Here is a 50,897-nt window from a genome sequence, read left to right on the forward strand (position 1 = left end):
GCATGACGGACCAGGAGACTGCCGACACGGCCGATCTCCTGCGCGACATCGCGAAGACGCAGGCCGTCGTCGTGGTGGAGCATGACATGACCTTCGTGCGCGATCTCGATGTAAAGGTCACATGCCTTCATGAAGGCACGGTGCTCGCCGAGGGAACGCTCGATGCGGTGAGTGCGAACGAGCGCGTGGTCGAGGTTTATCTGGGGCGATGACGATGCTTTCGGTCGACAATCTCTCTCTGTATTACGGTGCCGCACAGGCGCTGCGCGGTATATCCGTCACTGCTTCGACCGGCGAGGTCACCTGCGTGCTCGGCCGGAACGGCGTTGGCAAGACGTCATTGCTGCGCGCCATCGCCGGGCACCGGCCGATCGCGGGCGGGAGCATCCACTTCGAGGGCCGTGACATCGCGCGCCTGAAGCCCTTCGAGCGCGCGGCGCTCGGAATCGCCTATGTCCCGCAAGGCCGGGAGATCTTTCCTCTCCTCACCGTCAAGGAAAACCTTGAGACGGGCTTTGCACCCCTGAAGCGCGGCGACAAGAAAATTCCCGATGAGGTCTTCGAGCTGTTTCCCGTCTTGAAATCCATGCTCGGCCGGCGCGGCGGCGATCTTTCCGGCGGGCAGCAGCAGCAACTGGCCATCGGGCGGGCGCTGGTCACCCGTCCGCGCCTGCTCGTGCTCGACGAGCCGACGGAAGGCATCCAGCCGTCGATCATCAAGGATATCGGACGGGCGATTACCTACTTGCGCGAACGGAAGGATATGGCCATCCTCCTGGTCGAGCAATATTTCGACTTCGCCCGCGACCTGGCCGACCGGTTCGTGGTGATGGAGCGCGGCGAGATCGTGCAGCATGGCGACCGCTCTGCGCTTGAGGGAGATGATGTACGTCAGCGCCTGGCCATTTGATGGTGTCTCCCAGTCCGTGTCTCCACAGCGTCAGCGTGCCGTCGGTCGTGTTGCGTTCAGCGCAGCGGGCTTGAGCGGCCGTACCCGGCCCATGCAGATCGAAGAGAGCGGATCCATGCGGATCAGGCTCCCGAAAGGCGAGGGGAGCGGGCTCGATGCCGTTCTCGTCAATACGGCGGGGGGCATTGCGTGCGGCGATCGCTTCTCAGTCGGGATCGAGGTGCGATCCGGCGCCGCTGTAACGGTTGCGACACCTGCGGCCGAGAAGGTTTATCGCTCGGACGGACCGGTTGCGGAGCTGGCGGTTGATCTCAGGCTGGAGGCCGGCACACGGCTCGACTGGCTGCCTCAGGAAACCATTTTGTTCGACAGGTCACGCCTGCGCCGAAATCTCGCTGCCGAGATGCCTGACGATGCGAGCCTGACCGTGTTCGAGGCCGTCGTGTTCGGGCGGGAAGCTCGCGCCGAGAACATCGCAGAGGGATTGTTCGAGGATTGCTGGCGCATCCGGCGTGGAGGGCGCCTCGTCTATGCCGATACGCTGCGGCTCGATGGATCGATTGCCGATCTCCTCCGGAAGCCCAGCGTCGGGAAGGGTGCCCGGGTCCTCGCCACATTCATCCATGTGTCGCCGGATGCCGAAGCGCGCCTCGAAGCGGTGCGCGAGTGCATTCCCACCGTCAATGGCTGCGATGCTGCAGCCAGTGCCTGGAACGGACTTCTCGCCGTGCGCTTCTGCGCCATGACTATCGAGTCTTTACGCAAAGCTGCCGTTCCGTTTCTTCTCGCCTTTCGTGGCGAGCCCCTGCCTCGTGTCTGGCTCAGCTAGGGTCGAACCATGCAACTCACTCCCCGTGAAAAAGACAAGCTTCTGATCGCCATGGCCGCCATGGTCGCCCGCCGGCGTCTGGAGCGTGGCGTGAAGCTCAATCATCCGGAAGCCATCGCCCTCATCACCGATACGGTCGTGGAAGGCGCGCGCGACGGACGCTCCGTCGCAGAGCTGATGGAGGCGGGCGCGCATGTCATTACCGCCGATCAGGTCATGGAAGGCATCGCCGAGATGATCCACGATGTGCAGGTGGAGGCGACCTTTCCCGATGGCACCAAGCTCGTCACCGTCCATCATCCGATCCGCGGCGCGGCATCCAAGGACGTGCCCGGCGAAGTGATGGCGCAGGAGGGCGAGATCATTTTCAACGAGGGCGCCGAGCGCGTCGTACTGACCGTCGCGAACACGGGCGACCGTCCGATCCAGGTCGGTAGTCACTACCACTTCCACGAGACGAACCCTGCTTTGTCATTCGACCGCGAGAAGGCCCGCGGCATGCGGCTCGACATCGCGCCCGGCACGGCAGTGCGTTTCGAGCCCGGCTCCACGCGCGAAGTGGTGCTCGTTCCGCTTTCCGGCAGGCGCGAGGTCTATGGGTTCCGCCAAGGCGTGATGGGAGCGCTGTGATGTCGAATGCAAGAAAGCCCGCTTCCCTCCCGCGTTCCGGCTATGCCGACATGTTCGGCCCGACCAAAGGCGACCGCATTCGTCTCGCCGATACGGCTCTCGTGATCGAGGTGGAGAAGGACTTCACCACCTATGGCGAGGAGGTGAAGTTCGGCGGCGGAAAGGTCATCCGCGACGGCATGGGTCAGGCGCAGACGACCCGGGCCGAGGGCGCGGTCGACACCGTCATCACCAATGCGGTGATCCTCGACCATTGGGGCATCGTGAAGGCCGACATCGGCATCAAAGGCGGGCTGATCGTCGCCGTCGGCAAGGCCGGCAATCCGGATGTGCAGCCCAATGTAGACATCATCATCGGGCCGGGCACGGAGATCATCGCAGGCGAGGGCAAGATCATCACGGCCGGCGGCTTCGACTCGCATATCCACTTCATCTGCCCGCAGCAGATCGAGGAGGCGCTCATGTCTGGCATCACCACGATGCTGGGCGGTGGGACGGGCCCGGCGACCGGCACCTTCGCCACCACCTGCACTCCGGGACCGTGGCACATCGCCCGCATGATCGAAGCGGCTGACGCATTCCCGATGAATCTGGCCTTCACCGGTAAGGGCAATGCCTCTAAGCCGGGTGCTTTGGAAGAGATGATCCAAGCTGGTGCCTGCGCGCTGAAGCTGCATGAAGATTGGGGCACGACACCGGCGGCCATCGACTGCTGCCTTTCCGTCGCCGATGCCTATGACGTGCAGGTGATGATCCACACCGACACGCTTAATGAGTCCGGTTTCGTCGAAGATACGATCGCAGCCTTCAAGGGCCGCACGATTCACGCTTTCCACACGGAAGGAGCGGGCGGCGGGCATGCGCCGGACATCATCAAGGTGGCGGGCCTGCCCAATGTGCTGCCGTCCTCCACCAACCCGACGCGGCCCTATACGGTGAACACCATCGACGAGCATCTCGACATGCTCATGGTCTGCCACCACCTCTCGCCCTCGATCCCGGAGGATCTCGCATTTGCCGAGAGTCGCATCCGCAAGGAGACCATTGCGGCCGAGGATATCCTGCACGACATCGGCGCACTCTCGATGATGTCTTCCGACAGCCAGGCCATGGGCCGTGTCGGCGAGGTCATCATCCGCACGTGGCAGACGGCTCACAAGATGAAGGTTCAGCGCGGCGCGCTTCCCGGCGAGACTGGCGACAACGACAACTTCCGTGTCCGTCGCTATGTGGCGAAATACACGATCAATCCGGCCATCGCCCACGGCTTGTCCAGGCATATCGGCTCGGTCGAGGTCGGTAAGCTCGCCGATCTCGTGGTCTGGACGCCGGCATTCTTTGGCGTGAAGCCCGATCTCGTGCTCAAGGGCGGCGCCATCGCGGCGGCCCTGATGGGCGATCCGAATGCCTCGATCCCGACGCCGCAGCCGGTGCATTACCGGCCGATGTTCGGCGCCTACGGGCGGGCTCTCGCCACGACTTCACTCACTTTCGTATCGAAGGCTGCGGTGGAGAATGGGTTGGCGGCGAAGCTCGGTGTCCAGAAGCGGCTCGTTGCCGTCGAGAACGTCCGCGGCGGAATCGGCAAGAAGGACATGGTGCACAACGATGCGACACCCCTGATCGAGGTCGATCCCGAAACCTACGACGTTCGTGCCGATGGTGAGCTGCTTGTCTGCGAACCCGCCACGGTCCTTCCCATGGCTCAACGCTACTTCCTGTTCTGACATGATCCGCGCCACATCCATCATCCGTCGTGAAGCCGTCGAGCAGGACCGCATCGTCGACGTCATCACCCTCGATCACGGCGACCGACACCGCCGCCGCATCATGCTCAATGCCGATGGCGGCACTGCCTTCCTGCTCGATCTCGAGAAGGCCGACGTGCTGGAGGATGGCGATGCCATCCGGCTGGAGAGCGGCTGGCTCGTCGAAGTGAGGGCTGCGCCGGAGAAGCTCGTGGAGATCAAGACGGAGGATCCGCTCGAGCTCCTGACCCTCGCCTGGCATATCGGCAACCGGCACGTGCCGGCGGAAGTCACGCGCGAGGCGATCTATATCGCGTACGATCATGTGCTGGTCGACATGTTGCTCGGGCTCGGCGCCAAGGTCGAGATAGTCGAGCGTCCCTTCCGTCCGGTCCGCGGCGCCTATCATCACCACGAGCATGGCGGGCACTCTCACCACGGACATGATCATGGATGACGCCTCCGTGAAAGCGCAGGGTTTGGGACGAGACTCGGTAATCCTGCCGCTCTTCGCCTGGCTTTCGCCGTCCTATCCTGTCGGCTGCTATGCCTATTCACATGCCCTGGAATGGGCGGTGGAGGCTGGCGATGTCAGCGATGAAACGACCCTCGTTGCATGGCTGACCGATCTGCTCACTCTCGGCCTCGGCCGCAACGATGCCATTCTTCTGAGCCACGCCTACCGGGCCGTTGAGCAGGGTCATCGCCGTGACCTTGAAACCGTCAACGAACTCGCTCTCGCCTTGTCGCCCTCTGCCGAGCTCTATCTCGAAACCAGTCAGCAGGGACGCAGCTTCCTCGACGCGACCCTTGCTGCCTGGCCGTCGCCGCATCTGCCCCCGCTCGAGGGGGATGTTGCCTTTCCTGTTGCTATCGGCATGGCCGCGGCAGCGCATGGCGTTCCGCTGCCGATTACATCGCAAGCCTACCTCTTCGGACTTGTGCAGACGCTCGTGTCCGCTGCCATTCGACTGGCACCCATCGGGCAGACGGCGGGCATCCGCGTGTCCGCCGCATTGGCCGGCACGGCTCAGGACATCGCACACCAGGGAATGTCTCTCACGCTCGACAATATCGGTGGCTCGACATTCCGGGCCGATCTCGGCTCCTTCCACCATGAAAACCAGTATACGAGGCTTTTCCGCTCATGACTTCTCATACGGGACCCCTTCGCGTCGGCATCGGCGGACCAGTCGGCTCGGGCAAGACAGCGCTGATGGAAGCGCTCTGCAAGACGTTCCGCGAACGCTACGACATCTGCGCGATCACCAACGACATCTACACCAAGGAGGACGCGCGCCTCCTGACCGTTGCCGGCGCGCTGCCGGTTGAGCGCATCATGGGCGTGGAGACCGGCGGATGTCCGCACACGGCGATCCGCGAGGACGCCTCCATCAACCTTGCGGCCATCGCCACCATGCGCAAGCGCTTTCCGGCCCTCGACATCGTGCTGGTGGAATCCGGCGGCGACAATCTAGCGGCGACGTTTTCGCCCGAGCTCGCCGATCTGACGATCTACGTGATCGACGTGGCCGGCGGAGAGAAGATCCCGCGAAAAGGGGGCCCTGGCATCACGCGTTCCGATCTTCTCGTGGTCAACAAGATCGATCTGGCGCCCTATGTCGGTGCCGATCTCGCGGTCATGGAAGAAGACACCAAGCGTATGCGCGGCCAGCGTCCATACGTGTTCAGCAATGTCCGCGACGGCATCGGGGTCGATGCCATCGCCCAGTTCATCGAACAGGCCGGTGGCCTGTCGTCCGCGGCCTAAAAGGGGGATTCCAGGATGTTCAAACGCTCGGCTCTTGCCACGATGCTAATAGCGGCAACGACACCGGCTCTGGCTCACACGGGGCAACCTGCATTCTCAGGTTTCCTGGCCGGTTTCACACACCCTCTGACAGGCCTCGATCATACGCTTGCCATGGTCGGCGTCGGTCTCTTCGCGTCTCTGCTTGGCGGACGGGCTCTCTGGGCCGTTCCCGCAAGCTTTGTCGGGATGATGCTCGTTGGCGGGATGATGGGCTTGGCCAGTATTGAGATTCCGGCTGTCGAGTTCGGAATTGCTGCCTCGGTCATTGTCCTCGGTGCGGTTGTATCGCTGGGTCGGGCATGGCCTGTCGGAGCGGCGATGACGCTTGTTGGAGTCTTCGCCATCTTCCACGGTTATGCTCACGGTGCTGAGATCCCGGCCGGAGCCGGTGCCGCGCTCTACAGCCTCGGCTTCACGCTGGCGAGCGCGGTTCTGCACGGATTGGGCATCGTGCTCGGAGCGGCCGCTGCTCGTCAGACTTATGCCGGTCGTCTAGCAGGTGCCGCCGTCGCGGTCGCGGGCGTTGTTCTCTTGATCGGTTAGACGCAAGGGCCGTTGCTCTCGAGGCGTTTTTGACGCGATAGCGGTCAGGTTGCCGTATCATGAAAGGTCCTTGGCCACGGATGCAGCCAAGAACCTTTCGGCATCGGGATCAGGCGTGGTCAGTGTTTCCCACCGCCATTTCCATTGCCATTGCCATTGCCATGGCCGCCGCCGTTCCCGGCAGGACCATCCTGATCCGTGCCGTCGCCATTGTTGGAGCCGCCGGGGTTGGACGCGTCGTTGCCGTCGTCGTCATTCCCGTGCCCGTTATTGCCATGGCCGCCGGCATTGCCATTCCCACGGCCAGAACCATTGTTGCCTTGGCTATTGCCGACACTGCCGCTTGAGCCTGTGTTGCCCGTTCCGGCAGTCCCACCGGCGCCGCTGCCATTATCAACCGACCCACCAACGCCGCCCGCGTTGCCGGCGCTGCGAGAGCCGCCGGTGCTGCCGGTTGCCGTGGTGCCGCTTTCAGCGACGGCTCCGCCGCGGCTCGCACCCACACTGCCGCTGACGGTGCCTGTGTTACCAGCAGCGGTGCTGCTCCTGACGGCACCGGCTGCGCCAAGGGCCGAGCTCTCAGAGCCTTGGAGGTCGACAGGTCGGTTGCCGATGGAGCCGGTCACGGCATCATCCGGATCTCCGATACGATCCGTTCTGCGAAGTGCTTGGGGCCGAACGGCACAGCGACAGGTTTCCAGACCTTGCACAATGTGAAGTCGGCAGTTGCGGTACATGGAGGCATCGGCGACTGCAGGCACGCATTGCTGGCCGGTCCTGACGCTCTGAGCATCAGACGGCGTTCCAAGTGCGAGGAAGAGGGCAGCGCTGGACAAAGCAAGAGCGTATGAACGCAACATGGTGTTCACCTACATAAAGCCAATTCGGATGATGAGCTACGTTGAGGCAGCTCGCTTGGCTAAAAGACGCAGGTGTAGGAATAACGTTCCGTTATATAGGCAAAAAAATCTGCCCCTAAGAATGAGAACTTTGTTGAAGCTTTGAGTCAGAGCGGCTGATCCGAGCAGCAATGCTGGGCAGTATGCTTTGGTCTGCTTTCATCAGGATTGGATAAGCTTCTCTGCTCCATAGGCTTCAGCCATGCTGCGGATCTCTGCAAGCTTGGCTTGAAAGCGTGACCAGTCATCCTCAGCGGCAATGGGAGCCCAGAGCGCCTCGACCTCGTCGATCAGCATGGTGCAGGGTGTAGGCCCTGCAAAATAGGGGTGGTCGAGTTGCAACTGGGGCGCAGGAGCGAAGGATTCGAGAGCCGCACGGACGGGTTGGAAGGACGGTTGCGCATAGAAGTTTGCAGAGGGACTTTGCTCTGCACGATGCGCACTCACAAGTCCGCCATACCAGTCGAAGAACGTTTGCTCGAACGGGGCTTTGCTCTCATGGAGAAAAGTCCATAATGCCTTGGCCAGCGCTCCGTCCTGCTCAAACCCTCTCGATTGCAGACCCAGGCGGCGCAGAATGGCACTTGGAAATTCCCGATGAAGAGCGGGCTCGAATGTTGTGAGCGCCTGCTCGAGGCTGCTCTGCTGGGCTAAGGGAAGCAGGCATTCTGCAAGACGAAACAGATTCCACAAAAGCGTGTCGGGCTGCCGACCGAAGGCATAAAGACCGGTCTCGTCGAAATAGGCAGCGGTGAAACCGGGCTCGTAGACGGGCAGGAAGCGCCACGGACCATAATCGAAGCTTTCTCCAGTGACGTTGATGTTGTCGGTGTTGAGGACGCCGTGGACGAACCCAGCTGCCATCCATTGCGCGCCCATGCGGGCCACACGTCGGCAAACTTCTTCCAGAAAGGCAGCAGCGCGGTCTGCTTCATCATCGCGCCAGATTTCCGGCATGTTGGTTTGAATGGTGTAGTCGAGAAGCTTGCGGAGATTGTCGGTCTCATCCAGGTAGAGCAACCGCTGGAACGTTCCGATGCGAATGTGGGAATGGCTGAGACGCACCAGAACGGACGAGCGCGTAGGGGAGGGTTCGTCGCCGCGCTCGAGTTCCTCGCCCGTTTCGATCAGGCTGAAAGATTTGGACGTTTCGACGCCGAGCGCCTCGAGCATTTCCGTTGCCAGAATCTCCCTCACGCCGCCCTTGAGGGTCAGGCGGCCATCCGCATGGCGAGACCACGGTGTTTGTCCGCTGCCTTTCGTAGCGAGGTCGAGAAGCCTGCTATCCTGCACATCATGGAGTTGGGCAAAAAGAAAGCCCCGCCCATCTCCCAGATGCGGATTGTAGGTTCGGAATTGATGGCCATGGTAGCGCAGCGCGAGGGGCTGTTCGAAACTGCCTGGAAGTGGCGCGAAGCGTCCGAGATGGTCGATCCACTCCTCATCGGTGAGCGACCCGAGGCCCACACGCTCGGCCCAGCGCTGGTTGCGGTAGCGGAGAATGTGTTGCGGGAATTCCGCCGGACGAACGACATCATAGAAATCCGGACCAAGTTCCTGATGGTGCGTCGAGGCGCGATAATCGGCGGAGTGGGGCATGTACGATATCCCATGAACTCGTGTTCAATTCCAACGCAACCGAAATGTTCAGAATTGCCGAGGCAGATCAAACGGACGTCAGCAAGGTTGTTGCAAGGCTTCGGTTCCCGAGGCAGGGGACGTGATCGACCGAAGTATAAATCCGTACAACATTACAATGCGGGACAGATTTGAGCCAACACGCGATCCTGCCAAAAAATAATGCACGACCGGGACAGTGACAAAAAGCTCTGCCTTTTCCTCGCGTTCTGCCGCGTTGTTCAAGCGTCGAGCCGTCATCGTCTCGACAATCTGTGCTTTGGTCTATTGGCTGCAGCCGAGAGGTCCCCTAGGATTCCTCAAACAAAGCAGACGGGAGGAAGGTTTATGGCATTCAAGGATGTGCTGAGCCTTTGCGGCCGGGTCGGTCTGATCGTGGCTGCGTTCGCGTTCGTCGCTGGGATCGTTGCAGGTCCTCTCCTTGAAAGAGTCTGGTCGGCGCGTGTGACGGTCACGCAAAACAACGATACTCCTCTTCCAATTCCGCCCAAGGTCCCCGCGGATCCTCAGGCAGGAAAGCCGGGCTAACACCTTTTTAGAACTCTTCGGTTCATACCACATCGTCCCCGGTGCAGGTCGGGATGCGGTTCCTTTTGTGGGAAGGGTGCGATGAGCAGCGAGACCATTATACGGCAAGAGATCCGTGACTCTCTGGGCTTCGTCCGCAGCATGATCGATCATTATTCGGGCCTTTATTCGGGCGAGAACCTGACCCGGGACGTGCTTCGTTTTTGCGACGAGATGACGACTTGTGAGGAACCGAACTACCGGCTGAGGGAAGCGCGGCGCATCGTCGAAGAACGCTGCCGTCAACTGGCCCAGGCAACGGACCGCTTTGCCCAACGCGACCCTGCTTCGATCGCCGCGTTGCGGGCTCAGGCCGTTGCTGCCATCGACATGTTCCAGGACGCCGCTTTCGAATGGCGCAAATCCCGCAGAGCCATCCCATCGTCCGGGCACTTGCTGCGCAGAAAAAGTCTTTAGCGCCTTGTTGATCCTACATCATTTTAAAGGCGCTTGGGCTTGATCGACGCCGTTGCAGGAACGTCCACGACTTGCGGCTCTGACAGAGGATCGCCCCTCGGCGTGTCGAGTCCATAGACATCATCGCGGAAGTGCACGGCGCCGTCTGCCGTCGCATAGCCTGTCAGATAGACCCATGCGACGGGAAGAGGCTTGTCGAGACGGATGTCCTGACGTGTCGCGCTGGCGATGGCTGTATCGATCCCTTCTCTCGTCCATGGTCCGCCCTGCCCATTGGTCCCGCGCAGCAGCCATTCGGCAAAATCGGCCACATCGGCCACGCGAACGCAGCCCGAAGAATGAAAGCGCGCATCCTGCGCGAAGAGCTGCTTCTTGGGCGTGTCGTGCATGTAAACGGCATGCTTGTTCGGCATGTCGATGCGGATCTGTCCGAGCGAATTGATCGCTCCGGGATCCTGGCGCAGCGTGTAGTTCACCGCATTCTGCGTCGACCAGTCGAGCGTCTTTGGATCGACCTCCTGTCCCTTCGCATCGAGAATGCGGATCTTCATCTTCTCCAGATAACCGGGATCCTTCCGGACATGGGGAATGATGTCCTTCTTGATCAAAGAGACAGGTACAGTCCAAGTTGGGTTGAGGTTGACGGCGGTGACGCGCGTTTCGACAACGGGCGAGGGACGATCCACCTTGCCGGCAATGGCGACAAAGCGGCGAGCCACCTGTCCGCGTTCGACCGCTTCGACGGCGGTGGATGGAATGTTGACGACCACATAGCGTTCGCCGAAAGAAAACGTGGAGCCGGCCAGCCGTTGAGCGGAAGCCGTGAGCTGGCGGTGGCGCGTGAGTGCCGGGACGTTCAGCGCTTCCAGGGTTCGCGCCCGCACAGCGCCCGATTCCGGCAGGCCGTGACGAGCCTGGAAACGCCTGACGGCATTTGCCAGTTCGGCATCGAAGCTCGTGCCTGTGCCGAGATCGGCAGAAAGATCGCCCTCCGAGGCAAGGCGTTGCCGAAGGATTTCGACGAGAGGGCCCTTGTCGCCCGTCTTCAGCACCGTGCCTGCGGGCAGGCTAGGCCATCCTCCCGTCTCGGCGATGCGCTTATAGGTCCAGGCCGCCCGCATCGTGTTGATGAAGGTGCTGGCGTCCAGAGTAGGGCGCGGGTCCTGCGAGATCGAGACCACAGGCGCGGGCGCGGCCTTCTCGACAGGCTTGACGGGTCCTATCGCTGCTGCTTTCGGTCGCAGGTTCGTTCCCCCGGTCGGAGGCGCCGGAATGCTCGGCAAAGTCTGTACCGGAGTGGCTGAGGAAATATTCTCGGCGGCTGCGAAGGCGCCCGAACTGCTCCCGAGGGAGGAGCATGAGAGCAGAGCCAATCCGAAGCAGAGACGTTTTGCATTCCCATAGGTCATGCCCGGATTATGAGCGACGTTGGTTTACAAAATGCTGTCGAGGGGCTGCCGTCGAGTGCTTGCAACTGCGGCAGCGCCTGAACGTTGTCCTCGGTCCCGAGCCCCGTCACACGAGTTCCCCATGCGCGCCAAGCCTGCCCCCTCCCAGGATATCAGGCGGATCGACCTTACCTTGCCGCCTTCCTTGGGGCTCCATGCCGTGCGGCTGCTCGAACAGGTGAAGGAGGCCGGGCCGGCAGGAATCATCTATGTTGCAGGAGGGGAACGCTGGGCTGAGCAGTTGGTGCAGGCATTGAAGGGGTTGGCCCCCGAACTCGCCGTTTACCTCCTGCCTCCATGGGATTGTCTTCCATACGACAGTGCTTCGCCCTCGCGGGAGGCTATGGGGCGACGCATTGCGGTTCTCCGGCGCATGAGCGGAGCAAGCACGACTCCGCGGCTCCTGGTAACGAGCGCTGCAGCGATCCTTCAGCGCGTGCCGCCGCGCACCGTCGCGAGGAACGCCGTCTTCAGCCTCCGAACAGGCGAAGAATTCTCTCCGGATGCTCTGAGACGCTACCTCCATCATGCCGGCTACATCCTCGATGAGAGAGTGGATGAGCCCGGCGAGGCCGCTATCCGAGGGCAGGTGATCGATCTCTTCCCAGCCGACAGCCCCTTGCCCTATCGGGTCGAGCACGACGGGCGAACCGTCGCGGCCATCCGTTCCTATGATCCGATCTCCCAATTGAGCGAAACCGAGGTTGACCATCTCCTGATCGGACCCGCTTCGGAGGTCATCCTGCACGAGGCCGGAGACAGCGATGCATCCATCGAGCGGTTCGACGGAATGGAGCATCAATTGCCGGATTACTGCGCGCATCTGGAGACCGTCTTCGATTACTGGCCGGATGCGGCAGTCGTTGTGGATACAAAAGCCGAGGAGAGGCGGCAGCTTGTGATGGAGCAGATCGCGGACGCCTATGGAAGTCGGGCGAATTTGCGCACGCAAGGCAGCGCCAAGATATCTGCCGTGTCGCCCGAGCGGCTTTTCATCCAGGACGACGAGTGGGCCGACGTCCTGTCGAAGCGCCGTCTTACCTTCATTCATGCCGCATCGAAGGATGATTCTCCACTCAGCGCGGTGCCGAATTTCGCGATCGCCTCAAAGCCTTCGAAGGCCCTTGCAGATTTTCTTCGCCCTCAGTCGGGTGCCGGTCGAAAGATCGTTCTGGCAGCGGCAGCCCGATCGGATCTGAACAGGCTCAAGCGCCGGGTTCAATCCATCGGGCGCCCTGACAATGTCGGTAGCTGGAGCGATGTCGTCGACGGCCCATCCGGGGGATGGTTTGCGTTGCAGGCCGATCTCAAGAAGGGCTTCATTGATGAGCGCGATGGCATCGCGCTGATCACTGCCACCGACGTCCTGGGTAGCCGCGTCAGCGCTGGCGCCGAGAAGGAGGTGAGTCCTGCCGCTCCGAATTTTACGGATACTGGATTCCAGATCGGCGACGCCATCGTCCATGTCGATCACGGCATCGGAGTGCTCGAGGGCATGGAGACCATAGATGCCGGCGATGCCGGCGTAGGCGATGCCATTAGACTCGGTTATGCGGCCGGCACGACGCTCCTGATTCCCGCAACCGAGATGGACCGCGTCTGGCGCTATGGTGCGATGTCGGACTCCATTTCCCTGGATAAGCTGAAAGGCGATGCATGGTCCGTCCGACGTGAGAAGATCGAAACGGAAATCGAGGAAACAGCCAAACACCTGATCGGCCTGGTCGAGGCTCGCAAGGCGGTGAAGCTGGAGCCGCTTGTCCCACCGAGCCGCGAGTATGAACGCTTCGTCGCTCGGTTTCCTTTTTCTGAGACAGCGGACCAGATTCGCGCCATCGAGGATGTTCTCGAGGATCTCTCATCGGGACGGCCCATGGACCGCCTGATCTGCGGCGATGTCGGCTTCGGCAAGACGGAGGTCGCCTTGCGTGCAGCCGCCGCGGCTGCGCTCTCCGGCAAGCAAGTGGCCGTTGTCGCTCCGACGACCGTTCTGGCACGCCAGCATGTACGAAGCTTTCAGAGACGTTTTGCCGGTCTCGGCATCGAGATTGCGCATCTCTCCCGTCTCGTGACACCGGCCGAAGCTCGAGCCGTGAAGAAGGGTCTGGCCGATGGCACGATCCGCATCGTCATCGGCACTCATGCGCTCGCCGCAAAAGGCGTGACCTTCAAGGATCTCGGACTTGTCGTCATTGACGAGGAGCAGCGGTTTGGTGCGGCGCATAAGGCCAGACTCAGGAACTTGGCCGCTGGGGGCCATGTACTGACCCTGACTGCCACGCCGATCCCACGGACGCTGCAATCGGCATTGGTCGGCTTGCAGGAATTGAGCATCATCGCGACGCCTCCGGCGCGCCGGCAGCCGATCCGCACGTTCCTGACGCCATTCGATCCGGCAAGTGTCCGCGATGCGCTCATGCGCGAGCGGCGCCGCGGCGGCCAAAGCTTCGTCGTCTGCTCCCGTGTCGAGGACATCGAGCCGATGCGTGACCGGCTGACAAAGCTCGCCCCGGAACTGGACATCATGGTTGCTCACGGGCAGATGCCTCCTGCCGAGACGGACGATGTGATGGTGCGCTTTGCCGACGGTGAGGGAGATGTCCTTCTGGCGACCAACATCATCGAGAGCGGTCTGGACGTTCCCCGTGCCAACACCATGCTGGTCTGGCGAGCCGACCGTTTCGGACTATCGCAACTGCACCAACTTCGCGGGCGCGTCGGGCGCGGGCGCATCAGGGGAACCGCCTATCTGCTGACGGAGCCCGGCCAGGAACTTCCGAACGCGACGGAAAAGCGCTTGCGGACCTTGACGGCTCTCGATCGGCTTGGAGCAGGATTTGCCATCAGCGCGCAGGATCTCGATCAGCGCGGGGCAGGTGCGCTGCTGGGCGAGGAGCAGACCGGCCACGTCAAGCTGATCGGCACCGACCTCTACCAGCATATGCTCAAACATGCCTTGCGTGGCGAGACCCTCGGCGATGACTGGACACCCGAGCTCAATATCGGACTGGCCGGCACAATTCCGGAAGAGTATATGAACGAGCCCGAGATGAGGATCAACCTCTATGCCCGCCTGGCTCGTTTCGACTCCTATGAAACAATCGACGAGCTGGAGGCGGAAATCGAGGATCGCTTCGGGTCCATACCCGAGCCTGTTCAAAATCTTCTGAGGCTCGCAAACCTGCGGCAACTCTGCCGACGTCTCGGAATAGCCCGCATCGATGCAGGGCCGCAGGCGATCGCTCTGACGTTTCGACCCGGCTCAGCGGAGAAGCTCTCTCTGCAAAAGAAGATCGACGCTTCGGAAGGAATGCTGCACTGGAGCAAGGAACGTCTCGTCTTCTCGGTATCCAGTGAGCAGGCAGAGGAGCGTCAGAAGCGGATCTTGGAATTGCTGGATTCTCTCGAACCATGAATCGGCCACGTAGCAGTCATGATCTCCTTGGAGAGAATGAGCTCTGAACGGATTTGGCCCAACGGACTTAATACTGAAATCGTCTTGATCGTGAGGAGCCTATGACGTCCGAGGAAATCAAGGAACTGAACGCTGCACGCGAAAACCTTGTGAAGCGACGCAGGGAGATGGCGCGGCAGATTTCCGAGGCGCCGCTTCCCTCCATTGAGATGGCGGAGGAGCTCACGAAAATCCTTGTAGCCATCGAAGCCTTGGATCGAGCCCTCAACGAGGCTGGCCATCCCTATATGAGCCAGGGCGTGGTCGAACAGCTCAGGGCCGATAGTTGATCTCTAAAGCTTGATCCGTCCAACGACATCGAAACCGGCGCCCGGCTTCGGCCGGAGTACGAGCATTTCGCCCTCGCCGGGAAAGACGCCGGTGAGCGTCGTGATGTTGACCTGATGCGTGACGAGCACCAGGACGGCATTTAAGCGCCAGTCCTGAACGGTCCGGCGAACGGCTTGCGTCTGGGCCAGCTCCTGGTCCCGTCCTGAGAAGAACGAATCCAGCGGCGGGAAAGGCTCCGTCCGGCTGCCGAAGGCCAGGCGGGCGGTGTCGAGCGCGTGGCACCAGCGGCTCGAGAGCACCCGCCCGACGGAGATCTGCCGGGCCCTGAACGCCTCTCCGATGGCCTCGGCCTGCCGACGGCCCTCCGCCGAGAGGTTGCGCTGCGTTGCGCAATCCGCAAGCCGGAAGTTGGCCGGGTCGCCCGTTCCCGGCGCGCGGGCATGCCGCAACAGGGCAATCGTGCCGCCGTCCCGCAGAGCCTGCCATGCTTCCTCGGATGCCCGAAGGCCCTGAGGCCAGGCCATTGCCAAAAGGACCAGAAATGCCAGCGCGATAGGCATGCGTCACCTGCCGATCCTTATGCCGCTATCTCTTATAGGAATACCCGCTCACCGAGAGACGCAACGTCGGATAATGGCACAGGTTCCTGGAGGCATCCTGCTTGATTTCAAGCTTCGGCTGCCAGCTCGACGAGCATGTCTACGAGCGGGTCGCTTGGGGTGGAAAGTCCGGCGACGACGTCGAAGTGATGCGCTCCGGGCACCTCGTGATAGCGTGTCGCAACGCCCGCCTGGCCCCACCGCTCGACGATGGCGTGGGACTGGCGCAGGAATTCGCTGCTTTCGGCCCCTCCGACCACCGCAATGAGTCGTCCGCTCGTCGGTGGGTTCCACTCAAGGGGGCTCAGGCGGTTCGCCTCCTCGACGGTGAGCCCGAGCGCCTTGTTGATCGAGGTCGGGACCAGCGGAGGCAGGTCGAACAGGCCGGAAATGGGCATGGCGGTGCGAACGGGCATCTCTAACGCGTTAGGTCGCGCCATGAGGCATGCCGCCAGATGGCCGCCGGCCGAATGACCGCTCACAACAAGACGTCGGCCCGTGCGTCGCATGACGAAATTGGCGGCCGCCTCAATTTCGGAAACGATGTCGGCGAGCTTGGCGGCAGGGGCGAGCGTATAGCTCGGGATCGCAACCGTCAGCCCACGCTCATTGGCGCCACGAGCCAGATGGCTGGAGGTCGATTTGTCGAGCGACTGCCAGTAGCCGCCATGGATGAACAGCACGATCGGGCCGTCGCCATCGCCGCTTTGCGGGTAGAACAGGTCAAGCCGATGGCGCTCGCCCGGTCCATAGGCGAGTTCCAGCTCGCAGTGCGCACTTTCTCGATAGGCAGCGGAATCTCGCTGCCAGCCCGCGATATGGACGGGGTGATCGGGAACGCGGGCCCGGTTGTTGTACTCGGCCTCCAGGTCGAGTTCTTCGGCTGCCATCGCGATTATCCTTAAACGTGGAGGTATCGGTCCTTGAGGCTGGTGTCGGTCATGAGCTCATCGCTCGTTCCCGTCCAGACCGAGCGGCCCTTCTCGATAATCACGTGACGGTCGGCGAAGCTCGCCAGTGCGCCGATGTTCTTGTCGATCACCAGGATCGACTGGCGCTCGCCCTTGAGGCGCTTGAGGCATGTCCAGATCTCGGCGCGGATCAACGGTGCCAGCCCTTCCGTGGCTTCATCGAGAATGAGCAGCTTCGGGTTGGTCATGAGCGCGCGGCCAATGGCCAGCATCTGCTGTTCGCCTCCGGAAAGTTGCGTGCCCAGATTGCTCCGGCGTTCCTTCAGGCGCGGGAACAGGTCGTAGACCGTATCGAGCGTCCAGCGCCGAGTGCCGGTTCTGGCCGAGGCCGTTGCAACGAGATTTTCCTCCACCGTCAGCGTGGGAAAAATCTGCCGGCCTTCCGGTACGAGGCCGATGCCGGTCTGTGCAATGCGATAGGGCGCAAGGCCGGTCACGGCCACGCCATCGAAGCGTACTTCGCCGCCACGGGGGCGGAGCAGCCCCATGATCGAGCGCACGGTCGTGGTCTTGCCCATGCCGTTGCGGCCGAGCAGCGTCACCACTTCGCCGGCGTTAATCTCGAGCGAAATGTCGAAGAGGACCTGCGCTGCGCCATAGGATGCCTGGAGCTGTCGGACGGAGAGCATCAGACCATCTCCTCTTCGCCGAGATAGGCGGCGCGAACTTCCGGATTGGCCCTGATCCGTTCCGGCGTGTCGGTGGCGATTACGTGGCCATAGACGAGAACGGACACGCGATCCGCAAGGGAGAAGACCGCATCCATATCGTGCTCGATCAGCACGATGGTCAGGCGGTCCTTCAGACGCCGCAGGGTCTCGACCACACGCTGCGATTCATCGTGGCCGGTGCCCGCGAGCGGCTCGTCGAGAAGCAGCAGCTTCGGCTCAGTCGCAAGGCCGATGGCGAGTTCGAGCTGACGCTTCTCGCCGTGGGACAACAGACCCGCCGGGATGTGGGCGCGAGCGGCGAGTCCGACCTGAGCGAGACAATCCATGGCAGGCTCGTTCAGGATCTTCTCCTGCGCGGCATTGCCGAAGAAGCGGAAGCTCGATCCCGAGCGCGCCTGAACCGCAAGCGCGACATTCGCCAGAGCGGAGAAGCCCGGAAGGATCGAGGTGATCTGGAAGGAGCGCGCGAGCCCGTGCCGGACCCGCTGCGGCATCGAGAGATGCGTGACGTCCCCGCCGCCGAACAGGACGGATCCGGAATCCGAGGCCAGGGTGCCGGAGATCTGGTGAATGAGGGTCGTCTTGCCCGCGCCGTTCGGGCCGATGATGGCGTGCAGTTCGCCGGGCTGGACGGAGAGGCTGACGTCGTCGGTGACGACGAGAGCGCCGTAAGTCTTCCGCAGGTTGCGAAGCTCGAGAAGAGGCTCAGCCATGGCGAGGCCTCCGCAGCAGGCCCATGATCCCGCCTCTGACGAACAGAACGATCAGGATGAGAAGGGGACCGAACACCATCTTCCAGTTCTCGGCGAGGTGCGCGCGCGTTGCCTCGTTCAGGAAGAAGCTCAAGCCATGCAGGATTTCCGGCAGGAACTCCTCCAGCAGCAGAAAGGCGGCTGCACCGATGATGGCGCCATGCAGGGAGCCCAGCCCGCCGAGCACGACCATGAAGATCAGTTCGCCGGAACGCTGCCATGTCATGAAGGCCGGGCTCACGAATTCCGCCTGGTTGGCCAGCAGGCACCCGGCGAGCCCCGCCATCATGCCGCTGAGCACATAGGCCGCGAGCTGAAAGCGGAAGGGCTGAAACCCGATGGCTTCCATGCGAATGGCGTTTTCCCGGGTTCCGCGCAGGACACGCCCGAACCTGGATGCCACGACGGATCGGGAGAACGCATAGGCTCCGAGAAGGCAGAGCAGGCAGACCCAATAGAAGGCGAAATCATTCTCCAGAACGCTGGAGCCGGCAAGGAGACTGCGCGACGACAGGGTCATGCCGTCGTCGCCGCCATAAGCTGCAAGCGACGTCGCAAGGAAGTACAGCATCTGCCCGAAGGCTAGGGTGATCATGATGAAATACACGCCCTTGGTCCGCAGGGAGATCGCGCCTGTGACGAGAGCGAAGAGGGCGGACGCCGCGAGTGCGACGGGGATCTGCACGAGCACATCCTCGATGCCGTGGCTGGCAAGGATGCCGACCGCATAGGCTCCAAGCCCGAGAAAGGCCGCGTGGCCGAAGCTGACAAGTGCTCCGTAACCAAGAATGAGGTCGAGTGCCATGGCGGCGATGCCGAAGATCATGACCCGCGTGAGGAGAGACAGGACGTAGCCCTCCGCGCCGGAGACCATGGCGAAGAGCGGTGCGGCCGCAAAGGAAGCGAAAAGGACGATGGGAATGATCTCGAACCGTGTGGTGAGCGACGGCATGGGAGCGGAGGGCGTTTCGGCGAGTTCGGTCATGAACGGCCCCTAGCGTTTCACAGGAAACAGGCCGGAGGGGCGGAAGAACAGCACCGCAGCCATGAAGATATAGATCAGCATCGGCGCGATGGCCCGTCCGGTCTGGCTCGCTGCCGCGGGATCGAGAACGAGGCGCAGCAGGTTCGGAGCGAAGGTGCGCCCCACCGTATCCACCAGTCCGATCAGGAGGGCCGCGAGAAACGCGCCGCGGATCGACCCGATGCCGCCGATCACGATGACCACGAAAGCGAGGATCAGGATGTTATCGCCCATGCCCGGCTCGACCGAGAGAATTGGGGCGACCATCGCACCGGCGAAGCCTGCGAGCATGGCGCCGAAGCCGAACACGATCATGAACAGCCTCTGGATGTTGACGCCGAGTGCCGACACCATGGAGGCATTGCTGGCTCCCGCGCGCACCAACATGCCGACGCGCGTGTGGTTGACGAGAACATAGAGCAGGGCGGCCACCACGAGCCCTGCCGCGATGATCGCAAGGCGATAGACGGGATAGAGCAGGCCGTTCGCGATCTCCACGGATCCTGAGAGCAGTTCGGGAACGGGAACGCTCAAGGGAGCCGCGCCCCAGACGAACTTCACGCCCTGGTTCAGGAACAGGATCACGCCGAACGTAGCGAGCACCTGATCGAGGTGATCGCGGTCATAGAGATGTCTGAAGACCAGCACTTCGAGCAGAAGGCCGAAGACCAGCGCCGAGGGCAGGGCGAGGAGGAGCGCCCAGCCGAAGCTTCTGGTCCACGTGCTGAATGCCGCCACGAGATAGGCGCCGACCATGTACTGAACGCCGTGAGCGAGATTGATGAAGTCCATCACCCCGAACACCAGGGTCAGCCCGGCGGCGATGAGAAAAAGGATGAGGCCGAATTGAAGGCCGTTCAGAGCCTGGACGAAGAGGAGTGTTGCGTTCATCGGCACGTCACTGGCAGCAGGCCTGCATCGATCGAGCCTCCGCTCGGGCGCTCCCATGCGAAAGCGCCATGATGATGTCATAGATGCGGATCGATCTGCCCTTGCGGGGCAGATCGATCGGATGTGCAGAGCGCCTCAGTTCGTGGCGGTGCATTCCTTGGCATAGGCATCCGTGTAATCGTCGAACACCTTCTCGACGATTTCCGTCTCCAGCTTGCCGTCAGGACGCTTGGCGGCCTTCACCAGATAGAAGTCCTGGACCGGGAAGCCGTTGGCGCCGAACTTGAAATCGCCGCGAAGCGACTTGAACTCCGCCTTCTTGATGGCGGCGCGCAGGGCTTCCTTGTCGTCAGTCTTGCCGCCGGTCGCCTTGAGGGCCGCGTCGATCAGCAGAGCCGCATCGTAGGAATGCATGGCGTAGGAGGCAGGCACGGTGTTGTAGGCGGCCTCAAAGGCTGCGACGAACTTCTTGTTCTCCGGAGTATTCATGTTCGGAGCCCAGTTCGAGCCGCTCAGCATGCCGATGGCGGCATCCTGCTGCGCGGGCAGGTTCGTCTCGTCCACGGTGAAGGCGGAGAGGAACGGAATACGGTCGGCGAGCCCCGCGGCGCGGTACTGCTTGACCAGGTTCACGCCCATGCCGCCGGGCATGAAGGTGAAGATCGCATCCGGCTGCATCGAAGCGATCTTGGCAAGCTCGGACTGGAAATCGAGGGTATTGAGGGGCGTGTACGATTCCTCGACGATTTCGCCCTTGTAGTGGCGCTTGAACCCGGCGAGCGCATCCTTGCCGGCCTGATAGTTCGGCGCGAGCAGATAGACCTTCTTGTAGCCGCGGTCCTGCGCCACCTTGCCGAGAACCTCATGGTTCTGGTCGTTCTGGTAGGAAGTCGCGAAGAAATACGGGCTGCAGCTCTTGCCGGCGAGGTTCGAAGGACCGGCGTTCACGCTGATGTAGAAGGTCTTGGCATCGACGATGGGCTTTTGGGTGGCGACCGCCACGTTCGAGAAGATCGGGCCGACGACGAAATCGACCTTGTCCCGCTCCAGAAGGCCCTTCACCTTCGTCACCGCCACGTCCGGCTTCAACTCGTCGTCGACGACGATCACCTCGACATCGCGCCCGCCGAGCTTGCCGCCGAGATCTTTTACCGCAAGCTGAAAGCCGTCCCGTGCGTGCTGGCCGAGCACGGCGGACGGGCCGGAGAGGGTCAGCAGCAGGCCGACCTTCAGTTTTTCCTGCGCCATGGCCGGTGCCGCAGCTAGGCCGACGGCCGCTGCTAGGCCAAGAGTTTTGATCGTCACGTTCATCATAGTCTCCCGAGTGGCTGTTCCCTGCGCACATTTGCTGTGCTGCGTGATTGTTCCCGGCGGGACGGTAAGACGCCTCGACGGACAGGTCGGCGATACTCTGCCGCAAAACTTTTCTGCCGAATACTCCCTTTATCGGAGCTTTCCTCCCGGCGTCCCCAACCTTTGCCCAAACTTTGGGATTGCCAAGGATTATTTTAAGATTAAAATATTTTTCAGGTTCTTCAAGCGGATTGTTTCGCAGAGGAAGGCAGGCGAAATGACGAGCGCGTGATTGGCGGCGGGTAGGCAGGAAACCGGGGCTCGCTATCGCATGCGGCCTTCGCGTAGGCCCCACCCGACCGGCCAGACTCATAGCGCTTTGTTCTTGCGCCGCACAAAAAGCAGAGGAGCGGACGATGGCGGACACGGCGCATGTGGATACCTTCGCGAGGGACAATCTTCCGCCTCAGGATCAATGGCCAGAGTTACGGTTCACTCGTCCCGAGCTCCAATATCCCGAGCGGCTCAACTGCGCCGTGGCCTTTCTCGATCGGTGGGTCGATGCGGGGCGGGGCAAGGAGCCCTGCATCATCAGCCCGACCGAGACGCTCACCTATCAGGGTCTTCAGGAGCGGGTGAACCGCATCTGCAACGTGCTGGTCCACAAGCTCGGTTTCGTGCCGGGCCACCGCGTTCTGCTGCGCTCGGCCAACAATCCCATGATGGTCGCGGCCTATCTGGCGGTCCTGAAGGCCGGTGGCGTGGTCGTCGCCACCATGCCGCTGCTGCGCGCCAAGGAGATTGCCTATCCGCTGAAGAAAGCGAAGATCACGATCGCCTTCTGCGATCATCGCCTTGCGGAGGAGTTGAAGCGCGCCAAGGCGATGGCACCGGATCTACAGCATGTGGTGTATTGGGGATCGGGCAATCCCGACAGCCTCGAGGCGCTGATCGCCGAGGCCTCGCCGGAATTCGATGCGGTCGATACCGCGGCGGACGATGTCTGCCTGATCGGCTTCACCTCCGGCACGACAGGCGAGCCGAAGGGCACCATGCATTTCCATCGCGACATGCTGGCGATCTGCGACGGCTACGCCCGAAACGTGCTGCGGCCCGAGCCGAGTGACCGCTTTATCGGCTCACCGCCGCTCGCCTTCACCTTCGGGCTCGGCGGAATCGTGCTGTTTCCGATGCGCGTCGGCGCTTCGACCGTGCTGCTGGAGAAGGCAGGACCGGACGATCTTTTGCCTGCCATCATGCAGTACAAGGCCACCATCTGCTTCACGGCGCCGACCGCCTATCGCGCGATGCTGGCGAAGCTCGAAGGCTACGACATCTCCAGTTTGCGCAAATGCGTCTCGGCCGGCGAGCCTCTTCCGAAGGGCACGTTCGAGGCCTGGAAGGACGCAACGAATATCCGGCTCATGGATGGAATCGGCGCAACCGAAATGCTGCACATCTTCATCGCCGCAACCGAGGACGAGATCCGCCCCGGCGCGACGGGCAAGCCCGTTCCGGGCTACGAGGCGAAGGTCGTCGACGACGAGGGGCGCGACCTCCCGCCCGGCAGTATCGGCCGCCTGGCCGTGCGCGGACCGACCGGATGCCGCTATCTCGCGGACGAGCGACAGCGCAAGTACGTGCAGAATGGCTGGAACATCACGGGCGACACCTACCTCATGGATCAGGACGGGTACTTCTGGTACCAGGCCCGCTCCGACGACATGATCATTTCTGCGGGCTACAACATCGCAGGTCCGGAGGTCGAAGCCGCGCTCCTCACGCATCCGGCCGTTGCCGAATGCGGCGTGGTGGGGGCCCCGGACGATGGGCGCGGAACGGTGGTCAAGGCCTATGTTGTCCTGCATCCCGGCCACATTCCAGACGCAGAGCTGACGAAAGTGCTCCAGGATCACGTCAAGGCCGAGATCGCTCCGTACAAGTATCCGCGCCTCATTGAGTTCGTGGAGGCCCTCCCGCGCACCCAGACCGGCAAGCTGCAGCGCTTCGCGCTGCGCCAGATCGCCCAGGAAGCCGAGAGCCACCAGGAGGCGATGAGCGCCTGACAGCTTGCGATAAGGTTTCGGCAGAGGATCGACTTGTACTGGTTGATCCAAAATTATTTTAAGCTTAAAATAATAAACGTACTTTCTCGGGTGGGAATCTCATGAAGACGGCGATCATCGGCGGCGGCCCGGCTGGGCTTTATTTCGCGATCCTGCTGAAGAAGCTTCGGCCGGAATCCGATATCACGGTCTATGAGCGCAATCGCGCCGACGAGACATTCGGTTTCGGGGTCGTGTTCTCCGATGCGACCCTCGACAATTTCGAGAAATACGATCTGCCGAGCTACCAGCGGATCATCAGGGAATTCGCCTACTGGGACGACATCGCAATCCATTTTCGAGGAAGCGAGCATCGGATCGGCGGCAACGGCTTCTGCGGCTGCTCGCGCCGCGCGTTGCTCCTCATCCTCCAGGACCGCGCGGAGGAACTCGGCGTCAGGCTGCGTTACGAAATCGACGTGGATGATGAGAGCCTGTTCGCGGATGCGGATCTCGTGGTCGTGGCCGACGGCATCAACAGCCGCTTCCGGGAGCGCTATGCGGATTACTTCCAGCCGGAGGTGGATTTGCGGCCCAACAAGTTCACCTGGATGGGCTCCACCAAGCCGCTCGATGCGTTCACCTTCATCTTCCAGGAGACGGAGTGGGGGCCCTTCATCGCCCATGCCTACCAGTATGAGGCGAACCGCTCGACCTGGGTCTTCGAGACCGATCCGGAGACCTTCGAGAGGGCAGGGTTGAAGGACAAGAGCGAGGCCGAGTCGGCGGCGCTCATGGAACAGATCTTCGGCTGGTTCCTCGGCGGCCACCGCATCCTCACCAACCGCTCGATCTGGCGCAATTTCCCGATGATCCGCAGCAAGCGGTGGGTCATGGGCAACAAGGTGTTGCTGGGCGACGCCAAGGCCTCGGCGCATTTCTCCATCGGTTCCGGCACGAAGCTCGCCATGGAGGATGCGATCGCGCTCTTTGACGCCTTCCGCCACGATCCGAGCGTCGCGGGTGCGTTGTCTCTCTATGAGACCGGGCGGCGCGAGGAGGTCGAGAAGACGCAGCATGCGGCCGACGTGTCGCTGGTCTGGTTCGAGCATGTGGCGCGCTTCTGGGATTTCGATCCGGTGCAGTTCGCCTTCGGCGTCATGACCCGCGCCAAGGCGATCACCTACGACAACCTGCGCCTGCGCGCCCCCGACTTCGTGGCGGCCGTCGACAGGACTTTTGCGAGCCAAGTACGCAAGCAGGGTTTCGACGTCTCGGTGGAGAATCCGAGCGCACCCATGTTCCAGCCCTTCCGTCTGCGGGAGATGGTTGTTGCGAACCGAGTCGTGGTGTCGCCGATGGACATGTATTCGGCGAAGGATGGAGTGCCGGGTGATTTCCATCTCGTCCATTACGGCGCACGCGCGACAGGCGGTGCAGGGCTGGTCTTCACGGAAATGACCTGTGTGTCGCCGGAGGCCCGCATCACGCTCGGTTGCACGGGCCTGTGGAACGACGAGCAGGAAGCCGCCTGGAAGCGGATCGTCGATTTCATCCATGCCAATTCGGGAGCGAAGTTCTGCCTTCAGCTCGGACATTCCGGACGCAAGGGCGCCACCAAGCTCATGTGGGACGGCATGGACCGGCCGCTGGAGGAGGGAGCGTGGGACATCTGTTCCGCATCCCCAATTCCCTATTTCCCGGACAGCCAGGTGCCGCGCGAAGCGAGCCGCGCCGACATGGATCTCATCAGGGCGCAGTTCGTCGACGCAGCAAAGCGTGGCGAGCGGGCCGGGTTCGACATGCTGGAACTGCATTGCGCCCACGGCTACCTGATAGCGAGCTTCCTGTCGCCGCTCACCAACCGCCGTACGGATGAATATGGCGGCTCTCTCGAGAACCGGCTGCGGTTTCCGCTGGAGGTCTTCGACGCCATGCGCGAGGTCTGGCCCGCGCACAAGCCCATGTCCGTGCGCATCTCCGCCACCGACTGGGCCGAGGGCGGCGTAACGGGCGACGATGCGGTCGAAATCGCGCGTGCCTTCGCCGAGCACGGCGTCGACCTCGTCGATGTCTCGACGGGTCAGACGGTGCGCGAGGCGCGGCCGATCTACGGGCGCATGTTCCAGACACCCTTTTCCGATCAGGTGCGCAACGAAGCGCAGGTCGCGACCATGTGCGTCGGCAACATCACGGCGGCCGATCAGGTGAACACGATCCTCGCTGCGGGCCGGGCGGATCTCGTCGCGCTTGGGCGGCCGCATCTGGTCGATCCGTTCTTCACCATGAAGGCGGCCGCCTGGTACGGCGCGAAGGACGTTCACTGCCCGCCGCAATATCTGGCCGGCAAGGACCAGATATTCCGCAACTCCGTGCGCGACCGGCAGGATCTCGAAGAACTCAAGGTGAAGGCGAAGCCCAAGACCCGGGCCGAGTTGAAGTTGGAGGCTAGCGAGAAGCCTCTCGCGGCGGAATGACATGACCATGACACCTCTCAAGGGCCGGCATGCATTGGTCACCGGCGGCGGTCGCGGGATCGGCCGCGCCATCGCGGCATCGCTCGTGACAGCCGGCGCGACCGTCACCATTGTTGGCCGCAGTTCCGCATCGCTCGAGCAGGCGATCGCGCAGGGCGCTGCCCACGCCGCTGCCGTTGCCGACGTGACGGATGCGCAGGCGGTGCAACGCGCCGTTCGGGATGCGGGTGATCGCAACGGCCCGGTCGATCTGTTGATCGCCAATGCAGGCGCAGCCGCCTCCGCGCCGTTCATCAAATCGGGCCCGGAGGTCTTCCGGCAGATGCTGGACGTGAATCTGCTCGGGGTCACGAATGTGGCCCAGGCCGTTCTGGGCACCATGACGGAGCGCGGGTTCGGGCGTATCGTTGCCGTGGCGTCGACCGCCGGTCTCAAAGGTTATCCCTATGTGAGCGCCTATTGCGCCGCCAAGCATGCGGTCATCGGATTCGTTCGCGCGCTCGCGCTTGAGACGGCAAAGACCGGCGTGACGGTCAATGCGGTCTGCCCTGGCTTTACGGACACCGATCTCGTGGCCGAGAGCCTCGAGCGCATCATGGCCAAGACGAACAGAACCCGTGACGAGGCCCTCGGTGAACTCGTGAAGCACAACCCGCAGGGACGGTTGATCGACCCTTCCGAGATTGCCGATGCCGTGCTCTGGCTGTGCGGCGAGGGGGCGCGCTCCGTAACGGGGCAGGCCATCGTAGTGGCCGGTGGAGAAATCTGACAATGGACGACCACGCAATTCCCCTCGATGCCGAGACGAAGGCGGTCGAGATGCCTGAGGATCACCGGGAGGAGCTGCGCCTATGGCTGCGGCTTCTCACCTGCTCCACACTGATCGAAGGCGAGGTGCGCCGCCGCCTGCGCGAGCGCTTCGACGTGACGCTGCCCCGCTTCGACCTGATGGCACAGCTCGACAAGGCGCCGGACGGCATGATGCTATCCGATCTCTCGAAGCGGATGATGGTATCGAACGGCAATCTCACCGGTCTCGTCGACCGGCTCGTTGCGTCGGGACATGTGGATCGAACCGTGTCTCCGACGGATCGGCGGGCCATGGTGATCAGCCTGACCGGGGCAGGCCGCGCCGAGTTCCGGACGATGGCGGGCGAGCATGAGCATTGGATCGCCGAGCTCTTCGGCGATCTCACGGGTAAGGATCGCAACGATCTCATGCGGCTGCTCGCGAAAACCAAGCTTTCTGCCCGGCGGGCCATCATGGGAGACGACCAGTGACGCAGTTCGCCAATGCCGTCACACTTCCGCTGGCGGGCTACGAGCCGCGCCATTTCCTGCTGTCGGTCGATGGACCTGTCGCGACGGTCACCCTCAACCGTCCGGACAAGAAGAATCCGCTCACCTTCGAGAGCTACCGCGAGCTGACCGATTTCTTTCATGCCTGCGCCAAGGACGACGACGTCAAGACCATCGTCATCGCGGGAGCGGGGGGCAACTTCTCGTCCGGCGGCGATGTGTTTGAGATCATCGGCCCGCTCGTCGAGATGGACACCAAGGGCCTCACCGCCTTCACACGGATGACGGGCGAACTGGTGAAGGCCATGCGCGCCGCGCCGCAGCCCATCGTCGCGGCGGTCGACGGAATCTGCGCGGGAGCCGGTGCCATCGTGGCCATGGCGTCCGATCTGCGTCTCGCGGCGCCCGCCGCCAAGGTGGCATTCCTGTTCAACAAGGTCGGCCTTGCCGGCTGCGACATGGGCGCCTGCGCCATTCTTCCCCGCATCATCGGCCAAGGTCGTGCATCCGAACTGCTCTATACCGGACGCTTCATGAGCGCGGAGGAGGGGGAGCGCTGGGGCTTCTTCAGCCGCCTTGTCGATGCCGCTGATCTTCTCACCGAGGCCGGCAATCTCGCTCGGGCAATCGGCACCGGGCCGACCTACGCCAACACCATGACGAAGCGCATGCTCGCGATGGAATGGGCCATGTCGGTGGAGGAGGCGATTGAGGCGGAGGCCGTCGCGCAGGCTTTGTGCATGACGACGGAGGATTTCGCCCGCGCCTACCGCGCCTTCGCGGCGAAAGAGAAGCCGGTCTTCAAGGGAGATTGACGTGATCGATGCAAGCTTTCTCTCCTGGCCGTTCTTCGAGGACCGCCACCGGCAGTTTGCCGGTGAACTGAACGCTTGGGCCACCAGGGAGGTCAAGCCGCTCGTCGATCATCACGACGTGGATGCCTCGTGCCGCCGCCTCGTGCGCAGCCTGGGCGAAGGCGGATGGCTCAAGGCGGTGGTGCCGCAGGCCTATGGCGGTCTCACTCCGTCCTTCGATGTACGCACCTTGTGCTTGGCACGGGAAACCCTTGCCTCTCACGAGGGTTTGGCGGATTTCGCCTTTGCGATGCAGGGCCTCGGCACGGGGCCGATCACCCTGTTCGGTTCTGACGCGATCAAGGAGCAGTACCTGCCGCCGGTCGCACGGGGAGATGCCATCGCGGCCTTCGCACTCTCGGAGCCTGAAGCCGGGTCGGATGTGGCGGCCATGAGCACCACGGCCACACCGGACGGGCCGGATCACGTGCGGATCGATGGCGTGAAGACGTGGATCTCCAACGGCGGGATCGCGGATCATTATGTGGTCTTCGCCCGCTCGGGCGAGGCGCCCGGCGCGAAGGGGTTGTCCGCCTACGTGGTTGATGCCCAGAACCCTGGATTGAGCATCGAGAACCGCATCGATGTCATTGCGCCTCATCCGCTCGCGACGCTGCGTTTCGAGGGTTGCCGCGTGCCGCTTGCGAAGCGGATCGGCGGTCCGGGGGAAGGTTTCAAGGTCGCCATGGCGACCCTCGACGTTTTCCGCTCGACGGTCGGAGCGGCGGCCCTCGGACTGGCGCGGCGCGCCTTGGCCGAGGCGCTGCAGCATGCATCCTCGCGCAAGCTCTTCGGTGCGCCGCTGAGCGATCTGCAGATGACGCAAGGCTCTCTCGCCGACATGGCGACGGGCGTGGACAGCGCCGCGCTTCTCGTCTATCGCGCGGCCTGGACCAAGGATCAGGGTGCGCCGCGCGTGACGCGCGAGGCTGCCATGGCGAAGATGTATGCGACGGAAGCGGCGCAGAGCGTCATCGACAAGGCCGTGCAGATTTTCGGCGGTCTTGGCGTCACCAAGGGCGTGAAGGTCGAAGAGCTTTATCGGGAAATCCGAGCCCTGCGCATTTACGAGGGCGCCACCGAGGTTCAGAAGGTCGTGATCGCGCGCGAGCTCGTGAAGATGCTGGAGGGCCAGCGCTCCAGGGATCTCGACACAGCGTCCAATCGATAAAGGGAGGAACAACAATGACAGCCGCTCTGGAAGGCACTCCCATGCCGGGCATCGACGATGGACCGGAGGTCCTTAACCCGAAGCATTGGCGAACGCCCAAAGGCTATGCCAACGGCATGATGGCCGAGGGCAGGGTCCTGGTGACGGGCGGCATCGTCGGTTGGGATGAGACGGAATCGTTCCCCGACGGATTTGTCGCGCAGGCCCGCCAGATCTTCGAGAACATCCGCGCCATTCTGGCCGAAGGTGGCGCAGAGCCCCGGCATCTCGTGCGCCTGACCTGGTATGTGGTCGATATCGACGAGTATCTCGCCAATCTTCGCGAACTGGGCCGCGCCTATCGGGATGTGTTCGGCGGGCACTACCCCGCCATGGCTCTCGTTCAGGTCGTGCGGCTCGTTGAGAAAGCTGCTCGGATTGAGATCGAAGCGACGGCCATCGTTCCAGGCAAGGGCTAGCAACAAGCCGTCACCGGGAGCGGGCAGAACCGACGAACCCGATGCGACAGATCGGCGGTGTTGCAGGAATGCCTGCTTCTCAGACACCTCCTTCTCTGCCTGACCGGTGCGTCTCTCGGGAAGACCGGCCTTGCGGTAGCCGTCACTGAAAGGCTCGAGCGTTGCAGCGTCCCGGAATGGCTCCGTCGTGGCCCAGCGGGTAGAGCATCGTGGACGCCCGCGGGGGTTCGTTGTAAACCTTCCCACCGCTTGATTTTAGGGGAGACGCAGCATGGACCGATTCACGGGCGGTTGCCTGTGCGGCAACGTCCGAATTGTGGCGTCGGGACTCCCCTATCGGATCGGCCTTTGTCACTGTCTCGACTGCCGCAAGCATCATGGGGCCCTTTTTCACGCCTCTGCGGTGTTCCCTCAGGATGCGGTGACGATCGATGGCGAAACACGCGACTATGCCGGGCGATTTTTCTGTCCCCGCTGCGGCTCGTCCGTCTTCGCATGCACCGCCGACGAAATCGAAGTGAACCTGGGATCCCTGGATGCGCCTGACCAACTGATGCCAACCTACGAACTCTGGACCGTCCGTCGCGAGTCCTGGTTGCCGCCGTTTCCGCTCAAGAGACGATACGAGCGTGATCGTGACGCCACGGATCGCTTTGAGGAGTAGGTCGTACGAACGGTGCGAAGGCGCCGTTACGAGGTGACCGAGATGTATGCCTTGATCGACCTCTCGAACCAGATGCTCGAGGTCAACAACCAGCTCTATACCGGCCTGGCCCTCAGCTTCCCCCGGGGTGCCGCGACGAGCCAGCAAGGCGAGACGCTGGAAGCCGTCGTCAAGCGCGCCGACCTTCTGATGTGCGAGGCCAAGCGGGGGTATTACGCGGTGGTCAAGGGGTAGGCGGGCAGCGCTGCGGGATGGGCAGGTCTCCGCTTGGTTTCTAAAACCCGCACATCTCTAATCTATCCTCATCCTGAGGAGCCGCGGAGCGGCGTCTCGAAGGAGATTCCAGTGGTCTCTGAAGACGTCCTCGTCCTTCGAGACGGTCACCACCGTGACCTCCTCGGGATGAGGTCTGTGGGGTATGTATGGCGGTCTATGTGCCCAAACCGTCACAAGCCGATCTCGACGATTTCGGCCGTTGTCTGTCCGATCGGGACCACGTCGCCGATTTCCTTGCCCATGAGCGCCTGAGCCAGGGGGGAAACGTAGGACAGGCTTCCCTTAGCAGGGTCGGCCTCGTCCTCGCCGACAATCCGGTAGGTCTGACGCCGGCCGTCCTCGCGCTCAAAAGTGACCCGCGCGCCGAAGCGGACATGAGCGGCGTCCGTGGGAGGCGGCACCACCTCCGAGGATGCCCGGCGGGCGGACCAGTAGCGCAGGTCGCGGGTGAGGCGCGCCACTTCAGCCTTGTCGGCGGCGGATTGGGCCTCGGAGAGGCGCTTCTGCAAGGACTCGATTTCCGCCTCCATCTGGGCCAGCCCCGAGGGCGTCACGAGATGATGCGGACTGATCATCCGGTCGGGAAGGTCCTCGAAGGCTTCTCCACCCTCGGTTTCACGAACAAAGGCACGGCTCATTACGTCTCCTCCGCTCTTTCAGAGGAAACGGTTCGAGGTTCGCGAAGGTTTCCGGGCTTAGCCTTTATTGCTTGGCTTGCCGCAGGCGTCCGACGATGCCGCCCGGAAAGGCATAGACGCTGACGATGAACAGCGCGCCGAGCCACAGGAGCCAACGATCCGGATGAATCAGATCGGGCAGAAGCGGAATGCCCGCCAGAGCCGCGCTCCCGGCGCTCATCAGCACCTGCAGGTAGCTCTGAGCCAGGACGAACAGCGTGGCCCCGATGACAGCACCATACATGGTCCCCATGCCGCCGATCACGACCATGAGCAGAATGTCGATCATAATCGAGAAGGAGAGCGTGGTGTCCGGCCCGTTATAACGCAGCCAGAGCGCCATCATTGCGCCGGCGGTCGTCGCGGCCAGGGCCGAGATGACGGAAGCCGCCGTGCGGTAGGCGACGACGCGGTAGCCGAGCGCCTCGGCGCGGAACTCGTTCTCGCGGATCGCCTGCAGCGCGCGCCCGAAAGGCGAGTTCACGATGCGCAGGAGAGCAAGGAAGACCAGCAGGGAAACGAAGAACACGAGGTAATAGGCAAGCAGCCGCCCGTTGACCGCAGTGCCGAAGACAGGCTCGGACAGGAGCCGGAAGGCAGGGCGCAGGGCCTGCGGCAGCTGAAACGACAATCCGTCTTCGCCGCCCGTCACATCCGACAATTGCGAGGCGAGAACGGCGGCGGCGGAGGCCACCGCAAGGGTGATCATCGAGAAGAAGATGGCGCGCACCCGCAGCGACAGGAGGCCGATGGCGACGGCGAGCAGTGCGGACAGCATCAGCGCAGACACGAGCCCGATGGCGGCCGAGCCCCAGGTCGGGCCTAAGCGTTCGAGTGCGATGGCGATGCCGTAGCCGCCGATGCCGAAGAACATGGTGTGGGCGAAGGACACGATGCCGGAATAGCCGAGCAGGAGGTCGTAGCTCGCGACAAGCACGACGAAGACGCAGATCTTCGCCGCCGTGCTCACCGGCTGGCTGCCGGAGAACAGGAACGGCGTCGCAGCCAGCAGCAGCAGGATGGCGATCAGGATGACGCTCAGCACCCGCGAGCGCGGCATGTCCGACGACAGGATCGCGCTCAGGAAGCCGCCGCGCCGGCGGGTTTCGTCGAAGGGAAGGGCAAGGGCGGGTGATGTGCTCATCGGCGGGCCACCGGAAACAGGCCCTGCGGACGCCAGATCAGCACGAGGGCCATGACGAGGATGTTGGAGATCAAAGCGAGCTTGGGCTCGATGAAGCCGACATAATTGGCGACCAAGGCGACGAGGATCGAGCCGACGAAGCAGCCGCCCACGGAACCGAGGCCGCCGATGATGATGACGATGAACACCAGCACCATCACCTCCATGCCCATGCCGGCGGTCAGCGTCTGGCGATAGAACGCCCACATGACGCCGCCGAGACCGGCGAGTGCCGAGCCGGCGATGAAGACGCTGACGAAGAGGCGGCGGATCCGGTAGCCGAGGGCCTCGACCATCTCGGGATTTTCGACACCGGCCCGGATCAGCAGGCCGATGCGGGTGCGGTTGAGGAGCAGCTGCATGCCGATGAAGACTGCGAGCCCGACGATGACCGCCACGACGCGGTAGCGCTCCATGACGATGTCGCCGAACACGAAGGCGCCGCGCAGGGATTGCGGCAGCGGGATAGGGATGGGCGAGGCCCCCCAGATCGCATGGATCGCCTGCTCGGTCACGATCAACCCGCCCATGGTGACGAGGATCTGCTTCAGGTGGCTGCCATAGACCGGGCGTACGATGACGCGCTCGAAGACCGCGCCGACGACACCGGTGACCGCCATCGCGACCAGGATGCATAGCAGCAGAAGCGCGAGGTTGAGTCCCAGGGAATCCGCCGTTGCCCAGCCGGCGAGCGGACCGAGCACGAGGAGCGTCGCGTAGGCGCCGAGCGAGATGAAGACGCCGTGTCCGAAATTGATGATGTCCATCAGGCCGAAGACGAGCGTGAGGCCCGAGGCCATGAGAAAGATCATCATGCCCATGGCAAGCCCCGCCACCGTGAGCGTCACCCAGGTCGAGGGGCTGCCGACGAAGGGCAGCGCCAGGAGGGCGAGCGCCGGAACGAGGAGGAGCGGGAGCCAATCCGTCTTGGCGCGCGGCAGCTCGGCCGGGCTCGAGGTGTCGGCGGTCATGTCGCTCATTGGTGCGCATCCAGAGAGAGGCCGAGCAGGCGCTGCTGCAGGGCGTTGTCCTCGACCAGCTCGCTCATGATGCCGGAATGGACGATGCGCCCGTCATCCATGACGACCACGTTGTCGCCAAGCGCCGAGGCGGCGTAGAAATTCTGCTCGACCAGCAGGATCGTCTCGCCCGCAGCCTTCAGCGCCTTGAAGGCCTCGATCATGGAACGCACCATCACGGGCGCCAGGCCCTTGGTCGGCTCGTCGATGAGCAGAAGGCGACGCGGTTCGGCGATGGCGCGGGCGATCGCAAGCATCTGCTTCTGCCCGCCGGAGAGGTTGCCAGCGGGCAGGTTCCAGAAGCGCTTGATGGCGGGAAACAGCCCCAGGATCCAGTCGAGCCGGTTCCTGTCGACAGGCCCGCTGCGCGCGGCGAGCACGATGTTCTCGCGCACCGTGAGGTCGGTGAAGATGCCCATTGCTTCCGGCACGTAGGCGATGCCGGAGCGCGCAATGTCCGGCGTGGGGGCCTTGGTGATGTCGCGGCCGTCGAAACGGATGCGGCCGGAGGAGGCCTGCCACAGGCCCATGATGGTGCGCAAAGTCGTCGTCTTGCCGGCGCCGTTGCGGCCGAGCAGCATGGTGAGCTCGCCTGCCGGGACCGCGAAGTCCACGCCATGGAGGATGTGATACGGGCCGACATGCGTGTGCACGTCGCTCAAGTGGAGGAGGGGCTCAGTCACGGGCGGTCTCCACGCCGAGATAGGCTTCCTGCACCACCGGCGAGGCGATGACCTCCGCGGGCTCGCCATCGGCGACGAGGGCGCCGTTGTGCAGCACGATGATGCGGTCGGAGAGCGAGCGCACCACGTCCATCTTATGCTCGACGAGAAGCACGGTCGCATCCCCGCGCTGCTTGATGTCGTGAATAAGCTCGAGCACGGTCGGCACCTCGTCGACGCTCATGCCGGCGGTCGGCTCGTCAAACATGAAGACCTTCGGCTCCATGGCGATCAGAAGCGCCACCTCGAGCTTGCGCTGGTCGCCATGCGACAGCGCCTTCGGGGCGACGTGTCGCTTGTCCGCGAGACGCACCCGTTCCAGGATGCCCTCCGCCTTCTCGATCAGATCGCGGCGGGTGTTCCACACCTGGAACAGGGACCAGCCCGCATCGGAGCGGCTCTGCACGGCGAGACGCACGTTCTCCAATGCGGTCAGTTGCGGAAACAGGTTGGTGAGCTGAAACGCGCGTCCCAGACCGCGCCGGGTGCGGGCCGACGGGGCCAGACCCGTGATGTCCTCGCCGTCGACGACGACCTGCCCGGATGAGGCGCGAAGTTGGCCCGAGATGAGGTTGAAATAGGTGGTCTTGCCGGCGCCGTTCGGGCCCACTATGGCCGTGAGCGTGCCGGGCGTGAACCGGCACGACACGTCGTTGACGGCCACATGGCCGCCGAAGCGAATGGTCAGCCCGCGCGTTTCAAGCGCGGGCGTCGTTGTCGTCGATAGGGTCACGTGTGCCTAACGCTTGTTCCGAACCGGGATCGGCATCTTGTCGGCCGGAATGGTGGCGACGAGATCGAGCAGGTCGTTGGCGTCCTTGCCGCTGGCCTTGACCTTGAAGTGATACATGTCCTGCAGGGCCTGATGGTCTTCCTTGCGGAAGGTCATCGGACCCTTCGGCGTCTCGAAGGTCATGCCCTCCATGGCCGTGATCAGCTTCTCGGTGTCGGTGCCGCCCGCCTTCTGGATCGCCGTGACGGCGGCGGAGGCCGCCGCGAAACCGCCTGCGGTGAAGAAGTCCGGCGGCGCGTTGAAGCGCTTCTGGTGCTCGGCCACGAGCCAGTCGTTCATCGCGTTCTTGGGGAAGGCATAATAGTAATACACAGCGCCTTCCATGCCGGGATAGTTCTTGTAGATCTGCATCGCCGGCAGGATGTTGCCGCCGGGCGCGATCTCGATGCCGAAGCGCTCGGGCTTCAGGTCGGCGATCTTCGGCAGCGGATGCTGGCCGGCCCAGATGATGTTGATGATCTTCTTGCCCGGCTTGTCCTTGAGCGCGTCGAAGATGCGCTGGGCGGAGGCGGTGAAGTCCGTGGCGTTCTGGGGTGCATATTCCTCGAACACCACCTTGGCGTTCGGGCGGATTTCGGCAAGCGCATTCTTGAGCGCCGCGACGCCGTCCTTGCCGAAGGCATAATCCTGCGCGAGCGTCGCGATGGACACCTCGCCGCTCGCCGGAACGGCCGCTGCAGCGCCATAGGCGTCCTGGGTCGAGTTGCGCGAGGTGCGGAAGATGAAGCGGTTCCACTTCTCGCCCGTGATCGCATCGGCCACGGCCGGCTCCACGATCAGTACCTTGCCGTTCTCCTCCGCCACTGGCAGCATCGCGAGCGCCGCTGCGGACGATGTGGTGCCGATTGCGAGGTCGACATTGTCGTCGTTGTAGGCTTGCTCCAGCAGGGTCTTGGCGAGATCGGCCTTGAGCTGGTCGTCCTTGACGATGACGTTGATCTTGCGGCCGCCCACCGCCATCGTACCCTTCGTGAGATATTCCAGCCCCATCATGAAGCCAGCTTCGGTCTGCTTGGCATAGGCCTCGAGCGGTCCGGTCTTGCCGGCGATCAGGGCGATCTTGATGTCTTGAGCAAAGGCCGCGGATGCAAAGAAAATACCTGCCGTGGCGGCAGCGATCGTGAGCTTCAGGCGCATCGAACTCCCCGTGTTTTATCGGGTCATTGACGACTTCGCAGTGCAGCATGTCAAGTTCGACTCTCGGACCATGAAAGACTGGTTCATTGACTCCCAGGTCTTCGGACCTTGTCGAGAATGCAAATTCCCTTCGTCATCACCGGCCTTGTGCCGGTGATCCCGATCACGTCAGGCGTCTCGCTCTTCCTATCGGGATGGCCGGGACAAGCCCGGCCATGACATGGAGGAGAGGGGCAGCCAAATTCTCGCGGTGATGCAACCGTTTCGATCAGGCCTCCGGCAGCACCGGCGTCTCGATGTCCTTCGCCTCGCGTCCCCGTCGCGCGGCCTCGCGCTCCAGGAGGAGAAGAACCAGTCCAGCGCCGCAGATGACGGCGGCGCCGACCAGGGTCCAGAACTGCACGACATCGCCGAAGAACAGGTAGCCCAGCACGATGGCCCAGACGATCAGCGTGTACTGATAGGGCGCGACGACCGAGGCGGGAGCGATCTTCAGCGATCGGTTGACGCAGACATGGGCCGTCATGGACACGATGCCGAGCAGGAACAGGCCTGCGAGATCGAGCGGTCCCGGTGTCACCCACGCGAGAGGCGCCGCGATGACGCCGAAGATCAGCGTGCCGAGAATCTGGCCGAACACCAGTGTCGCATCGTCTGTCTCCCGCAGCTTGCGGGTGGTGATCATCAGGAGCGAGTAGAACAGGCTTCCCGCGAGCGCGATGAGGGCCGGCAGGGACAGGGTGGCGGTCGACGGGCGCAAGGCGATGAGAACGCCGACGAAACCGACCCCGATGGCGAGGATGCGCGGCTTGTCGATCTTCTCGCCGAGCCAGAAGGCCGCAAAAGCCGCCACATAGATCAGCCCGGCCAGGTAATAGGTCATCACGTCGGCCAGCGGCAGATAGGTGACGGCCCAGTAGAAGCAGGCGACCTCCAGCGTGGAGAGAGTGACCCGCACCGCGTGCAGTCCCGGCTGCGGCGGAATGGCGAAGGGCACCTTCCGCCGGCGCATCAGGGGCAGCAGAACCGCCAGGGCCGCGACGCTGCGCAGGAGCAGGACCTGACCGACGGAATAGGTGGCGACCAGCCACTTTCCCATGACGTCGTTCATGGCGAACATGAACACGCCGAGCAGCATCAGGCCGATGCCGACGAGCGTGCCTGAGCGCACCTTTGGGGCGGAAGACGAACCGGAATGCTTCATGGGGCGGATCAATGAGGGAAAATGGACTTGATTCCAAGGCTTTTGAGAGGTGACTTAGGTCGTAGACATTGGGAGACACCCGTGAGCGATCCGGCACCGAACGATCCCGATTACGAGGCGCGGGTGCGGGCGAGTTTTGCATCCCAGGGGTTGATGGCGACGCTGGGTGCATCCCTGGTCCGGGTCTCACCCGGTCTGGTCGAGATCTCGCTTCCTGCTTCCAGGGCGGTGTCGCAACAACACGGCTTCGTGCATGCGGGTGCGCTGGCCAGCATCGCGGATACCGCGGCCGGCTATGCGGCCCTGACCCTGATGCCGCCCGGCGCCGGCGTTCTCACCGCCGAGTTCAAGATCAACCTCATGGCGCCTGCGATCGGCGAGCGCATGACGGCGCGGGGCAGGGTCATCAAGGCGGGGAGGACGCTCACACTCGCACAGGCCGACGTGTTCGCCGTGCACGAGGGCCGTGAGAAGCAGATCGCGCTGCTGACTGCAACTCTCATGGCTGTGGAAGGGCGCGACGGCGTGAGTGATTAACGTGAGGCGCCGGTCTCCCGATCTCTTCATGAGAGCGGGTTGGGATGAGGGTGAAGCGATTGGGTGAAACTTCCCCTTCATTCCGCACAACCCTTCATGGCGCCTCTCACATCATCACCGGCCTTGTGCCGGTGATCCACGTCTTTCCTGACTAAAGCCTCATCCTGAGGAGCCTGCGTTAGCAGGCGTCTCGAAGGAGATTCCAGAGAACACTGAATCCTCCTTCGAGACGGACCTAACGGTCCTCCTCAGGATGAGGACTGAGTTGAAGAAGACGTGGATGGCTGGGACGGGCCCGGCCATGACGTCGTGGATGTCATCCGCGGCGAGCGGAGCAAGGAAAGGGGTCCACGTTCACCTCCCGATTGATGATAGGGGCAGGCTCTCCTTCCCCCTTGAACCACGCCTTCCAAACTGCGAAATTCGATCTCGTCCTGCTTTGCAGCTGGGACCTTGTAGGCGCACGGGGCAATCGCCGTGATCAAAACCGAGCTTTCCGACCTCTACCGAGGCTACATTGCCTGCTTGAACAAGCAGGATTGGTCGACGTTGAAGCAGTTCGTTCATGACGACGTCCACTATAACGGTGAGCGGATCGGGTTACGCGGCTATCGCGAGATGCTGGAGAGAGATTTTCAGGAAATTCCGGACCTTCGTTTCAACATTCAGCTGCTGATGTCCGACCCACCTTACATTGCGAGCCGGTTGGGTTTCGATTGTGCGCCGAAGGGGACGTTCCTTGATCTCCCCGTCAACGGGAAGCGGATTCGCTTCGCCGAGAACGTCTTCTATGAATTTCGGGATGCAAAGATCGCGCGAGTATGGTCGGTGATCGATAAGGCGGCCATCGAAGCTCAGATCTAGTCATCTGCCGGCTTGGAAAACGTCTTGGGATCAGAAAGTCTTGGCCCCGTTCACCGGCAGCATGATCGCGTAGAGCGATGTGGTGGCGCAGATGTAAAGCCGGTTCCGCTTCGGCCCGCCGAAGACGACGTTCGCCACACCTTCCGGCACCAGGATCTTGCCGATCAGGGTGCCGTCGGGGTCGTAGCAATGGACCCCGTCTCCGGCGCTGGTCCAGATCCGTCCCGCCTCGTCCAGCCTGAATCCGTCGAACAGGCCGTGGGTGCAGGTGGCGAAGATCCTGCCGCCCGAGAGGCTGCCGTTCTCTCCCACATCGAAGACCCGGATGTGCCGCGGTCCGTCCTTGACATGGGTTGCGCCGGTATCGGCGACATAGAGGCGCGTTTCGTCGGGCGAGAAGGCAATCCCGTTCGGGCGGACGAAATCGTCGGCCGCGATGGCGACGTCGCCCGTCTGAGGATCGATGCGGTACACATGGCAGGCGCCGATCTCGCTGTCCGCCTTGTGCCCCTCGTAGTCGGAATCGATGCCATAGGCCGGGTCCGTGAACCAGATCGAGCCGTCGGACTTCACCACCACATCGTTGGGAGAGTTGAGGCGCTTGCCCTGATGGTGGCTGGCGAGCACGGTGATCGAGCCGTCGTGCTCGGTGCGGGTCACGCGCCTGTTGCCGTGCTCGCAGGTGACGAGGCGACCCTGACGGTCGACGGTGTTGCCATTGGAGTACCCGGCCGGATGGCGGAAGACGCTGACGGTGTTCGATGTTTCGTCGAAACGCATCATGCGGTCGTTGGGGATGTCGCTCCAGACGAGGTAACGGCCGGACGGGAAATAGGCAGGGCCTTCCGCCCAGCGGCAGCCTTCCGCTAGTTTCTCCAGGCGCGCCGATCCGATGAACAGACGCTGGAAGCGATCGTCGAGCACAACGGCGACATCTCTGAACATGAAAAACCGGTATGTCCTGTCAGTGAGCCATCAGAACGGGCATGGTCGTGTTGCTTAAGATATGGCTGGTGGCGCCGCCGAAGAACATCTGTCTCAGGCGGCTCTGGGTATAGGCACCCTTCACGAGAAGATCGCAGCCGAGAGCAAGGGCTTCGGACAGGATGGTCTCGCCGGCCCTGTTCGACGGATCCGGCACCGTGACTGCCTCTGCCGGCAGATCGTGCATCCTCAGATGCCGCGCAAGCTCCGATCCGGACGGGCCGGGTACGCCCCAATCTTCGAGCTCGAGAACGACGATGCGCCGGGCCTTCTTGAGCAGGGGCATCGACCCCAGGACCGCGCGGGCCGTTTCCGTGCTCCGGTTCCAGGCGATCACGGCGGTTTCGCCGAAGGTCCGGGGTACTGCAGGCGGCGCGATGAGAACGGGACGGCCCGTCTCGAACAGGGCCGCCTCGACGGTGGACAGCCTGGTCTGGCCGTTCGATCCATCGGGTCGTCCCACCACGACGAGGTCGAAAACCCGGCCATAGGCGCCGAGGAAAGCGTCCTCCATCAGGCCATCCTGCCGCCAGCCGGAACTCAGGCCGGGAAGACCCGCAGATGCGCGCGCAATCTGCTGCGTCGTCATGAACGCCTCGAACCGCTCGCGGCAGGCGCGGGCCATTTCGAGGCGGTTCTCCGGCGTAATGGGGGAGGGCACGCCGATGGCGATGTCCACCGGCAGGACCACCGGATAATCGGGGGTGATCGCAATCCCCTCGATATAGCTGTCGAACATCCGGCCGAGTTGCAGGGCGACCTGCAGCTGGGGCTCGACGATGCCGTGGTCTTCAATCGGGACAAGAATGCTTTTCATGAGGATTATTGTCGCGCTTAAACCCTCGCTCGGCAAGACCATCCGAAAGTTCACCCCGGGCTGTGGATGGAAATGGGTTTGACATCCGATTGTCGTCGGCTCCAGCTTGAATGGCTCGGCAAATCATGGAGCCTTCAATGCGTAAGATCGCGACCTTCGGCGCAGCCACTCTCCTCACGTTGTCCGCATCGTTCACGGCACACGCCTTCGATCCCGGCAACACGAGCCGGATCAAGACGCTCGTGGATACGGGCATGCAGTATTACTGGTCCGGCGGGGACGTGAAGAAGGCGGAAGCCGAGGTCTTCAAGGGCATCACCCTGCATGGCCGCTACGATGTGGTGGAAAAAGCGTTCGCTGAGGCCTCCTCCCTGGCGCCAGAGCGCCTCGATTTCCGGTTTGCCGTCGCGTCGTCCCAGATCCTGCAGAAGAACCTTGCCGGCGCCCGCGCGACCTATGAGGATATCCTCGCCAAAAACCCGGCTTCCTTCGATGCGCAAGCCTGGCTCGCGGCACTCGCCCGGATCGAGGGGAATGCCGACGAGGCCGCGTTGACGGATCAGGCCCTGGCTGGTCTCGACCGGGCGCGGGCGGAGGCCTATCGCCAGCGTTTCGCCCGTGCCGAGGCCATCATGGCCGAGCGTCCGAACGTGGATGTGCCGAGTTTTCCGGGCCGCGTGATGATCGTCGCCCTCGGCTATGCCCTCGCCAAGGACGGCACCGCGGAAAAGCCGCTCCTCGACCGCCTGGACGTGGCGCTGAAGGCCGCGAATGCCAACCCGACGGCCCGGATCATGGTCACCGGGGGGCAGCCCCAGGCGGGCGTCACCGAGGGCGACGTCATGACCAAGTGGCTGGTCGAGAGGGGTGTGGACCGGGATCGCATCCTGATCGAGGACAAATCGAAGGACACGGTCGGCAACGTGCTGAACGTCGCCAATCTCCTGAAGCGCCACACCGCCGACGCGGTCATCCTGGTGACCAGCTCCAGCCATATGCGACGCGCCCGCACGTTGCTCGAGGATGCCTTCCGGCAATACGACATTAGCGCGCCGATCCTTCCGATCGTGGCTCTCGATGCGCCTTCGCTCGAAGAAGCCGCGAAGGTCCCGAAGGACGAGAGGATGGTGATCTACCGCGATCTCATGCGCGTCTCCGGACTGTGGGCCTATCCAGGCATCCAGCAGTAGTCTGATTTACGTGATCTTGAAGTCTCCCGGCTTCCAGGAGACTTCCGGATATTGCGGGTCCATCTCCTCGAGGGTCGCCTTGACGATGGTCGCAATCGCCGCATTGCGGACCCATTTCCGGTCGGCGGGGATGATGTGCCAGGGCGCCCATTTGGTTGAGCAGCGATTGAGCATGATCTCGTAGGCGTCCTGGTACTCGTCCCAGTGCTCCCGGTCTTCCAGATCGCCCGGGTTGAACTTCCAATGCTTCGCCGGGTCGTCAAGACGCTCCTGAAGCCTCTCCTTCTGCTCATCTTTCGAGATGTGCAGCATGAATTTGAGAATGGTGGTGCCGTTCTCGGCGAGCATCTTCTCGAACGCATTGATCTGGTCGTAGCGCTGCTCGACGACCTTTTCAGGCGCAAGCTTGTGCACCTTGCCGATCAGAACGTCCTCGTAATGGGATCGGTTGAAGATGCCGATGGTGCCGCGGCGAGGGGCGGCCGCATGGACGCGCCAGAGATAATCGTGCTCCAGTTCGAGCCGCGAGGGCGGGCCGAAGGCATGGACCGACACGCCGAGAGGTCCGGTCGCGTTGAAGACGCTGCGGATCGTTCCGTCCTTGCCCGACGTATCCGTGCCCTGGAGGATCACGAGCAGGGCGCGGGCGCCCTCCGCATAGAGCCGGTCCTGCAGGGTGTCGATGTCCTTCGCGAGGGCGGCCGTGGCGGCCTTGGTTTCCTGCTCGTCGCCGAAGAGGGACTTGTCGCGCGGATTGCGGTCCCGCAGCCGGATCTTCTCGCCGGGTTCGACTCGGAGCTTTTTCAACACGGCCTGTTCCTGATCAGCCATTCCCGATCCTCCACCTCTCCAGGACGATAGGGCATGCCGGCGGGAAAGGAAGATTGGGATCGTCGCGGATGCGCTTTTCAAAGAGTGGAGCATCGGATTAGTCCCAAAAGTGCATTCCACTTTCGGGGTCGATGCTCTAGCAGGACTTACCGGAGTTCTGCCACTCAGGATGGAAGAGGCTGCCACGATGCTTTCACTCTACTACTACCCGGGCAATGCCAGCCTGCTGCCGCATATGATGCTGCGGGAGATCGGCGCCGAGTTCGAGCTGCGCCTCGTCGATCGGGGGCAGAATGCCCAGAAAAGCCACGAGTATCTCAAGCTCAATCCGAGCGGACGCATCCCGGTCCTGATCGATGGCGACCTGGTCCTGTTCGAGACCGCCGCCGTCGCCCTGCATCTTGCCGACAAATTCCCGGAAGCGGACCTTGCTCCCGCCGTTGGAACGGCGGAGCGGGCCGAGTTCTACAAATGGATCATCCGCCTCACGAACACGCCGCAGGTGGAGTATCGCGCCTGGTTCTATCCGCACGAGCACGTGACCGACGAGGCCGCGGCACCGACCGTCAAGCAGGCGGCCAACGAGCGTCTCAACCGCATGTTCGACGTGATCTCCGAGCAACTCGGCGACAGGACATGGCTGCTCGGCGAGCGATTCTCCGCCGCCGATCTCTTCCTGTTCATGCTGATCCGCTGGGGCCGAGGCCTGCCGCGCCCGCCGCGCAGCATCCCGAACCTGAACGCGCTTGCCGAGCGTGTGCTGGCGCGACCCGCTGTTCAGAAGGCGCTCGAAGCGGAAGGGATCAAGGCTCCGATCTTCTGACGCTATTTCTTTCGCGAGGACCGCTTCGACGTCTGTCGCTTAGGCAGCACCTGATCGACCTTGGTCATCTCTGCCCAGGGATCACGCTTCAGCGAGGCAAAGCGCTTCCCTAAATTCTCGACGGTGAAGCCGTTGGGTTTGAGAGTTGGCGACAGCTCCTCCCAGGCGACCGGCGTCGCCACGGGAGCGCCGGGCCGCGAGCGGGTGGAGTAGGGCGCAACCGCCGATGCCTCGCGGTTGTTGCGCAGGTAATCGATGAAGATGCGGCCCTCACGCTCCTGCTTGACGGAGGTGGTTGTATAGCGATCCGGCTCATCGGCCGCCATGGCTTCGGCGATCTCCCGCGTAAAGGCGAGCGCGTCCTTCCATAGTGCCTTCGGCTTGATCGGCACGACCACGTGCAGACCCTTGCCGCCGGTCGTCTTCACGAAACTTTCCAGCCCAAGTCCCTTCAGGCGCTCGCGGACGGCGACCGCGCCTTCGATCACGCGCGGCCATTCCACTCCTTCGCCGGGATCGAAGTCGAAGATGAGGCGATCGGGCCGTTCCAGGTCGGCCAATGTCGCACCCCAGACATGCATTTCCAGCACGCCCGATTGGACGAGCGCGACGACGCCCTGGATATCGGTGACCGTCAGGACCTCGTGCTTGCCTGGTCCGTCGCTCACCATGTCCGCATGGATGAAGGAACTCATGCCCGCCCAGGAGTGACGCTGAACAAAGCACTTCTTCTCCGCGCCTCCAGGGCAGCGGATGAGCGTGAGGGGACGGTTGACCAGATGTGGCAGAAGCCAATCCGCGATCCCACTATAGAACTCCGCGAGCTCCTGCTTGGTGACGCCCTGATCCTCCCACAGCACGCGGTCGGGATGCGTGAGGGGAACACCGGCGACCTCGGTCTCGCCGGCTTTTGTGGATTTGCCAGTCGAGGAAGCTCGCTTGGCCGGCTTTTCTGTCTTCGCAGGTGCGGCTTTCTTCGGGGGAGCTTTCCGCTTCGCGGGGCTCTTCGCCGTGTGACCCGGAGCAATCTCCTCCAGCGAGCGGCCTGTTTTCACCGACAGAGGCGCCTCATCGAGAATGTCCGGATCGTCTTCACTGCGCGCATCGGCATCGTCGGCTTTGATCAGGAGCCAGGGTTCCTGTCGTTCGCGCGGGCGTTTGGCCATGCGGACGAGATGCCATGTCCCGTTCAGCTTTTCGCCCTCGAGGCGAAAGGTGAGGCGGCCTTTCTCGTAACCTTCGTGAGGATCGCCTTGAGACTCCCACGTCCCGCGATCCCACAGCATAACGGTGCCACCGCCATATTGGCCGTCAGGAATGGTGCCTTCGAAGTCGCCATAATCGAGCGGGTGATCCTCGACATGGACCGCAAGGCGCTTTTCGCCCTTGACGAGACTTGGTCCCTTCGCGACCGCCCAGCTTTTCAGAACGCCGTCGAGCTCAAGGCGGAAATCGTAGTGCAGGCGGGAAGCGTCGTGCTTCTGGACGACGAAGGATGCCCCTCGCCGGCGGGTGGTCTTGCCCGCCGGCTCGGAGGTTTTGGTGAAGTCGCGCTTGGCGCGATAGGCTGCGAGCTTTGCCATGGCGCGGAGTCAAATCCGCGCCCTGCAATCTGGTTCCAGCCTCCGAGGCTGGCTCATCGATCAGCTCTTCCCTGAGCCCTCATCCTGAGGGGATTGCGCGAGCAATCCGTCTCGAAGGACGAGGGCGTCCCCAGAGACTACTGAATCCTCCTTCGAGACGATGCTTCGCACCTCCTCCGGGTGAGGTCGAGAGGATTATGAGCCGGACTCTCAGGAGGCCAGGGGCTGGGTTGCCGCCTCGGCCGTGCCGCGCTCGGTCAGGAAGGCGGCCGCGATCAGGTCGCGGGTGTATTCCTCCTGCGGCCGGTCGAAGATCTCCTCGGCCGTGCCGCGCTCCACCACCTTGCCACTCTTCATCACCATGATCTCGTCCGAGAGCGCGCGCACGACCGCGAGGTCGTGGCTGATGAAGATGTAGGCGAGGCCGTGGGCCTTCTGCAGGTTGCGCAGCAGTTCGACGATTTCCTTCTGGACGGAGCGGTCCAGAGCCGAGGTCGGCTCATCGAGAACCACGAGCTTCGGATGGAGGATCATGGCGCGGGCGATAGCGATGCGCTGACGCTGGCCGCCGGAGAACTCGTGCGGGAACCGGTTGCGCCAGGCTGGATCGAGCTGAACCTCCTCGAAGGCCTGGGCCGCGCGCCGGTCGCGCTCCTTGCGCGAGATGCTGGGCTCATGAACGAGAAGACCCTCGGTCACGATTTCGCCCGCCGTCATGCGTGGCGAGAGAGAGCCGAAAGGATCCTGGAATACGAGTTGCAGGTGTCGCCGTATGGGACGCATCCCACCCCGGTCGAGGGGCATGAGGTTGCGGTCCTCGAACCGCACCATGCCCGACGCGGGCTGCAGGCGCAGGATGGCGCGGCCGAGGGTGGACTTGCCCGAGCCGGATTCGCCGACGACGCCCACCGTCTCACCAGTTCGAACCCTCAGGCTCACATCGTCAACAGCCCGAAGCACGTGAGTAGCCCTGCCGAAGAAGCTCTTTTCGAGCGTGAACTGAACCGCAACGTTTCTCGCATCGAGCACCATCGGGGCCGTGGACGCGACCGGCTCCTTGCGGCCGGTGGGCTCGGCATCGATCAGCATTCGCGTATAGGGATGCTTCGGCGCCGCGAAGATGTCGTCGGTGAGGCCGCTTTCGACCACCTCGCCGCGCTTCATCACATAGGTGCGGTCGGCAAAGCGGCGCACGACGCCGAGATCGTGGGTGATGAACACGATCGACATGCCGAGACGCTTCTGCAGATCCGCCAGAAGCTCCAGAATGCGGGCCTGGACGGTCACGTCGAGCGCGGTCGTCGGCTCGTCGGCGATCAGCACGTCCGGGTTGTTGGCGAGCGCCATGGCAATCATCACGCGCTGACGCTGGCCGCCGGACATCTCGTGCGGATAGGCGTCGATGCGCCGGGCCGGGTCCGGAATGCGAACGAGCTCCAGAAGCTCGATGGCGCGCTTGCGGGCCGCAGCCTTGCTCAGGCCGCCATGGGTCGTGAGCGGCAAGGCCAGCTGATCCCCGATCTTGTAGAGCGGATCGAGGGAGGTCATCGGCTCCTGGAAGATCATGGTGAGCTTGGAGCCGCGGTAGTGGTTGAGCCTGCCGGGAGAGAGGCCCACCAGTTCGTCGCCGCGATACTTGACCGAGCCTTCGGCCCAACCATTCGACGCGAGGAGACCCATGACGGACATCATGGTCTGGCTCTTGCCCGATCCGGACTCGCCGACGATGGCGACGGTCTCGCCCGGATTGATGTTGAGGTCGATGCCCTTTACCGCATGCAGAATGCCGTCACCGGTGCGGAATCGGACGTGAAGGTTGCGGACGGAAAGAACGGGTTCGGCCATAGTGGCGTCCTTCATGTCAGCGATCCTTCGGGTCGAGAGCATCGCGCAAGCCGTCGCCGATGAAGTTCAGGCAGAAGAGGATCGCGACAAGCGTGATGGAGGGATAGATCAGCATCCAGGTGGCGCCCTGGATGTTCTTGGCGCCTTCCGAGATCAGCACGCCGAGGCTGGTATTCGGCTCCTGAACGCCGAGGCCGAGGAAGGAGAGGAAGCTCTCCAGAAGGATCACCTTCGGCACGAGAAGCGTCATGTAGACGACGACGGGCCCAAGCGTATTGGGGATCACGTGGCGGCGGATGATGCCTTTGGATTCGACGCCCAATGCCTCGGCGGCCTGCACGTATTCCTGGCGCTTGATGGAGAGCGTCTGCCCGCGAACGATCCGGGCCATGTCGAGCCACTCGACGGCGCCGACGGCAATGAACATCAGCACGAAATTGCGGCCGAAGAACACGACCAGCATGATCACGAAGAAGATGAAGGGCAGCGAGTAGAGAACGTCGACGATGCGCATCATCACGAGGTCGACGCGCCCGCCGAGATAGCCGGACGTCGCGCCATAGATCACGCCGATGAGGATAGCGACGAAAGTGGCGAGCAGGCCGATCGCAAGCGAGACCTGGCCTGCCTTCATGGTGCGGGTGAGAAGATCGCGTCCATTCGTGTCCGTGCCGAAGAGGAAATGCTGCCGCTTCATGGGGACGTCGACGACAAGCCGCTGGCCTTCCTGCTGCTTCTCGACGACGCGGGCCGGTCCGAACAGGTCCGAACGCTCGAAATAGGCGAGCAGCCGCTCGTCGATCGGGCGGGCGCTGGAGCTCACGAGCGTCATGTGAACGACATCGTTGTCGATCGTGATGTTTTCGGCCTTCGCGCGAACGCGGGCGCCGATGCGCTCGATATTGGGCTCGATCTGGTCGGCCTTCGGGTACGCCTCCAGGCTCGCCGGCACCTTCACGTAGTCCGGGTAGACCCGGTCGAAGGGGTGGCCCGTAAAGAACGGCCCGAAGATGCAGGCGAGCGCGATCAGACCCAGCACGATGATGGAGGTGAGCGCAGCCCGGTTGCGGACGAGACGTCCGCGGGCCTCGGCCCAGAGGGAGCGTCCGGTGATCGGGCCTGTCACGGTTTCGATAGGAAGAACGGCGCCTTCAGCCATGGGAGATCTCACTCGTAGCGAATGCGCGGATCGATAAGGGCGTAGAGGATATCGACCACGAGGTTGAAGAGCAGAACGAAGATGGCGACCACCACGACGGTTCCCATGACGAGGGTGTAGTCACGGTTGAGCGCGCCTTCGACGAAGTAGCGTCCGATGCCCGGCAGGCCGAAGATGGTCTCCACCACCACGGAACCGGTGAGCAGAGCGGCTGCCGCCGGTCCGAGATAGGACACCACGGGCAGGGCGGCGCCGCGCAGGGCATGAGCCACGATCACCCGCGTGGGCAGGCCCAGCGAACGCAGGGTGCGGATGTGGTTGGAGCGCAGGTTCTCGATCATGGCGGCGCGGGTCATGCGCGAAACCACCGCGATCTGCGGCAGAGCCAACACGAGCACGGGCAAGATGAGATTGCGTAAGTTTCCGTTGGCCCAGCCTGCCACCGGCAGCCAGGCAAGGGCTAGGCCGAAGACGATCTGGAAGATCGGCGCTACGACGAAGTTCGGGATGGTCAGGCCCAGCGCGCCCGTGCCGGTGACCAGGTAGTCGATGGTGCTGTTCTGGCGCAAAGCCGCGATGGAGCCGAGGGTGCCGCCGACGATGATGGCGAAGGAGAGGGCCAGGGCGCCCAGCGTCATCGAAATCGGCAGGCCGCGGGCGAAGAGCTCACTCACCGAGAAGTCGCGCAGGATGAAGGACGGACCGAAATCGCCCCGCATCACGGCACCAAGATAGAGCCAGTATTGCTCGATCAGCGGCTTATCGAGCTGATAGATCCGGTTGAGGTTTTCCATCACCTTGGCCTCGAGAGGCCTCTCCAGATCGAACGGGCCGCCTGGGGCGAGCCGGATCAGGAAGAACGAGATGGTGACGATGATGAATAGGGTAGGGATGGCCGACAAGAAACGGCGAAAGATGAAGGAGAGCACGGAAAGCTCCTCCTGCTGCTACAGCATAACAGTAATAGAATAGGGCGGCCTGACAAGCAGACCGCCCCCCTTATCAGATTTATTTTTACTGCGTCTTCGACAGGTACCGCGTCGGATAGACGCCCCGGGTGTTCTGCACGAAGCCCTTGATCTTCGGCGAGATCAGGTTGCTCTTGCCGTAGTACATGATCGGGATCCAGGGCATGTCCTTCATGAGGATCGCCTCGGCCTGCTTGAGCATGTCGGCGCGCTTCTTCAGATCGAGTTCCTTGGCTGCGTTGTCGAGCAGCTTGTCGAACTCCGGATTGTTGTACTTGCCGTAGTTGAAGCCCTTGTTGTCGCTCTTGAGGAGGAACAGGAAGTTGTTCGGATCCGAGTAGTCGGCGATCCAGCCGTAGCGGGCGACGTCGAAATCGCCGCCATCACGCAGGTGGGCAAAGTGGGTCTTGCCGTCCGTGTTGATGAAGGAGGTCTCGATGCCCGCCTGCTTCCACTGCTCGGAGATGGCGATCACCGTGTTCCGGTTGTTGTCCGTGGTGTTGTAACGGATCTCGACCTTCAGCGGCTTGCCGGCACCGAAGCCTGCTTCCGTAAGGAGCTTCTTGGCGGCGTCCTCACGGTCGATCGGCGACTGGTCCTTGTAGGTCATGTAGGCCGGATCGCCGTAATTGCCCACGCCCGGAGGCATGAACGAGTAGCCCGGCTGCATGGTCTGACCCCAGATCTGCTCCGCGATGAATTCGCGGTCGACCAGCATGGACAGAGCCTGACGCACGCGCACGTCGTTGAACGGAGCCTTGGAGGAGTTCACGACCATGTACCAGGTGCCGAGATACGGGCCGAGGCGGACCTGATCCTTGAAGCGCTCCTTGAGCGACTTCATCTGGTCGGCCGGCACGTCATCGGTGGTGTCGAGTTCGCCGGCCTCGTAGCGGCGGACCATCGCGGCGAAGTCCGGGGTCGGGAAGTAGTTGACCGTATCAATCTGGACGTTCTTGGCGTCGTAGTAGTTCTCGTTCTTGGCAAGCTTGATGTGGGAGTTCGGCACGAACTCGACCAGCTTGTAGGCGCCGTTCGTCACCATGTTGCCCGGCTTCACGAAGTCCTTGCCGAACTTCTCGACCGAGGCCTTGTGCACAGGCTGGCTGGTCTGGTGGGTCAGCAGCTCGATGAAGTAGGGGGTCGGCGACTCGAGGGTGATCTCGACGGTCTTGGCGTCGAGCGCCTTCACACCGAGCTCCTCGGGCTTGCCCTGGCCCTTGTTGATCTTCTCGGCATTCTTGATGGGATACAGGATGTTGGCGTATTTCGCGCCGGTCGCCGGATCCATGATGCGGCGATAGGAATAGACGAAATCTTCCGCCGTGACCGGATCGCCGTTCGACCACTTCAGGCCGTTACGAAGCGTAAAGCGGTAAGTCTTGCCGTCGTCGCTGACTTCCCATTTTTCGGCCTGGCCGGGAACGGCTTCGCCCTTGGCGCTGTAGGTCACGAGGCCTTCGAGCATGTCGCGCAGGATGTGGGATTCCTGGACGGTCGAGGTCTTGTGAGTGTCGAGCGTTTCGGGCTCGCCTGAATTGGCGCGGTTGTAGACGACTTCAGCCGACGCGGCGCCCATGAGGGCGGCCGTGGCGACGGCGGCAAGAGCCGTGCGTTTGATCCATGATGACATCGGACGCGTTCCCTTTCTGATTTTATATGGAAGTCTTGGAATTATCTCGATCAGAGCCGGTAGGGCAGTGACCTTGCCCTATTTGTTGATCAATCAACTGTTTATGTCCAGTACTATCCCTTAAGGCGTCAAAACCCGATCAACAACAAAGGCTTAAGCCCCTGAGGAGTAATAGGGGCAAAACCGTTGGCGATCACGCTAAGGAGCAGCGGTCGCTGACCAGATCTGCCAGGCGCGGGACGGCTGGCGCATCAGCAATTCCCAGTCTATCGCCAAGATAGCTCCAGAATGACACT

General features: G+C 62.8%; 50 protein-coding genes (1 of these 50 only partly in view). 26 read left to right on the plus strand and 24 right to left on the minus strand.

The window, feature by feature from the left end:
- From urtD to FS320_RS45020, 10 genes are all read left to right on the plus strand, one after another.
- A protein-coding gene (gene urtD, locus FS320_RS01705; RefSeq protein ID WP_152708873.1) for an urea ABC transporter ATP-binding protein UrtD crosses the window boundary here: on the plus strand, nt 1-212 show its final stretch. It extends 541 nt beyond the left edge of the window; the window shows 212 of its 753 coding nt (coding positions 542-753); its start codon lies beyond the left edge, outside the window; the stop codon is at nt 210-212.
- Nucleotides 213-214: 2 nt separating this feature from the next.
- Entirely contained in the window at nt 215-910 is a 696-nt protein-coding gene (urtE, locus tag FS320_RS01710; RefSeq protein ID WP_152708922.1) for an urea ABC transporter ATP-binding subunit UrtE, read from the plus strand.
- 115 nt (nt 911-1,025) lie between these two features.
- Complete coding sequence (locus FS320_RS01715) at nt 1,026-1,739, plus strand: urease accessory protein UreD (RefSeq protein ID WP_338105265.1); 714 nt, start codon at nt 1,026-1,028, stop codon at nt 1,737-1,739.
- Nucleotides 1,740-1,748: 9 nt separating this feature from the next.
- On the plus strand, nt 1,749-2,369 hold the full coding sequence (locus tag FS320_RS01720; protein WP_152708874.1) for an urease subunit gamma: 621 nt from the start codon (nt 1,749-1,751) through the stop codon (nt 2,367-2,369).
- A complete protein-coding gene (ureC, locus tag FS320_RS01725) occupies nt 2,369-4,096 on the plus strand; it encodes an urease subunit alpha (RefSeq protein ID WP_152708875.1) in 1,728 nt (575 codons plus the stop codon). Before FS320_RS01720 ends, ureC begins: the two co-directional genes overlap by 1 nt.
- 1 nt (nt 4,097) lies before the next feature.
- A complete protein-coding gene (locus FS320_RS01730) occupies nt 4,098-4,574 on the plus strand; it encodes an urease accessory protein UreE (protein WP_152708876.1) in 477 nt (158 codons plus the stop codon).
- Nucleotides 4,567-5,268: an urease accessory protein UreF gene (locus FS320_RS01735; protein ID WP_152708877.1), complete on the plus strand. Its 702-nt coding sequence runs from the start codon at nt 4,567-4,569 to the stop codon at nt 5,266-5,268. The genes FS320_RS01730 and FS320_RS01735 overlap by 8 nt, the downstream gene beginning before the upstream one ends.
- Entirely contained in the window at nt 5,265-5,888 is a 624-nt protein-coding gene (gene ureG, locus FS320_RS01740; protein ID WP_152708878.1) for an urease accessory protein UreG, read from the plus strand. The genes FS320_RS01735 and ureG overlap by 4 nt, the downstream gene beginning before the upstream one ends.
- A 15-nt stretch (nt 5,889-5,903) precedes the next feature.
- On the plus strand, nt 5,904-6,473 hold the full coding sequence (locus tag FS320_RS01745) for a HupE/UreJ family protein (RefSeq protein WP_152708879.1): 570 nt from the start codon (nt 5,904-5,906) through the stop codon (nt 6,471-6,473).
- Between the two features lie 122 nt (nt 6,474-6,595).
- Complete coding sequence (locus tag FS320_RS45020) at nt 6,596-6,820, plus strand: hypothetical protein (protein ID WP_153885277.1); 225 nt, start codon at nt 6,596-6,598, stop codon at nt 6,818-6,820.
- 714 nt (nt 6,821-7,534) lie between these two features.
- On the opposite strand, the gene FS320_RS01755 is transcribed toward FS320_RS45020, so the two are convergent.
- Nucleotides 7,535-8,971, minus strand: coding sequence for a protein adenylyltransferase SelO (locus FS320_RS01755; RefSeq protein WP_152708881.1), 1,437 nt, complete (start codon nt 8,969-8,971; stop codon nt 7,535-7,537).
- 648 nt (nt 8,972-9,619) lie between these two features.
- Here FS320_RS01755 and FS320_RS01765 point away from each other — a divergent pair.
- On the plus strand, nt 9,620-9,994 hold the full coding sequence (locus FS320_RS01765) for a hypothetical protein (protein WP_152708883.1): 375 nt from the start codon (nt 9,620-9,622) through the stop codon (nt 9,992-9,994).
- A 23-nt stretch (nt 9,995-10,017) separates the two neighbouring features.
- On the opposite strand, the gene FS320_RS01770 is transcribed toward FS320_RS01765, so the two are convergent.
- A complete protein-coding gene (locus FS320_RS01770; RefSeq protein WP_152708884.1) occupies nt 10,018-11,403 on the minus strand; it encodes a L,D-transpeptidase family protein in 1,386 nt (461 codons plus the stop codon).
- 121 nt (nt 11,404-11,524) lie between these two features.
- Here FS320_RS01770 and mfd point away from each other — a divergent pair, with 121 nt between their 5' ends.
- On the plus strand, nt 11,525-14,857 hold the full coding sequence (mfd, locus tag FS320_RS01775) for a transcription-repair coupling factor (RefSeq protein ID WP_162002754.1): 3,333 nt from the start codon (nt 11,525-11,527) through the stop codon (nt 14,855-14,857).
- Nucleotides 14,858-14,958: 101 nt separating this feature from the next.
- Complete coding sequence (locus tag FS320_RS01780) at nt 14,959-15,186, plus strand: hypothetical protein (protein WP_152708886.1); 228 nt, start codon at nt 14,959-14,961, stop codon at nt 15,184-15,186.
- Nucleotides 15,187-15,189: 3 nt separating this feature from the next.
- Here FS320_RS01780 and FS320_RS01785 read toward each other — a convergent pair whose 3' ends face one another.
- From FS320_RS01785 to FS320_RS01815, 7 genes are all read right to left on the minus strand, one after another.
- Nucleotides 15,190-15,747: a histidine phosphatase family protein gene (locus FS320_RS01785; protein ID WP_152708887.1), complete on the minus strand. Its 558-nt coding sequence runs from the start codon at nt 15,745-15,747 to the stop codon at nt 15,190-15,192.
- Between the two features lie 107 nt (nt 15,748-15,854).
- Complete coding sequence (locus FS320_RS01790; protein ID WP_152708888.1) at nt 15,855-16,676, minus strand: alpha/beta hydrolase; 822 nt, start codon at nt 16,674-16,676, stop codon at nt 15,855-15,857.
- Between the two features lie 11 nt (nt 16,677-16,687).
- On the minus strand, nt 16,688-17,386 hold the full coding sequence (locus tag FS320_RS01795; protein WP_152708889.1) for an ABC transporter ATP-binding protein: 699 nt from the start codon (nt 17,384-17,386) through the stop codon (nt 16,688-16,690).
- Nucleotides 17,386-18,141 carry an ABC transporter ATP-binding protein gene (locus FS320_RS01800; RefSeq protein WP_152708890.1) on the minus strand — a complete coding sequence of 252 codons (756 nt, stop codon included), beginning with the start codon at nt 18,139-18,141 and terminating at the stop codon, nt 17,386-17,388. Before FS320_RS01800 ends, FS320_RS01795 begins: the two co-directional genes overlap by 1 nt.
- On the minus strand, nt 18,134-19,165 hold the full coding sequence (locus FS320_RS01805; RefSeq protein WP_152708891.1) for a branched-chain amino acid ABC transporter permease: 1,032 nt from the start codon (nt 19,163-19,165) through the stop codon (nt 18,134-18,136). The genes FS320_RS01800 and FS320_RS01805 overlap by 8 nt, the downstream gene beginning before the upstream one ends.
- A gap of 9 nt (nt 19,166-19,174) precedes the next feature.
- Entirely contained in the window at nt 19,175-20,095 is a 921-nt protein-coding gene (locus tag FS320_RS01810) for a branched-chain amino acid ABC transporter permease (protein WP_152708892.1), read from the minus strand.
- A 135-nt stretch (nt 20,096-20,230) separates the two neighbouring features.
- Complete coding sequence (locus FS320_RS01815; protein ID WP_152708924.1) at nt 20,231-21,406, minus strand: ABC transporter substrate-binding protein; 1,176 nt, start codon at nt 21,404-21,406, stop codon at nt 20,231-20,233.
- A gap of 398 nt (nt 21,407-21,804) precedes the next feature.
- On the opposite strand from FS320_RS01815, the gene FS320_RS01820 reads away from it, so the two are divergent.
- The 9 genes from FS320_RS01820 to FS320_RS01860 all read left to right on the plus strand — a co-directional run bounded on the left by FS320_RS01820 (nt 21,805) and on the right by FS320_RS01860 (nt 30,590).
- Nucleotides 21,805-23,454, plus strand: coding sequence for a benzoate-CoA ligase family protein (locus tag FS320_RS01820; RefSeq protein ID WP_152708893.1), 1,650 nt, complete (start codon nt 21,805-21,807; stop codon nt 23,452-23,454).
- Between the two features lie 101 nt (nt 23,455-23,555).
- Complete coding sequence (locus FS320_RS01825) at nt 23,556-25,910, plus strand: bifunctional salicylyl-CoA 5-hydroxylase/oxidoreductase (RefSeq protein WP_152708894.1); 2,355 nt, start codon at nt 23,556-23,558, stop codon at nt 25,908-25,910.
- 1 nt (nt 25,911) lies between these two features.
- Complete coding sequence (locus FS320_RS01830; protein ID WP_152708895.1) at nt 25,912-26,679, plus strand: SDR family NAD(P)-dependent oxidoreductase; 768 nt, start codon at nt 25,912-25,914, stop codon at nt 26,677-26,679.
- Between the two features lie 2 nt (nt 26,680-26,681).
- Nucleotides 26,682-27,191 carry a MarR family winged helix-turn-helix transcriptional regulator gene (locus FS320_RS01835; protein ID WP_152708896.1) on the plus strand — a complete coding sequence of 170 codons (510 nt, stop codon included), beginning with the start codon at nt 26,682-26,684 and terminating at the stop codon, nt 27,189-27,191.
- Nucleotides 27,188-28,024 (plus strand): enoyl-CoA hydratase family protein, encoded by an 837-nt coding sequence (locus tag FS320_RS01840; RefSeq protein ID WP_162002755.1) that lies wholly within the window; start codon nt 27,188-27,190, stop codon nt 28,022-28,024. Before FS320_RS01835 ends, FS320_RS01840 begins: the two co-directional genes overlap by 4 nt.
- A gap of 1 nt (nt 28,025) precedes the next feature.
- Nucleotides 28,026-29,234, plus strand: coding sequence for an acyl-CoA dehydrogenase family protein (locus FS320_RS01845; protein WP_162002756.1), 1,209 nt, complete (start codon nt 28,026-28,028; stop codon nt 29,232-29,234).
- Nucleotides 29,235-29,248: 14 nt separating this feature from the next.
- Nucleotides 29,249-29,692, plus strand: coding sequence for a RidA family protein (locus FS320_RS01850; protein ID WP_152708897.1), 444 nt, complete (start codon nt 29,249-29,251; stop codon nt 29,690-29,692).
- Nucleotides 29,693-29,963: 271 nt separating this feature from the next.
- Nucleotides 29,964-30,356: a GFA family protein gene (locus FS320_RS01855; protein ID WP_152708898.1), complete on the plus strand. Its 393-nt coding sequence runs from the start codon at nt 29,964-29,966 to the stop codon at nt 30,354-30,356.
- Nucleotides 30,357-30,368: 12 nt separating this feature from the next.
- Nucleotides 30,369-30,590, plus strand: a complete 222-nt coding sequence (locus tag FS320_RS01860) for a hypothetical protein (RefSeq protein WP_192926242.1) — start codon at nt 30,369-30,371, stop codon at nt 30,588-30,590.
- Between the two features lie 212 nt (nt 30,591-30,802).
- On the opposite strand, the gene greA is transcribed toward FS320_RS01860, so the two are convergent.
- The 7 genes from greA to FS320_RS01895 form a co-directional block, all read right to left on the minus strand.
- A complete protein-coding gene (gene greA, locus FS320_RS01865) occupies nt 30,803-31,270 on the minus strand; it encodes a transcription elongation factor GreA (protein WP_152708899.1) in 468 nt (155 codons plus the stop codon).
- Between the two features lie 64 nt (nt 31,271-31,334).
- Nucleotides 31,335-32,453 carry a branched-chain amino acid ABC transporter permease gene (locus FS320_RS01870; RefSeq protein WP_152708900.1) on the minus strand — a complete coding sequence of 373 codons (1,119 nt, stop codon included), beginning with the start codon at nt 32,451-32,453 and terminating at the stop codon, nt 31,335-31,337.
- A complete protein-coding gene (locus FS320_RS01875) occupies nt 32,450-33,472 on the minus strand; it encodes a branched-chain amino acid ABC transporter permease (RefSeq protein ID WP_152708901.1) in 1,023 nt (340 codons plus the stop codon). Before FS320_RS01875 ends, FS320_RS01870 begins: the two co-directional genes overlap by 4 nt.
- The gene (locus FS320_RS01880; RefSeq protein WP_162002757.1) at nt 33,469-34,194 is read right to left on the minus strand and encodes an ATP-binding cassette domain-containing protein; all 726 of its coding nucleotides are present in this window, start codon (nt 34,192-34,194) and stop codon (nt 33,469-33,471) included. The genes FS320_RS01875 and FS320_RS01880 overlap by 4 nt, the downstream gene beginning before the upstream one ends.
- Nucleotides 34,187-34,966 (minus strand): ATP-binding cassette domain-containing protein, encoded by a 780-nt coding sequence (locus tag FS320_RS01885; RefSeq protein ID WP_162002758.1) that lies wholly within the window; start codon nt 34,964-34,966, stop codon nt 34,187-34,189. The genes FS320_RS01880 and FS320_RS01885 overlap by 8 nt, the downstream gene beginning before the upstream one ends.
- Before the next feature lie 6 nt (nt 34,967-34,972).
- On the minus strand, nt 34,973-36,163 hold the full coding sequence (locus FS320_RS01890; protein WP_152708902.1) for a substrate-binding domain-containing protein: 1,191 nt from the start codon (nt 36,161-36,163) through the stop codon (nt 34,973-34,975).
- A 268-nt stretch (nt 36,164-36,431) separates the two neighbouring features.
- The gene (locus FS320_RS01895) at nt 36,432-37,367 is read right to left on the minus strand and encodes a DMT family transporter (protein ID WP_152708903.1); all 936 of its coding nucleotides are present in this window, start codon (nt 37,365-37,367) and stop codon (nt 36,432-36,434) included.
- 81 nt (nt 37,368-37,448) lie between these two features.
- Between FS320_RS01895 and FS320_RS01900 the strand changes: the two genes are divergently transcribed.
- Together FS320_RS01900 and FS320_RS01905 are read left to right on the plus strand one after the other, a co-directional pair.
- Nucleotides 37,449-37,904, plus strand: coding sequence for a PaaI family thioesterase (locus tag FS320_RS01900; RefSeq protein ID WP_338105266.1), 456 nt, complete (start codon nt 37,449-37,451; stop codon nt 37,902-37,904).
- 477 nt (nt 37,905-38,381) lie between these two features.
- Nucleotides 38,382-38,768 (plus strand): ester cyclase, encoded by a 387-nt coding sequence (locus FS320_RS01905; protein ID WP_162002759.1) that lies wholly within the window; start codon nt 38,382-38,384, stop codon nt 38,766-38,768.
- Nucleotides 38,769-38,798: 30 nt separating this feature from the next.
- Here the strand turns inward: FS320_RS01905 and FS320_RS01910 are convergent, their stop codons facing one another.
- Nucleotides 38,799-39,713, minus strand: coding sequence for an SMP-30/gluconolactonase/LRE family protein (locus FS320_RS01910; protein ID WP_152708905.1), 915 nt, complete (start codon nt 39,711-39,713; stop codon nt 38,799-38,801).
- 19 nt (nt 39,714-39,732) lie between these two features.
- Entirely contained in the window at nt 39,733-40,569 is an 837-nt protein-coding gene (locus tag FS320_RS01915) for a universal stress protein (RefSeq protein WP_162002760.1), read from the minus strand.
- Between the two features lie 137 nt (nt 40,570-40,706).
- Here FS320_RS01915 and FS320_RS01920 point away from each other — a divergent pair, with 137 nt between their 5' ends.
- The gene (locus FS320_RS01920) at nt 40,707-41,759 is read left to right on the plus strand and encodes a YdcF family protein (RefSeq protein ID WP_152708907.1); all 1,053 of its coding nucleotides are present in this window, start codon (nt 40,707-40,709) and stop codon (nt 41,757-41,759) included.
- A gap of 6 nt (nt 41,760-41,765) precedes the next feature.
- Here FS320_RS01920 and FS320_RS01925 read toward each other — a convergent pair whose 3' ends face one another.
- Complete coding sequence (locus FS320_RS01925; protein ID WP_152708908.1) at nt 41,766-42,590, minus strand: polyphosphate kinase 2 family protein; 825 nt, start codon at nt 42,588-42,590, stop codon at nt 41,766-41,768.
- 187 nt (nt 42,591-42,777) lie between these two features.
- Between FS320_RS01925 and FS320_RS01930 the strand changes: the two genes are divergently transcribed.
- Nucleotides 42,778-43,413, plus strand: coding sequence for a glutathione S-transferase family protein (locus tag FS320_RS01930; RefSeq protein WP_152708909.1), 636 nt, complete (start codon nt 42,778-42,780; stop codon nt 43,411-43,413).
- Nucleotides 43,414-43,415: 2 nt separating this feature from the next.
- Here the strand turns inward: FS320_RS01930 and ligD are convergent, their stop codons facing one another.
- From ligD to FS320_RS01955, 5 genes are all read right to left on the minus strand, one after another.
- The gene (gene ligD / locus FS320_RS01935; protein ID WP_152708910.1) at nt 43,416-44,996 is read right to left on the minus strand and encodes a non-homologous end-joining DNA ligase; all 1,581 of its coding nucleotides are present in this window, start codon (nt 44,994-44,996) and stop codon (nt 43,416-43,418) included.
- 210 nt (nt 44,997-45,206) lie between these two features.
- Nucleotides 45,207-46,856 carry an ABC transporter ATP-binding protein gene (locus FS320_RS01940; RefSeq protein ID WP_244626916.1) on the minus strand — a complete coding sequence of 550 codons (1,650 nt, stop codon included), beginning with the start codon at nt 46,854-46,856 and terminating at the stop codon, nt 45,207-45,209.
- Nucleotide 46,857: 1 nt separating this feature from the next.
- Complete coding sequence (locus FS320_RS01945; RefSeq protein ID WP_152708911.1) at nt 46,858-48,000, minus strand: ABC transporter permease subunit; 1,143 nt, start codon at nt 47,998-48,000, stop codon at nt 46,858-46,860.
- A gap of 8 nt (nt 48,001-48,008) precedes the next feature.
- A complete protein-coding gene (locus tag FS320_RS01950; protein WP_162002761.1) occupies nt 48,009-48,929 on the minus strand; it encodes an ABC transporter permease subunit in 921 nt (306 codons plus the stop codon).
- An 85-nt stretch (nt 48,930-49,014) separates the two neighbouring features.
- Complete coding sequence (locus FS320_RS01955) at nt 49,015-50,601, minus strand: peptide ABC transporter substrate-binding protein (RefSeq protein ID WP_152708912.1); 1,587 nt, start codon at nt 50,599-50,601, stop codon at nt 49,015-49,017.
- Nucleotides 50,602-50,897 lie beyond the last annotated feature (296 nt).

Origin of the sequence: Microvirga tunisiensis (assembly GCF_009296175.1) — a bacterium.
In the GTDB taxonomy this organism is placed as follows: Bacteria; Pseudomonadota; Alphaproteobacteria; order Rhizobiales; family Beijerinckiaceae; genus Microvirga; species Microvirga tunisiensis.

Coding starts and splice junctions, on each gene's coding strand:
- urtE (WP_152708922.1), top strand. CDS start 215: ATGCTTTCGGTCGACAATCTCTCTCTGTATTACGGTGCCGCACAGGCG.
- FS320_RS01715 (WP_338105265.1), top strand. CDS start 1,026: ATGCGGATCAGGCTCCCGAAAGGCGAGGGGAGCGGGCTCGATGCCGTT.
- FS320_RS01720 (WP_152708874.1), top strand. CDS start 1,749: ATGCAACTCACTCCCCGTGAAAAAGACAAGCTTCTGATCGCCATGGCC.
- ureC (WP_152708875.1), top strand. CDS start 2,369: ATGTCGAATGCAAGAAAGCCCGCTTCCCTCCCGCGTTCCGGCTATGCC.
- FS320_RS01730 (WP_152708876.1), top strand. CDS start 4,098: ATGATCCGCGCCACATCCATCATCCGTCGTGAAGCCGTCGAGCAGGAC.
- FS320_RS01735 (WP_152708877.1), top strand. CDS start 4,567: ATGGATGACGCCTCCGTGAAAGCGCAGGGTTTGGGACGAGACTCGGTA.
- ureG (WP_152708878.1), top strand. CDS start 5,265: ATGACTTCTCATACGGGACCCCTTCGCGTCGGCATCGGCGGACCAGTC.
- FS320_RS01745 (WP_152708879.1), top strand. CDS start 5,904: ATGTTCAAACGCTCGGCTCTTGCCACGATGCTAATAGCGGCAACGACA.
- FS320_RS01755 (WP_152708881.1), bottom strand. CDS start 8,971: ATGCCCCACTCCGCCGATTATCGCGCCTCGACGCACCATCAGGAACTT.
- FS320_RS01765 (WP_152708883.1), top strand. CDS start 9,620: ATGAGCAGCGAGACCATTATACGGCAAGAGATCCGTGACTCTCTGGGC.
- FS320_RS01770 (WP_152708884.1), bottom strand. CDS start 11,403: ATGACCTATGGGAATGCAAAACGTCTCTGCTTCGGATTGGCTCTGCTC.
- mfd (WP_162002754.1), top strand. CDS start 11,525: ATGCGCGCCAAGCCTGCCCCCTCCCAGGATATCAGGCGGATCGACCTT.
- FS320_RS01780 (WP_152708886.1), top strand. CDS start 14,959: ATGACGTCCGAGGAAATCAAGGAACTGAACGCTGCACGCGAAAACCTT.
- FS320_RS01785 (WP_152708887.1), bottom strand. CDS start 15,747: ATGCCTATCGCGCTGGCATTTCTGGTCCTTTTGGCAATGGCCTGGCCT.
- FS320_RS01790 (WP_152708888.1), bottom strand. CDS start 16,676: ATGGCAGCCGAAGAACTCGACCTGGAGGCCGAGTACAACAACCGGGCC.
- FS320_RS01795 (WP_152708889.1), bottom strand. CDS start 17,386: ATGCTCTCCGTCCGACAGCTCCAGGCATCCTATGGCGCAGCGCAGGTC.
- FS320_RS01800 (WP_152708890.1), bottom strand. CDS start 18,141: ATGGCTGAGCCTCTTCTCGAGCTTCGCAACCTGCGGAAGACTTACGGC.
- FS320_RS01805 (WP_152708891.1), bottom strand. CDS start 19,165: ATGACCGAACTCGCCGAAACGCCCTCCGCTCCCATGCCGTCGCTCACC.
- FS320_RS01810 (WP_152708892.1), bottom strand. CDS start 20,095: ATGAACGCAACACTCCTCTTCGTCCAGGCTCTGAACGGCCTTCAATTC.
- FS320_RS01815 (WP_152708924.1), bottom strand. CDS start 21,406: ATGAACGTGACGATCAAAACTCTTGGCCTAGCAGCGGCCGTCGGCCTA.
- FS320_RS01820 (WP_152708893.1), top strand. CDS start 21,805: ATGGCGGACACGGCGCATGTGGATACCTTCGCGAGGGACAATCTTCCG.
- FS320_RS01825 (WP_152708894.1), top strand. CDS start 23,556: ATGAAGACGGCGATCATCGGCGGCGGCCCGGCTGGGCTTTATTTCGCG.
- FS320_RS01830 (WP_152708895.1), top strand. CDS start 25,912: ATGACCATGACACCTCTCAAGGGCCGGCATGCATTGGTCACCGGCGGC.
- FS320_RS01835 (WP_152708896.1), top strand. CDS start 26,682: ATGGACGACCACGCAATTCCCCTCGATGCCGAGACGAAGGCGGTCGAG.
- FS320_RS01850 (WP_152708897.1), top strand. CDS start 29,249: ATGACAGCCGCTCTGGAAGGCACTCCCATGCCGGGCATCGACGATGGA.
- FS320_RS01855 (WP_152708898.1), top strand. CDS start 29,964: ATGGACCGATTCACGGGCGGTTGCCTGTGCGGCAACGTCCGAATTGTG.
- greA (WP_152708899.1), bottom strand. CDS start 31,270: ATGAGCCGTGCCTTTGTTCGTGAAACCGAGGGTGGAGAAGCCTTCGAG.
- FS320_RS01870 (WP_152708900.1), bottom strand. CDS start 32,453: ATGAGCACATCACCCGCCCTTGCCCTTCCCTTCGACGAAACCCGCCGG.
- FS320_RS01875 (WP_152708901.1), bottom strand. CDS start 33,472: ATGAGCGACATGACCGCCGACACCTCGAGCCCGGCCGAGCTGCCGCGC.
- FS320_RS01890 (WP_152708902.1), bottom strand. CDS start 36,163: ATGCGCCTGAAGCTCACGATCGCTGCCGCCACGGCAGGTATTTTCTTT.
- FS320_RS01895 (WP_152708903.1), bottom strand. CDS start 37,367: ATGAAGCATTCCGGTTCGTCTTCCGCCCCAAAGGTGCGCTCAGGCACG.
- FS320_RS01910 (WP_152708905.1), bottom strand. CDS start 39,713: ATGTTCAGAGATGTCGCCGTTGTGCTCGACGATCGCTTCCAGCGTCTG.
- FS320_RS01915 (WP_162002760.1), bottom strand. CDS start 40,569: ATGAAAAGCATTCTTGTCCCGATTGAAGACCACGGCATCGTCGAGCCC.
- FS320_RS01920 (WP_152708907.1), top strand. CDS start 40,707: ATGCGTAAGATCGCGACCTTCGGCGCAGCCACTCTCCTCACGTTGTCC.
- FS320_RS01925 (WP_152708908.1), bottom strand. CDS start 42,590: ATGGCTGATCAGGAACAGGCCGTGTTGAAAAAGCTCCGAGTCGAACCC.
- FS320_RS01930 (WP_152708909.1), top strand. CDS start 42,778: ATGCTTTCACTCTACTACTACCCGGGCAATGCCAGCCTGCTGCCGCAT.
- ligD (WP_152708910.1), bottom strand. CDS start 44,996: ATGGCAAAGCTCGCAGCCTATCGCGCCAAGCGCGACTTCACCAAAACC.
- FS320_RS01940 (WP_244626916.1), bottom strand. CDS start 46,856: ATGAAGGACGCCACTATGGCCGAACCCGTTCTTTCCGTCCGCAACCTT.
- FS320_RS01945 (WP_152708911.1), bottom strand. CDS start 48,000: ATGGCTGAAGGCGCCGTTCTTCCTATCGAAACCGTGACAGGCCCGATC.
- FS320_RS01955 (WP_152708912.1), bottom strand. CDS start 50,601: ATGTCATCATGGATCAAACGCACGGCTCTTGCCGCCGTCGCCACGGCC.